Here is a 57,199-nt window from a genome sequence, read left to right on the forward strand (position 1 = left end):
TCACGCCAGCAATGAAATTGGCGATGGCCGCCTAGCTCCACTTTTGGCGAACGCTCAAAGCGGGGGGATTACCAGAGTAATGCTGTTCAATTAAGCAACTGAGTCATTAAAATCCGATGCCAGACCTCTGGCGTCGGATTTTTTGTGTCTTTTCAATAGTAGCTGCTCAACCATAGCGCTACTTGTTCAACCGACGCCCCCGTCCTACGTAGCGGCCGTGTTTAGAGTCCGGGGTTGATTATCGACTCCCCATAATTCAACGCCAGCTAAAATTAAAAGTCTGCGGTTGATATTGGGCGCCGGATTCCGCAGGAGTTCACCTGCGCAAGTAAACATATACTAAGTTAAGAATTTAAAGATGTTTTTCTAAAGTTTATTTTTATAATTTAAATTGCCTTCAAAAGTGATTGAAGTCAGATAAATCCCCAGCATCCTGTCATCCGATGACAAGCCGAGCTGAACGGGTGATGCTGGTTCGTCATAATTTAAGTCAAACTGAACTGATTTCCCGGAGGGCAGTTGCGGCAATAAAATCCTGAGTTCTTGGGGCTGCGTTGAAGACGCAGTTAGCAACTTCTCCTGCCAATTCCCGCCGTTAACTCTCACATTTACGTGCATAGCACTTCGGCCTAACGCCCATAGAGCATTGACCCGCAAGATCAATTCATCTCCTTCATTAGTTGCTTCTTGGAAGCTCAGTCTAATCTCGGAATTTTCGCCTACTGACCATATGCCTGATGGTTCAATTTGAGACCATCCATTTCCTAAGTAGGGCCGAAGATCTCTTGCAGCCAGAGCACGCGCGCTTGGAAAAAGCGGTGCTTGTGGTAGGTCTATCTGATCAACCAAAAAATATTGGGATGAAGAAGGAGGGGAGCCGACTTTTCTGGTAATTAGCTTCGCTGCAGTGCTTGAGGAAAATCCGCACGCGCCTTCCGGATAAACCGTGATCTTGCTCGAATCACTTCCTGGGATGAAAAGTGCTTTTCGACACCTTGGGCCTAACACCAATGCGGGCCGAGTAGGTGGTACATCCGCAACTCCGGCATTACGCTCGAAAAAGATTTCTTCATTTGGATTCCAAATCCACGGCACATAGCCATAGATGAGCTGAGCTACGCGGCTTGGAGTAAGAAAAGATTCTGGTTTGAGAGGCCAAGCAATCTTGATGCTGCCCATTGCTGCAAGCGTGATGGCGAGACTGATTATAATTCTTAGCGGCGAATTTTTTAATTTACCGTTTTGTGGCAATGTTAACAAAATCAGCGGATAAAAAAAGCATAGGTACCAAAGGCCATATCGTGCTGGCCCAAACGTACCGCCAGAATTAACGTTCGTGGTTGCGCCCTGCGCAAGCATCGAAATTAGAATATAGATTGATATCCAAATCCAGAGCATCGGATGGCGTGGCAGACGAAACTGCCTGCCTGCAACACATAAGCTGACGGCCACCACGACCAAGCCAAGCGGCCAATTAGGCAGGAGGCCGATATCTGGGTCAAATAAATAGCGAAATGAAGATGAAATGTGTAGGTCTGATACCTGCGCGCCACCATTTATCAATTGCGGTGAAATACTGCCAAATCGAGCAAAGTAATAAAATGGATGTAAAATGCCAATGACAGGCGTTAGCGCTAGTGCGAAAACCTCAGTGGTCGATAACTGGTCTGTTTTCGATTTTGCATGATTTATCAAGGCAAATGTACTTGCCGCAAAAGCGGGGGCTACGAAGCTAATATTCTGAGAGGTGAGAATTGCCAGGAATAGTCCAGTAAATGCCCAGCGATGACGTAACGCGCAGGCCAATGAGGCGGTGGTCAATGTAATCGTGAAAAGCTCTGTATGTACTTTGTTAACGTACCAGAGCGCGGGAGATGCGAAGAGGATCAACGCTGCGGCTAATCCTCCCCGTAAACCTTGTAACCCAAAGCACAGCAAAATTAGGCTCGAAACTAATACTGCATGCAATAGCATGTAGTGATCGTGCGGGTCTTTGCTTAGCCCAATCATTTGGCCTGCTTGCCCAATTATTGCTGCGGACGCGGGGTAAAACCAGAAATGATTGAAATCCGTTCCGCCATTTACAGTTAGGCGCTTATAATAATCTTTGAGGTCATCAGCCGACTGAAGACCCCTTATTTTCTCGGAAATCCTTTGTTGCTCATATGCCGCCCATGTTTTCTCTTGAACATAGGGTCTGTGTTCAATGCTAATTGCCATTTCCATCGCATAGTATTCAGATCCATCGCCCGTGCGATCTCTCGAAAGACTACAAAGGATTGGGTAAAGCACCGCGACAATCAGCAATCCAGCGACCAGATACAGCAAAGAGATGCGAATACGTCGCTGGTTGTCCGACATGTTCCGGCGCAAGTCATCCGTGCCCTGTGCAACGTATTCGGTAGTCATTAACGCCCGTCCGAAGCCAGAATGTCGTTGGCCAGGTTCCTGCCTTCGCGCACGGCATAGTTGGTGCCGCGGTCTTCCGGATAGACCTGTGCCATGCTGGTCAGGTAGACATTGGGCAGCGGGGTCTTACGTCCCGGGACCAGGCTCGAATAATGCTTCTCGGCGATCGGCTGGGCGTATTCGGCGCGCCATACATGGACGTCCTGAATCCAGCTACGGTCGAACGCGGGAAACATCTTCTGCAGATGCGGCAGCGAGAAGTCGACCAGCTCCTGGTCGGTCATCGTGTACATCGGGTGGCTGGTCGGAAGGTACTTGGACAGGTAGACGATATGGCGACCACCGTACGAACTGGCCGGCTCGAAGTTCGTATGCTCGATCACCCCGACGTACGGGAATCCGGGATCGTTGACATTCAGCCAGTAAGTTTCAGACAGGCTTCGGTCCAGCGAAAGCACCATGCACACATTCGCCAGATAACGGATGCGCCGCAGCGACTGCAGGAATGCGTCGTCGGTCTTGCCCTGGAGCAGGTTGGCAGAGATGGGGAAGGCGGTCGACAATACGACGTTGTCAGCCTGCACTTCGCCGTCTTCCAGCAGCACGCCGGTGGCAACGCCATTCGCGGTCAGTACCGAGGTCGCGCTGGTGCCAAGCCGAATTTCACCACCCAGTCGAACGATGGCTTCACCGAGTTTTTCAGCCAGCGCGGCGAAGCCGCCGCGATAATAGGCGAGCACTTCGTCGCCCGAGTTGCTGCGGCTGCCGCCACGCAACACAAGCTTTTTCCAGAACCAGACCGCGGAAACATCGTCGGCCACATCGCCGAACTTGCCGACAAGCAGCGGATCCCATACGACCTTGTAGGCTTTCTCGCCACACAGGTCGAGCAGCCATTCCTTGGCACTGAGATTCTCCAGTTTCTTCCAGTCCTTGACCGAGCGGGCACGCAGGACCGCGATGCCAAGACGGATGCGATCGATGAACGGCAGGGCATCGAACCGGAGCAGGTCCATTGGAGTGCTGAGGCGATAGAACTGGTCCGCAAAATACATGCCGGTCCGGGTGGGGCGCAGCACGATGTTGTCGTTTGCTCCCAATTCTTCGATCAGCTTGAATATCTCGACATCGTTGTTGAACCAATGGTGATAGAACTTCTCGAGGACCTGGTCGCCAACCTTGAAACCGCCTGCCAGGCCGCCAAGTTCATGGTCACGCTCGACGACCAGGACGCGCTTACCCTGCTTGGCGAGCTCGTAGGCGACAGATAGGCCGGCGAAGCCGCCGCCGATGATCACAGTATGGAATTGGTTCATTTGCTTGAGATGCTCGCAGGGGATCGGAATGTAATGGCGCGATTAAGAGAGAATTGCAGAATCAGCACGACCACCAACGTGGCCAGCTTGGCCCAAAGCGGATTCCAGCCGAGAACCGAAACCAGGCCCCATAGCAATGCGCTGGAGACGAGGTAGCCCACCAACGCCGTTGCAACGAAGAGGCCGAGACGCCGCATCGTTTTATCGTAGGTCTGAAACGTGAAGTGGCGATTCAGTGCGAAACTGAGCAAGGTGCCGGCAAGATAACCAGCCGCGTTGGCGAGTTGGTAGTTGACGTGCAGCCAGATCAGACCTGTGTACACACACAGGTCCAGGCAGACGCCGGAGCCCCCGCAGACCGCGTAAAGGACAAACTGGCGGATGCGCGGATCCGCCAGCGCCACGCGCAGTAATTTCATCATGTGGCCCGTTCGTTATGTGATGGGATGTTCGCGGTCGACTCAATCACTGCTTGCGGCGTGGCGTTAACGTGCCGCAGGGCGCGGCCGAGGTATTCGCCAATGACGCCGATCGCAAGTAACTGGACGCCGCCAGTGATGAGCACGCAAACCATCAGGGAAGCCCAGCCGACCGGCATGGCGTTGACGGTGAACCGTTGAACGACAAAGACCAATGCAAGCAGGAAGCCAAGCATGGAGACGGCAATCCCCATCAGCGAGGCAAGTCTCAGGGGAAATACCGAAAAGCTGGTGGCCATCTTCAGCCACAGCGAGATGGACTTGCGGAGGCTGTAACCGGACTGTCCGTCTGCACGCGCGTGATGGTCGATCTTGATGCTGGCGATTCTCGTCGTGGTAGCAAGAATCAAACCATCGAGATACACGTTGGGGCCGGTGAACTTGACCAGTTCTTCCCGGACTCCAGCGACCATCGCACGAAACGGCGACAGATATAGTCCCTGGGGCTTGCCAAGCAGATACACTGCCATCCGGTCATTCAGTGCGCTTCCGGCTTTCTTCCACAACGCGTGCTGCTTGGAATGGAAGCCTGCGTAGCAGACATCGTAACCATCGCCGAGAGCGGCAAGCAGTGCGGGAATGTCGTCGGGATTGTGCTGCAGGTCGTCATCCATGGTAATGATCTGCTGGCCGCGCGCCACACGCAGGCCGGCCATAATGGCGTTGTGCTGGCCTGCGTTCTTGCGCAGGTTGATCACCTTCCACCAAGGCCGCTCGCGCGCCAAGTCAAACAGCACCTTGCGCGAGTCATCCGGGCTGCAGTCGTTGACCAGGATGACTTCAAAGGAATCGCCGAACATGGTGGGCAGTGTCCGGCCCAGCTTGTCTGCGAGTTTCGGCAGGATCGACGCACTCTTGTAGACCGGGATAACGACCGAAAGTTTGCAGGTCTCAGTTGGCATTGTCATGGCGATGATATTTTTCCAGGAGGCGCCGCGTGTACCCGGGGCTTACGTCGATGCCAAGTGTCGGTGCGACCTGCATCATGAGTGTGGCATCCGGCTGCGTCCCCCCGGTGCGGTCGACAATCTCGCGGCGCGCATGCAGGCCCAAGATCGATTCCATGACGTCCACCAGTGCCGGCATGCTGATGACCTCCGGCGGCGCCAGGCTGGCGCGCAGTTGCTCGGGCGCCCCATCCTGCAACAGACGCATGGTGATTGCGGCGACGTGCTCAACGTCTATCAGGCATCTCACGGCACCGGACCACATCGGGATCGGCTCGCCGCTGCGCAGACGGTCGGTCAAGAAATTGATCAGGTTGTGCGGATTTCCCGTGCGCCCCACCACTTGCGGCAGGCGCAGGATCAGATAGCGGCCGCCGCGATCGGCAACCAACTGTTCCATCCGCACTTTGTGACGGGCGTATTGACCGCTCCCGCGATCCGGGTCTTCGATGCTGCAGGTACTGAAATAGACGAAGGCACCCCTGGCGGCCGCAAGCCGCTCCTCCAGCAGTTGCTGTTCGCGCGCATAGGCGGAGGGGTCGATCTCACTGGAATTTGAGACTCCGGATGCGAATAATGTGGCCTCCAGTGTTTCGAGAGCTTGAGCATCAAAAGCGGATGCAAGCAGTCCTCTACCGACAATCATGGGCGCGATGGATCCTCTGCATGGTGGGTGCAGGCCGATGCGACATGTCGATCCATGACCATCTCGCCTGAGCGGGGGTTGAACAGTTTACAACCAGAGCGACCGTTCTAGGGGACGATGCCGAGGGAGGAAAGAGGTGGACAGCGCTCTATGCGAGCGCTGTCTCAAGTTCCGGCAGGAGAGTGAAAAGATCCCCCACCAACCCGATATCGGCAATCTCGAAGATCGGCGATTCAGGGTCCTTGTTGATCGCCACGATCGTGCCGGCGTCCTTGATGCCGGTCAGATGCTGGATCGCCCCGCTGATGCCGATCGCCACGTACAGCTCGGGCGCGATGATCTTGCCGGTCTGGCCGACCTGCAGTTCGTTGGGCACGTAGCCCGCGTCCACGGCGGCGCGCGAGGCGCCCACGGCGGCGCCGAGTTTGTCGGCCAGGCTGTAGATGTGCTGGAAGTTCTCGGCCGAACCGACGCCGCGGCCGCCGGAGACCACGCGCTTGGCGCTCTGCAGGTCCGGGCGACCGGAGCTGCCTGCGGCCAGGCCAACGAATCGGGTATGGGTCGGCAGCACTGCATCCACAGCGATGGACTCGATTGCTGCACTGCCGCCGGCTGCCGCTTCCGGCCAGGAGGCGCTGCGCACGGTGGCGACCACGACCTGGTCGCCCGGCGCTTTCACCGTGATGATCGCGTTGCCGGCGTAGATCGGGCGCTTGAAGGTGTAGGCATCTTCGACCGCCATCAGGTCGGAGACCTGGTTGACACCCAGCAGCGCGGCAACCACCGGCATCAGGTCCTTGCCGAACGTGGTCGAGGGGCCGAATACATGGGTGTAGCCCTGGCCGGCGAGCTGGGCGATCTGCGGCCCCAGCACCTGCGCGATGGCATGTTCGTTGGCGGCGTTTGCCACCGTCAGCACGCGAGCAACACCCGCCAGCTGCGCGGCCTGCGCCGCAACCGCGGCCGGATCGGCCGCCAGCACGACGATATCGATGGACTCGGCCGACACCGCCAGCGCGGCGCTGAGGGTCTTGGCAGTGGCCGCATTGAGCTGGCCGTTGAGATGTTCGGCAACGATGAGAACCTTGGCCATTACAGCAACCCCTTCTGCTTGAGTGCGGCCACCAGCTCGGCGGCGTCCTTGACCATCACGCCGCGGCTGCGCTTGGACGGCGCGGCGTAGTGGGTGGTGCTGAGACTGTCATGCGCATCGACGCCGAGATCGGCAAAGGCCAGCGTTTCCAGCGGCTTGCTCTTGGCTTTCATGATGTCCGGCAACTTGATGAAGCGCGGCTCGTTCAAGCGCAGATCGGTCGTCACCACCGCCGGCAGGTCCACTTCCAGCGTCTCCAGGCCCGCATCGACTTCGCGGGTCACCGTGGCCTTGCCATCGGCGACCACCAGCTTGCCGGCGAAGGTCGCCTGCGGGCGGCCCCACAGGGTGGCCAGCATCTGGCCAGTCTGGTTGGCGTCGTCGTCGATGGCCTGCTTGCCCAGGATGACCAGGTCCGGCTGTTCCTTCTCCACCAGCTTGAGCAGGGCGCGCGCGGCAGTCAACGGCTGGATGGCCGTGTCGGTGACCACGTGGATGGCGCGGTTGGCGCCCATCGCAAGCCCGTTGCGCAGGTGCGCGGCCGCATCGGCCGGCGCCAGGGTGGCGACCACCACCTCGGTGGCGATGCCGGCGTCGCGCAGGCGCAGCGCCTCTTCCAGGGCGATTTCGTCGAACGGGTTGGGCGAGAGCTTGACGCCCTCGATCACCACGCCGGAGCCATCCGGCTTGACCTGAATGCGGACGTTGTAGTCCACCACGCGCTTGTAGGCGACGAGGATTTTCATCGTGTACGAGATCCTTCAGCTATTGCGGGAAGGCCCGGCCGCGGCGGCAGGCTCGGGAGTGGAGCCATTCTAACCGGGCAGGGCGCACCATGCGATGGCGTATGGATGGTGCGGTGCAATAGATTCGAAGCCACTCATTCGAAGATATACAAGCCCAGCGCAGCTCGACCGTATATCCTGCGCGGTTTGAAGACGCAGCGCAGTTCGCGCGCGACCAGGAGGGTAGACAGTGGCGACTTGGCTAGTGACCGGCGGGGCCGGCTTTATCGGCGGAAATTTTGTTCTTGAGGCAGTTGCGCGCGGGATCCGCGTAATCAATCTTGACGCCCTCACCTATGCGGGGAACCTGAATACCTTGGCGTCGCTGGAAGGCAATGCCGACCATGTCTTCATCAAGGGCGACATCGGCGACGGCGCCCTCGTGACCAGCCTGCTGCAGGAACATCAGCCGGACGCAGTGCTGAATTTCGCTGCCGAAAGCCATGTGGATCGCTCGATCGAAGGTCCTGGCGCGTTTATCCAGACCAACGTGGTCGGCACCCTGGCATTGCTCGAGGCCGTGCGCGATTACTGGAAAGCGCTGCCGGACGCGCGCCGCGAGGCCTTTCGGTTCCTGCATGTGTCCACCGACGAGGTCTATGGCACGCTGGGCGAGACCGGCAAGTTCACCGAAACCACGCCGTATGCACCCAATTCCCCGTATTCGGCATCCAAGGCGGCCTCCGATCACCTGGTGCGCGCGTTCCACCACACCTACGGGCTGCCGGTGCTGACCACCAACTGCTCGAACAACTACGGCCCGTACCATTTCCCGGAAAAGCTCATTCCGCTGGTGATCGCCAAGGCGCTGGCCGGCGAGGCGTTGCCGGTGTACGGCGATGGCAAGCAGGTACGCGACTGGCTGTTCGTCAGCGACCACTGCGAGGCGATCCGCACCGTGCTGGCCAAGGGCCAGGTCGGTGAGACCTACAACGTGGGCGGCAACTCCGAGCGCCAGAACATCGAGGTCGTGCAGGCGATCTGCGCGCTGCTGGATCAGCACCGCCCGCGTGAGGACGGCAAACCGCGCGCGAGCCAGATCACCCATGTCACCGACCGCCCCGGACACGACCGTCGCTACGCGATCGATGCCTCCAAGTTGAAGAACGATCTGGGCTGGGAGCCGGCCTATACCTTCGAGCAAGGCATCGCGCAGACGGTGGAGTGGTACCTGACCAACCAGGCCTGGGTGCAGGGAGTGCTGGATGGCAGCTATCGGCTGGAACGGATCGGCGCCGCGGCCTAACGCGAGCCCTTAGGCAAGAGCCCGCGCGCATGTAAGCGTGTGCGGGCCTCAACAGGACATACCTGATGACACAACGTAAAGGCATCATTCTGGCCGGCGGCTCCGGCACTCGCCTGTATCCGATCACCAAGGGCGTCAGCAAGCAGCTGTTGCCGGTGTACGACAAGCCGATGATCTACTACCCGCTGAGCGTGCTGATGCTCGCGGGTATCCGCGACATCCTGATCATCAACACGCCGCACGAGCAGGCGCTGTTCCAGACGTTGCTGGGCGATGGTTCCCAATGGGGCGTCAATCTCCAGTACGCCGTGCAGCCCAGCCCTGACGGTCTGGCGCAGGCCTATCTGATTGGGCGCGAGTTCGTCGACGGCAAGCCGAGTTGCCTGGTGCTGGGCGACAATATCTTCCATGGGCATGGCCTGACCGATACCTTGCGCCGCGCAGATGCACGAGAGCAGGGTGCGACTGTCTTCGGTTACTGGGTCAACGATCCGGAGCGCTACGGCGTTGCCGAATTCGATCAGCAAGGCAAGGTCATCGACATTGCCGAAAAACCGGAAAAGCCCCGTTCCAACTACGCGGTCACCGGCTTGTATTTCTATGACGGCCAGGCCAGCGACTACGCGGCTGCCTTGAAGCCCTCGCCACGCGGCGAGCTGGAGATCACCGATCTCAATCGCTGCTATCTCGATGCCGGCAACCTGCATCTGGAGCCCTTGGGGCGCGGGTATGCATGGCTGGATACGGGAACGCATCAGTCCTTGCACGAAGCGGCCAATTTCATCGAGACCATCCAGATGCGCCAGGGCCTGCAGGTGTGCTGCCCGGAAGAAATCGCGTTTGGCCAGGGCTGGATCGATGCAGAGCAGCTGGAGCGCCTGGCAGCGCCGTTGTTGAAGAATGACTATGGCAAATATCTGACGGCATTGGCCAAGCGCGGGGTTGTCCATTGAAAGTGATCGAAACGACGTTGCCCGGCTGCGTCGTCATCGAGCCTGCGGTCTTCGGTGATGCGCGCGGTCAGTTCTTCGAAACATGGAATGCAGAGCGCTTCGGGCAGCATGGGCTGCCGACAAATTTTGTGCAAAGTAACGTCTCCACCTCCGCCAAGGGGGTGCTGCGCGGTCTGCATTACCAGTGGCCTCGGCCACAGGGCAAGCTGGTAAGCGTGCTCGAAGGCGAAGTCTACGACGTTGCGGTGGATATCCGCGCTGGATCTCCCCACTTCGGGCATTGGACCGCCGTTTTGCTGAGTGCAGAAAACCGCCGCCAAGTCTGGATACCTGAAGGCTTTGCACATGGGTTTGCAGTGCTTTCAGAGAGAGCGTTGTTCAGCTATCTCTGCACCGACGTCTACGTCAAGGAAGCAGATGCGGGCGTGCGTTGGGACGATGCGGCGATCGGCATCGACTGGCCGATCAGCGATCCGGTGCTCTCGGCCAAGGATGCCGCAGCACCTTTCCTGGCAGATGTGCCGGGCGAGCGTCTGCCGGTCTTTGCACCATGACGACGTTGGTACTGGGAGCCAATGGACAGGTCGGCACGGAATTGCTGCGCGCATTGGCAGGCGATTGTCCGATTCTTGCCACAACCCGCAGTGGTCGGTTGCCGGACGGTACCGCGTGTGAGGTGGCCGACTTCGACGCACCGCATCGGCTGAGCGAATTGCTGGACCGGCTTGCGCCCACCCGCGTCGTCAATGCGGCTGCCTACACCGCCGTCGATCGTGCCGAGCAGGAGCGTGATGCGGCCTTCCGTGCCAATGCCGAGGCGCCGGCGGTCATTGCGCAGTGGTGCGCGCGCGCCGGCGTGCCGCTGGTCCATTATTCGACCGACTACGTCTTCAATGGGCAGGGCACTCACCCCTATCGGCCGGACGACGCCACCGCGCCGCTCGGCGTCTACGGGCAGAGCAAGCTTGCCGGCGAACAGGCGGTGCAGGCGGCCGGCGGCCGGCATCTGATCTTCCGCACCGCCTGGGTCTACGCCGCGCACGGGCACAATTTCCTGCGCACGATGCTGCGCGTGGGAGCCGAGCGCGACGTGCTGCGCGTGGTCGCCGACCAGATCGGCACGCCAACGCCGGCGGCGTTGATCGCTGACATCACGGCGCACGCGCTGCGCCAGCCCGGTGAACCCTCCGGTCTGTGGCATCTGACCGCCGCCGGGCAGACCAGCTGGCACGGCTTCGCCGAAGCCATCTTCGCCCAGGCGCACGCGCGCGGGCTGATTGCCCGTGCGCCGCGCGTGGAGGCGATCACCACCGCCGACTATCCAACGCCGGCCACGCGCCCGGCCTATTCGCGGCTGGATACCCACAGCCTGCAGGACACGTTCGGCGTCCGCCTGCCCGACTGGCAGGATGGACTGAACCAGGTGCTGGACACGCTCGCCCAGGGTTGAACGGCTTCAATAGCGGCCTAGATCGGGGCGGCTTCAGCACCGACTCATAGCTTGCCTCTCGCTTCGGCTACCATCGGTGACTGGTCCACGCCAGGCCGGCGACCTGCTCTGCGCAGGTCGTGGCCAACGTGGATGTGCCGCTGAAGCGGATGCGATGCGTGATGCATGGGCTGGATGTGTGCATGTGTGTGCGCTACGTCGCATCGGTTGGCACCGTGCAGGTTTTCGCGTGTCCCCCAGCGGGCGCGCCGGCCCATGACGGGCTCGGCCGTACCGTCATCACGCCATGACCTGCGCGCAGCGCGCTGCCTCCTCCCCCATCCAAAATCGCAAGGAATTCCAATGAAGATCGCTGTCGCGGGTACCGGCTATGTCGGTCTGTCCAATGGCGTGTTGCTCGCCAGGCACCATGAGGTCGTGGCGCTGGACATCGTCGAGGCCAAGGTCAAGCTGATCAACGAAGGCCGCTCGCCGATCGTCGACAAGGAGCTCGAGGCTGCGCTGGCCGAGGGCGGCCTGAACTTCAAGGCCACGCTGGACGCCAACGAGGCATTTGCCGGCGCAGAATTCGTGATCATCGCCACACCCACCGACTACGATCCGGACACCAATTACTTCAACACCCGCTCGATCGAGGTCGTGATCGCCAAGGTACTGGAGATCAACCCGCAGGCGACGATGGTGATCAAGTCGACCATTCCGGTCGGCTACGTGGCCAAGCTGCGCGCGCAGTTCGGGACCGACAACATCATCTTCTCGCCCGAATTCCTGCGCGAAGGGCGGGCGTTGTACGACAACCTGTACCCGTCGCGGATCATCGTCGGTGAGCGCTCGGCGCGCGCGGAAACCTTTGCGCGGCTGCTGCAGGAAGGCGCGCTCAAGCCCGACGTGCCGGTGCTGTTCACCGAGCCGACCGAGGCCGAGGCGATCAAGCTGTTCGCCAACACCTACCTGGCGATGCGGGTGTCCTACTTCAACGAACTGGACACCTACGCGCTCACCCATGGGCTGGACAGCCGCCAGATCATCGAGGGCATCTGCCTGGATCCGCGCATCGGCAGCCACTATAACAATCCGTCCTTCGGCTACGGCGGCTACTGCCTGCCCAAGGACACCAAGCAGTTGCTGGCCAACTACCAGAGCGTGCCGCAGACCATCATCCGGGCGATCGTCGATTCCAACACCACCCGCAAGGACTTCATTGCCGCCGACGTGCTGCGGCGCAATCCCAAGGTCGTCGGCATCTACCGGTTGATCATGAAGGCGGGGTCGGACAACTTCCGTTCGTCCAGCATCCAGGGAGTGATGAAGCGCCTCAAGGCCAAGGGCGTGGACGTCATCGTGTACGAACCGACGCTGAGCGAGCCGGAGTTCTTCCGCTCGCGCGTGGTCAACGACCTGGAGGCCTTCAAGCGCGAGGCCGACGTCATCATCAGCAACCGCATGGCCGACGCGCTACAGGACGTGCAGGACAAGGTCTATACGCGCGACCTGTTCGGCGACAACTGAGCCTGGCAGGCCCCGCGTCTTGGCGAGTGGCAATGCCACTCGTCCAGGCCATCCATGATGTTGTCTTGGGCTACGGGGCCGTTCGCGGCCTTGCAGGCGAACGCCCGCGGGGCGGCACTGGCATTGCCGGTCGCATCCACGTGCGATGCAGCCTGCGGCAGCAGGCGACCTGTGACCTGTCTGCGCAGCGTGTTGTGATCGAAGCGAGGCAGGGATAACGCAAAACGGCGGCCATTGGCCGCCGTCGATGTTGCCGTCTACGTCGGGTGCGCGATCAGGCGCGGCCGTAGGTGTCCTCGAAGCGCACGATGTCGTCCTCGCCCAGATAGCTGCCGGACTGCACTTCGATCAGCTCCAGCGGCAGCTTGCCAGGATTGCGCAGGCGGTGTGTCACACCGAGCGGGATGTAGGTACTCTGGTTTTCGGTCAGCAGCAGCACTTCTTCGCCGCGCGTCACTTCGGCAGTGCCACTGACCACGATCCAGTGTTCGGCGCGGTGGTGGTGCATCTGCAGGCTCAGCACGGCACCGGGCTTGACGGTGATGCGCTTGACCTGGTGACGCTGACCCATGTCGATCGAGTCGTACGCGCCCCATGGGCGATACACCTTGCGATGCCAGGTGGCTTCGGAGCGACCGTCGGACTTGATCCGGCCGACCACATCCTTCACCTCCTGGATGCGATCACGGTGACCGACCAGCACAGCATCCGGCGTCTCGACGACGACGACGTCTTCCAGGCCGACCATGGCGATCAGGCGCGAACCGTAGGCATAGGTGTTGCGGCAATCCAGCTGGATGACGTCGCCATGATGCGCGTTGCCCTGAGCGTCCTGCTCGGACACATCCAGCAGCGACGACCACGATCCGACATCGTTCCAGCCGGCATCCAGCGGCACGACGACCGCATCGGCAGTCTTTTCCATCACCGCGTAGTCGATGGAATCCGACGGGCTGGCCGCGAACGCGTCCTTGTCCAGGCGGGTGAAGTCGGCGTCGCGCTTGCCGTTCTGCCAGGCGGTCTGGCAGGCATCGGCAATGGCCGGATGGAACTTGCGCAGTTCTTCCAGGTAGCGCGAAGCACGGAACAGGAACATGCCGCTGTTCCAGTAGTACTCGCCGCTGGCCAGGTAGCCTTGTGCGGTTGCCAGGTCGGGCTTCTCGACGAAACGTTCGACCGCACTCGCGCCGGTGCCCGCGCCGGCCTTGATGTAGCCGTAGCCGGTTTCCGGTGCGGTCGGCTTGATGCCAAAGGTCACCAGCTTGCCTTGTTCTGCGGCAGCTGCAGCAACGTTCACCGCAGCCTGGAAGGCAGCTTCGTCGCCGATCACATGATCGGACGGCAGCACCAGCAACAGCGGGTCGGCGCCGTCACGGGTCGCTTCCAGCGCAGCAACCGCGATGGCTGGGGCGGTATTGCGGCCCTTGGGTTCCAGCAGGATGGCAGAGGGCTTGACGCCCAGCTGCTGCAGCTGCTCGGCGGCCATGAAGCGGTGTTCCTCGTTGGCCACCACGATGGGAGCATGGCCTGCGACGGGAGCCGCGCGCAGCCAGGTGGCCTGCAACATGCTCTTGTCGCCTACTAGCGGCAGGAACTGCTTGGGATAGGACTCGCGCGACAGCGGCCACAGGCGCGTGCCGGAGCCGCCGGACAAGATAATCGGAAGGACGTCGCTCATGAGCGGGGGAAACTCCAGTGCGTCAAAGTGGGGGAGGATGGTAAATCAACCGCGCAGCAGATCGGAAATCTCTTGCGTACGGCTTTCCAGCAGTGCAGCATCGCCGCGGGTTTCCACGTTCAGACGCAATAGTGGCTCGGTATTGGAGCTGCGCAGGTTGAAGCGCCATTGGCCAAAGTCCGCGCTGATGCCGTCGGTGTAGTCCAGCTCCGGCGACAGGTCGGCGTAGTGCTCCATCACGCGGGCAACCGCGGCCTTGGCATCGGCCACCTTGAAGTTGATCTCGCCGCTGCAGGGGAACTTCTGCATGCGCGCCTCGACCAGATCGGCCAGCGAACGACCGGACTGCGACACCAGCTCGGCAATCAGCAGCCATGGAATCATGCCGGAATCGGCGTAGGCGAATTCACGGAAGTAATGGTGCGCGCTCATCTCGCCGCCGTATACGGCGTTCTCGCTACGCATCTTTTCCTTGATAAAGGCGTGGCCGCTCTTGCATAGCACCGGAATGCCGCCGGCTTCTTCGACCTGCTCGACCGTGTTCCAGGTCAGGCGCGGGTCGTGCACGACCTTGCCGCCCGGCTGCTTGGCAAGGATGGCTTGTGCGAGCAGGCCGACCAGGTAATAGCCTTCGATGAAGCGGCCGGTGTGATCGAAGAAGAAGCAACGATCGAAGTCGCCGTCCCACGCGATACCGAAATCGGCGCCGTGGTCCTTGACCGCCTTGGCAGTGGCGTCGCGGTTTTCCGGCAGCAGCGGGTTGGGGATGCCGTTGGGGAAGTTGCCATCGGGCTCATGGAACACGCGGACGAACTCGAACGGCAGATGCGGCGCAAGCAGATCCACGATCAGGCCGGCGCCGCCGTTGCCGGCATTGACCACCAGCTTGAGCGGCTTGAGCGTGCTGCGGTCCACGTAGCTGAGCAGGTGCTCCAGGTAGGCGGTCTTGTCGGTGCGGCTCTGCTCGGCGGCTGTGGGCTCGCCGGGTGCGGCGGTATCGGCCGCGACGGTGTCGCGGATGGCGAACAGGCCGGTATCGGAACTGATCGGTCGCGCCTGCTCGCGGACCAGCTTCATGCCGTTGTAGTCCATCGGGTTGTGGCTGGCGGTGACCATGACACCGCCGGCGGCCTTGAGGTAATCGGTCTGGAAATAGACCTCCTCGGTGCCGCACAGACCGATGTCGATGACCTCGCGGCCGCTGGCGCGCAGGCCGGCCGAGAGTGCTTCCTGCAGCGCCGGGCTGGCCAGGCGCACGTCGTGGCCCAGGACCACCGGTCCCTGATCCAGCTGCGCCGCCAGTGCCACGCCAATGCGGCGGGCCAAGTCCTCGTTGAGTTCATCCGGCACGCGGCCGCGAATGTCGTAGGCCTTGAAGGCGGGTAGCGTCATGGGCAGTTCCTGGGGTGGGGGACACCCGAGTTTAGCGGGTGCGCCGTGTCTTGGGTGTGGCGGAATTGCGACCGAGGACAGGGAACAGTCAGCGGATAGAATGGCCGCTTCACATCAGCGAGGTGAGGGCGGTGATGCGCAATGATGGACGTGACAAGGCAGCTGGCAAGCGCTACGCCGGTGCCGAGGCGGCGCTCGAGGGCGTGCTGGCCGATGGCCAGACCCTGGCAGTAGGCGGCTTCGGGTTGTGCGGGATCCCCGAGGCGCTGATCGCCGCCGTGCGCGACAGCGGGGTGGGCGGGTTGACGGTGATTTCCAACAACGCCGGGGTCGATGGATTCGGGCTTGGTCAATTATTGGTCACGCGGCAGATTCGCAAGATGATTTCGTCCTACGTGGGCGAGAACAAGGAGTTCGAGCGTCAGTATCTGGCTGGCGAGCTCGAGCTTGAGTTCAACCCACAGGGCACGCTGGCCGAGCGCCTGCGTGCGGGCGGTGCGGGAATCCCTGCGTTCTACACCGCCACCGGCTACGGCACGATCGTGGCCGAGGGCAAGGAGACCCGCGAATTCGACGGCAAGCACTACGTGCTGGAAACCGCACTGCAGGCCGACGTCGCGCTGGTCAAGGCGTGGCGAGCCGATACCGCGGGCAACCTGATGTTCCGCAAGACGGCGCGCAATTTCAATCCGGCCTGCGCCATGGCCGGTCGTGTCTGCATTGCCGAAGTCGAAGAAATCGTGGAGCTGGGCGCCATCGACCCGGACCACGTGCATCTATCAGGTATCTACGTCGACCGCTTGGTGCTCAACGCCACGCCGGAAAAACGCATCGAACAGCGCACCGTGCGCGAAGGACAGCAGTAATGGCCTGGACCCGAGACCAGATGGCCGCCCGTGCGGCGCGCGAACTGACCGATGGCGCCTACGTCAACTTGGGAATTGGACTGCCGACGCTGGTGGCCAACCACATCCCGGAAGGCGTGGACGTGTGGCTGCAATCAGAGAATGGACTGCTCGGCATCGGCCCGTTTCCCACCGAGGACGAAGTGGATGCGGACTTGATCAATGCCGGCAAGCAGACCGTGACCGCGCGCGCCGGCGCCAGTTATTTCGGCAGCCACGATTCGTTCGCGATGATCCGCGGCGGCCATATCGACCTGGCGATCCTGGGCGCAATGCAGGTCACCGACCGCGGCGACCTGGCCAACTGGATGGTGCCCGGCAAGATGGTCAAGGGCATGGGCGGCGCGATGGACCTGGTGGCCGGCGTCAAGCGCGTGGTGGTGCTGATGGAGCACGTCGCCAAGGACGGCAGCCACAAGATCCTGCGCGAATGCGACCTGCCGCTGACGGGCGTCGGCGTGGTGGATCGCATCATCACCGACCTGGCGGTGTTCGATGTCACCGCTGATGGGTTGGTGTTGGTGGAGGCGGCCGACGGAGTGGAGCTGGACGAGTTACGCCAGAAGACAGGCGTGAAAATCTGACGCCTCGACCGTGAGGCGAGGCCGGATGGCCTTCAGGTCATCCGGCCCGAACCAATCCCCGCCCAGTGAATCGGTCGTCGAGTTGCAAATCCCCCAGCCACGGCGCCTGCCAGCGTCCAGAGCCGACGCATTGCAGCGGAATCTGTACCGAAGCTCGATCGAAATCCACTAGGTAGCTTTCCTCCTGCGTAACCCTGCAGACGTCTGCAATAAAGGCTAGCGCACCTTGATGCACCTGCGCGATTGTCGTCCACTGCGCTGGCGATCGCTCCGGACTGGCGTAGACCGCGGTCGTACCCGCGTGCGTACCCGTGAAATGAGAAAACTGCGGCGAAGGAGCGGTGAGAAGTGTTTCCAGAAGCAGGTCGTGGCGCAGGATCGTCGATTGCTCCGGATCCCTTTCGATACGGCCGTCAAAATAGCGGGCGTCTGCCCAGCATTGATCGGAGAGCTTTGTGGCGCGCCCGTTCAATGCAAAATAAGCACCTCCCAGCGGCTGCCCAGTCAATCTTGCGAGATTGGCCTGGATGGTGCCGGAGTAACCTATATCGGCCACCATGGTGGCGCCGTCACCTACGCTCGCTTTCCAGTAATGCAGGTAAGCTGCCCTTTCAGTTTCTGCAAGCGCCAGCAGTTCGTTGATCGCCGGGGCAATCAGTTCCAGCAGCTCGAGATGCATCTCCGGCAGGTAGACATCGCGTTGCATGGCTGGGCGGCCTAGACGACGTTCCAGAATATGCATTGCGTCATCTCCCAGGCGTGCCTGTACCAAGTCGCCCAGTGTCCCGGTGTAGGTGCTGTCCAGCAGCAACGCAAGATCATCCGGCGCATGCAGCGAGGGAGTTCCGGTTCCCCGCCGCGACGCCAGCAGATACTTGCCATGCAGCTGCTGCAGTGAAGCGGACGTTTGTCTTATCAGCTGAAAGCCCTGCTCTAGCAGATGGCCTTCCCGGCTCAAGAACAAGATTGTTTCGATATCGCGTAGCTCCGCCATGCGGATCAGCCAGGCGAGATAATCGAAAACCAGTGGGCCCAGCACCACATAGCCAAGGCAGGCCGGTGAAAGAGTCGGCAAGGGCATCAACGTTTCCGGATGCCGGTCGGCAAGATCGGCGAACCGATTGGCCAGCAGGCCAAGCCACAACTGGTCCTGCCACCGGGCTGCCGCACCCGGTGATGGTCTAAGTGGGCGCAATGCAGGAATCGCCTCCAGCAGCGCAGAGGGGCGAAGCACATGCACTGGTGTCAGCAGGTTGTGCATCTGTGGACGCTGGATGTCTGCGTGTTCGTTGTCGCCGACATGCAGCCACTGCGAGGCATCGATTTTCTCGATGGCTGACAGCTCCTTCCAGGCACTGTCGGCATCCTTGCGCCAACCCGTTTCGCAGGACACATACCAGGCGGCCGGCAGCGCACTGACTTCTGGCGGCAGAACCTGTTGCAGCAGCGGGCTATCCAGATACATGTCCGACAGCGCAACCAGGCGGATGCCACGTTGTTGCAGCTGCGTAGCTGCTGCGATCACACCCCGGCGTGGTTGCAGCAACCGGGCTTCCAGAGCCACTTCCAGAGCCTGAAGGGCGGCGACTGGAAGCCCCTTCGCATCGGGCAGGGCAGCCAGCGTTGCGTAGATGCGCGATAGATCGACATCGCAGCCATGCTGATGGCGCGCTTTCGACTCGGCAAGCTCACGTAGTTCGAGAAAATGCTCTACTCCGAAGCGGCCCGCTATCAGATGGGCAAGATAGGCACGGGCACCGGCCGGATACAGGAACGGCCTCACCACCAAGGTGTCGAAGATATCCAGCGATACCAGTCGAGCCTGTAGAGAGGACAGTGTCAAGCGCGTGGCGATCGGTGTCTCGAGGGAAGCCTGCCAGTTGCGTCCACCTTCGTCGCTGAGTGACAGCGTACCGTCTTGCGGCAAGATGCCGATGCGGTACTGCTTGTGACGCACGACAGCAACGAATATGCGCTCTACCGCGTGGTGCAAAGTGCCGTCGATCTGGCCGTGCTCTTCGGGAAAATCCTTGATGTCTAGATTCAGAGCGTACAACGGCCGCAGCGCATCCACCTTCGCCCAGAACATCGATCCGGCAGGAAAATCGATGTACTCCGAGGGGCTGATGTCGAATCCAAGTTGCTGGGCAAGCGCGCGACAAACGCTGAAATTGCTGAGCCAGGTATGCGCCCACAGCAGCACTCGTTCGTAGCTCTCCGGATAAAGCATGCCAAGCCGCGGCTCGGCCTGAAACATCCCCAGCTGCCAAGCGATGCGCTCCGGGCTCCCCATCAGGGACGCGACCAGGTAGCGGCGCCACTCGCCTTGCTCGCTGCCTGTATATAGCGATTTTTTCGTATGCAGATGGCCGACAACATCCAGTGCAAGGACCTGCTCGCGAAACGTCACCAACAGCGGTGCGATGTCACGGCCGCGATTGGGCACGACGCGTATATCGAGCTTCTCGATCTGTGACAGCTTTGAAAAGCGCTCGCGCGCCTGAGCTGCGGCTGTCTCGTCCATCACCGATACCAGCAGGTCATAGCGCACTGGCATATGCTGGAGTGACTGCGCGAATTCATCGATCAAGTCGGGATAGAAGATGTGCAGCATCACGCCAATCTTGAGCTGCAGTTGCGACAAGGGAGCAGGCGCGGCAAAGGGTTGTTGGTCAGACAAGCGATGAACCGCCTGCTGCGTGCGCCCGGCAAGTTGCAACCGTCCCACCAGGCCACGAATTCCCAGGGCGCGAAGCACCTTGAGAACCCGTATTGCGACTGCGGCTGCGCCCGTGAAACCGCCACCATGGAGCTCCACCGAGCGACGCGCCGCAGCCAGGAGTTTGGAGAAACTGCCGGTCACGCGGTAAGCCACTGGTTACTCACAGATTCTGGTAGTTCGGACCCGAACCACCCTCCGGTGTGACCCAGTTGATGATCTCGTAGGGGTCCTTGATGTCGCAGGTCTTGCAGTGCACGCAGTTGGCGGCATTGATCTGCAGGCGTTTGCCGGAGGGGCTGGCCGTGTCTGCGACCATCTCGTAGACGTTGGCCGGGCAGAAGCGGGTGCAGGGGTTGTCGTACTCTTCCACGCAGCGGGTGGCGCAGATGTTGGTGTCGAGCACCTGCAGATGCACCGGCTGGTCTTCGTCGTGCTCGGTGGCGGCGAAATACACCGCCTGCAGGCGGTCGCGCGGGGCGAGCTCGCGGCTGACGTAGTCGCGCTTGGGTTGTTCGTAGTCGCCGATCTTGCGCAGGGCCGACCAGTCGGGCTTGTTCTTCAGGGTCCACGGCGAGGCGCCCTTGAGGGCGGTCTCCCAGGCGGCGTTGAGCAGGCCGAACCACAGCCCCTTCTTGAAACCGGGCTTGATATTGCGGACGGTCTTCAACTCGGCCATGGCATCGGAGGCGCGCAACTTGGCGTCGAAGCCCTGCGGGGCGAGCTGCGACTGCACCAGATGTTCGGCCGCCAGCATGCCGCTGCGGATCGCCTGATGGGTGCCCTTGATCTTGGGCACATTGAGCAGGCCGGCGGTGTCGCCGATCAGCAGGGCACCCGGCATCTCCACCTTCGGCAGCGACTGCCAGCCGCCGGTGACAATGGCGCGCGCGCCCGCCGACAGAATGCTGCCACCCTCCAGCAGCGACTTGATCAGTGCGTGGTTCTTCCATTGCTGGAAGGCTTCCCACGGCTGATATGCGGGGTCGCTGTAGTCCAGCCCGCTGACATAGCCGAGCGCAATCTGGTTATTGTCCAGGTGATACAGGAAGCTGCCGCCGTAGGTGCGGTTGTCCGCGGGCCAGCCCAGCGTATGCACGATCTTGCCGGGCGTGACGCGGCCTTCGGGCACCTGCCACAGTTCCTTGATACCGATGGAATAGCCCTGCGGGTCGCTGTCGGCCGTGAGGTCGAAGCGCTTGAGCAGGCGCTTGGTCAGATGCCCGCGTGCGCCTTCGGCCAGTACGGTGACCTTGGCACGGATGTCGATGCCGGCGGTGTAGCCGGGCTTGTGCGACCCGTCCTTGGCCACGCCCATGTCGCCAATACGCACGCCCACCACCTGGCCGCTGTCGTCATGCAGGGTCTCGGCAGCGGCAAAGCCGGGGTAGATCTCCACGCCCAGCGCTTCGGCCTGCGGCGCGAGCCAGGCGCACATCGCGCCCAGGCTGACGATGAAGTTGCCATGGTTGCGCATGCCCGGCGGCACCATCGGAAACTTGCGTGCGCTGTCCTTGCCGAGGAACCAGAATTCGTCTTCGGTGGCGGCCACGCAGATCGGCGGCGGGTTGTCGCGCCAGCCCGGCAGCAGGGTATCCAGCGGGCCGGGCTCGATCACCGCACCGGACAGGATGTGTGCGCCGATGGTGCTGGATTTTTCGATCACGCAGACGCTCAGCTCGGGGTTGAGCTGCTTGAGCCGGATTGCGAACGACAGCCCGGCCGGACCGGCACCGACGGTGACGACGTCGTATTCCATGACGTCACGCTCGACCGCCTCTGACGCTTGCGCGCCGATTCCCGCTTCCGACATTGCTCCGCTCCCGTTGGCTCGATGGCTGGTGCGCATTTTCCGGGATTGCATGTGATGGCGGCAAATCGCTGCGATTCATCCGCCGTGGACAGTGCCGCCAGGGGCCTGCGTGCTAGCGTTCGGGGATGAAGATTCCGGTCCCATTGCCGGGCGCGCAGGTGCAGTGGTGGCGCGGCTGGTTGCAGGCGGCGGCGGCCGATGCGCTGCTGCAGACATTGCTGACACAGGTGCAGTGGGAGGTGCACCGCATCCGCATGTTCGGGCGGGTGGTGGATTCGCCGCGTCTGAGCAGCTGGATCGGCGATCCGGAGGCAAGCTATCGCTATTCGGGCACGCAGTTTTCGCCGCAGCCATGGCTGGACGCATTGCAGCCGTTACGTGCTCGTCTGCAGGAAGACATCGGCCGCCTGTTCAATAGCGTGCTGGTCAATCGGTATCGCAGTGGCAATGATGCGATGGGCTGGCACAGCGACGACGAACCGGAGTTGGGCGCCCAGCCGTTGATTGCCTCGGTGAGCCTGGGTGCAACGCGACGCTTTGCGTTCAAACATCGCGACGATGCGGCCTTGAAGCAGACGCTGGAATTGGCGCACGGCGATTTGCTGCTGATGGGTGGCGACACCCAGCGCTGCTACAAGCACGCCCTGCCACGCACGGCGCGGCCGGTGGGGGAGCGGATCAATCTGACTTTTCGGCAGATTGCATCGGCTGCGGCAGGATGACGGTGGTTCGCGGCAGGCGTGAGATCAGGCGTGGGGCATTGCGTGCCCTCATCCGGCGCTGCGCGCCACCTTCTCCCGCTTGCGGGAGAAGGGAGGCGGGTGGATCCCGTCGCGTGCAGGGTGCTGGATCAGATGCCGGTGCAAAGTGCTGGATCTGATGCCGGTTGAGATGCGTCCGGGGCTGCAGGTGGACGTGTGGGCTTACGGTGTGCGTGGCAGCGCCGCACTGTCCTGTTGCCCGGTGGTGAGCGTCCAGCCCACCAGGTCGGTGGTGACCTGGGTCAACGCCTGCTCGAACGCCGCGGCAACCGCTGCCACATCGGTGCCGCTGGAAGGGCGGGCGACCAGGAAGGTCCGCGAGGCGACCACGCGCTGATCCGAGGAGTGCAGCAGCTTGGCGTTGAGTTCGATGGTGGCCGACGGCACCGGCTGGCCGGCGTAATCGGACTCGAAGCGGCGCAGGTCGATCGCCAGTTTGTAGTCCGAGCGGATGCCGGTGCCGATGCGCGCGACCGCCGCGATCTTGCCGGAGTCCTCGAACCCGCGCACGACGCTGTCTTCCAGCATGTCGGTGGCCGGTTGCGCCCAGCCGGCGCCGTGGTAGATCTGCAATTCGCCCGGCGTCGGGCGCACGTTGATGCGCGGGCTGTCGATCACGCGCGCAGCGCTGGGCTTATTGATGGCCAGCTGCCAGGTGACCTGCGGCCAGGACGGATTCGGCGTCACGCGCACGGTGGGCGCGTAGATCGTGGCCGGCTTCTGGTCGCCGCCGGTCAGGACCGAGCAGCCGCCCAGCGCCAGCAACGAGACGCACAGCAGGGGACGCAACACGCGCATGGCAGTCATTTCGGTTCGAACTCCTTGGGTGCGTCGCGGCCGAGCAGGTAGCGCGCAGGGTTGTTGTCCAGTTTGTCGCTGACCCGGCGCAGGTCGCGTATCAGGCCGCGCAATTCGGTCAGCGTGGGGCCGAGCTGGCCCAGCCCGTCGTTGGCAAAACTATTGATGGCCGCGCGGTTCTCGCCAAGGATGTTGTCGGCATTGCCGGCGGCCGAATCCAGCTTGACCAACGTTGCATCGAGCTTGCTCAGGATGCCCGGCAGCTGCTGCACCAGGTTCTGATCCAGTCGCTTGATGGTGCCGTTGGTGGTGGTCAGGGTGGTGTCCAGATTGCGTGCGGCATCGCGCGCGCTGACGATCAGCGCCTGCATGCCTTCGTCGCGATCGGCGATGCCACCGCTGATCTTTTCCAGGTTCTGCAGCGTGGCCGAAATGCTCGCCACGTTCTTGTCCGAGAGCATCTCGTCCATGCGTTCGACGATGCGGTTGGCGGTGTCGGTGATGTTCTGCAGTGCCGACGGCGTGGTCTGGATGATCGGCGCATCGCTCTTGTCGATGGTGGTCAGCGACGGCGCCTCGGGCGTGCCGCCGGAGAGCTGGATGATCGACGGACCGGTCAGGCTGGTGATGGCCAGCTTGGCGCGGGTGTCGCTCTTGATCGGCGTGGTGGAATTCACCCGCACGTGGGCGACCACTTGGCGCGGATCGTTCGGCGCCAGCGTCAATTCGGTGATCGAGCCCACCGCGATGCCGTTGTACTGCACCGGGCTGCCGACCGACAGGCCGGTGACCGCCTCGCGGAACACTACCCGGTATTGCTGCCAGGTGCGGTCGGAGGAGTACTTGGCGGCCCATAGCCCGAACAGCAGCAGGGCCAGGCCAGCCACGATGGTGAAGGCGCCGATCAGGACGTAATTGGCTTTGGTTTCCATGCTCAGGCGGTCTCGGTGGAGTCGGTCTTGGCCGCGCGTGCGGCGCGGGCGCGCGGACCGTGGAAGTATTCCTGGATCCAGGGGTGGTCGAGTTGTTCGACCTCGGCCAGCGGCGCGTTGGCGATCACCTTGCGATCGGCCAGCACGGCGATGCGGTCGCAGATGGCGTACAGCGTATCCAGGTCGTGGGTGATCAGGAACACCGTCAGGCCCAGGGCCTGCTGCAGGGTACGGATCAGGCGGTCGAAGGCGGCCGCGCCGATCGGATCCAGCCCGGCAGTGGGTTCGTCCAGAAACAGCAGCGGCGGGTCCAGTGCCAGCGCACGCGCCAGGCCCGCGCGCTTGCGCATGCCGCCGGACAATTGCGAGGGCAGCTTGTCCAACGCATCGGCCGGCAGGCCGGCCAACTTGATCTTCAGCAGCGCCAGCTCGAAATACCAGCGCTCCGGGAACTCGCCGTGATGTTCCTTCAGCGGCACCTGCACGTTCTCGCCCACGGTCATGGACGAGAACAGCGCGCCGTCCTGGAACAGCACGCCGGTGTTGCGGGTGATCAGCTGCCGGTCGGCGAAGCTGCCCGAACGCGCATCCGCTCCCAGCACGTGGATGCTGCCGGCATCCGGCTCGCGCAGGCCCAGGATGCTGCGCATCAGCACCGACTTGCCGGTGCCCGAGCCGCCGACCACGCCCAGGATCTCGCCGCGACGCACGTCCAGATCCAGTTCCTCGTGCACGGTCTGGCTACCGAAGCGGTTGGTGAGCCCCCGCACTGAAATCGCCAGCTGCTCTTCGTCGGCCTCTGGGGCGGGATTGGGGAGTGGGGATTCGGGATTGGTCAAAGCACTTTTCTCCCGAATACCAGTGCAAGCGCTTTGCGCCTGCTCTGCACGAATCCCAAATCCCGAATGTCCAATCCCGGCTCCATCACCACCCCATCTTCATGAACCACAACGCCGCAATGGCGTCGAGGATGATGACCAAGGAAATCGTCTGCACCACCGAGGAGGTGGTGCGTTCGCCCACCGACTGCGCGGTGCCGCTGACCTTGAGCCCTTCCAGGCAGCCGATCAGGCCGATCACCAGCGCGAACAGCGGCGCCTTCGACAGGCCGACCAGGAAGTGCCGCAACTGGATGGTCTCGTGCATGCGCGCCAGATACATCTGCGGCGGGATGTCCAGGTCGAACGCGCCCACGGTGACGCCACCGGCCAGGCCGGCGATCATCGCGATGAAGGTCAGCAGCGGCAGGGTGAAGATCAGCGCCAGCAGGCGCGGGATCACCAGCAGGTCGATCGGGTCCAGGCCGAGGGTGCGGATGGCATCGACTTCCTCGCGCGATTTCATCGCACCGATCTGCGCGGTGAAGGCGCTGGCGGTGCGTCCGGCCAGCACGATGGCGGTCAGCAGCACCGCGAACTCGCGCAGGAAGGCGATGGACACCAGTTCCACCACGTAAATCTCTGCGCCGAAGTCGCGCAGGATGGTCGAGCCCAGGAACGCGATCACCGCGCCGACCAGGTAGGACAGCAGCACCACCAGCGGCACCGCGTCCAGGCCCACCTGTTCCATGTGGTGCACGGTGGAGGTCAGGCGGAAGCGGCGCGGCTCATGGATCAGCCGCATGATCTTGACCAGGTTCTCGCCGAGAAAACTGTTCAACTCCAGGATGCCCTGGCCGACGCCATGGGTGGTGCGGCCCAGACGGTCCAGCGCGGCGACAAAGCCGTAATCGCGCTTGGGCTTGGGGCGTTCGTCGTTGAGTTCCTCGATGGTGCACACCAGTGCCTGGTGCTCGTCGCGGAAATCGATGGCGTCTTCCTTGAGCCCGAGGCGGCCGGCAAAGCGCAGCAGCTGCAGCACGCCGGCCGAATCCAGTTGCCCGATACCGCGCGCGTCGATGCGGCGCACCCCCTCGGGCACGGTCTGCAACAGTTCTGCCTGGGGCAGGGCGGTCGCCAGGACCCAACTGCCGGCGAGGCGGATCTGTGCCTGATCCTGCGAGTCTTGTTCGATGCGGGGAGGTTGCGGTTTGATCATGGGTGGCCTGTCCGTGGCACCAGCATACAGGGCCGGCGTGAGCGAAAGATGGGGACGCGGCGGCGGCGATCGCCCTGCCTCCGGCAATCGGGGCGCCGGCCACGCGCGCTGCGGCATACACTGGCGGCCTCGCCACACGGCGTCTCTCCGATCCGACCCGCCACGCATGTCCGCTGCCACCGTCGTCTTACCGTCCGCCAGCGCCACCTACGCCCAGCGCGTCGCCTTCGTATCGGAAATCGCCGGGCGCCTGCATTCCTATGGCACCACTGCGCAGCGCCTGGAGGCGGCAGTGGTCGGGCTGTCGCAAAAACTCGGTCTGGACTGCGAGCCCTGGTCCAACCCCACCGGCATCATCCTGAGCTTCAGCGACCCGACCAAGGCGATCGGCTCCAGCGACATCACCCGGGTGATCCGGCTGGCGCCCGGCGAGAACGATCTGTACAAGCTCAGCGTGGCCGACTACGTGGCCGACAGCGTGGCCAATGGGCGCATGAGCATTGCCCAGGGGCACACCGCCTTGCGCCGGTTGGACCGGGAGGTCGATCGGCGCGGCAAGACCATGCAGGTGCTGGCGTTCGGGCTGGCCGCCGCCGGCGTGGCCGGGTTGTGGAAGCTGCCCTGGCTGGACATCGCTACTGCCGGCGCCATCGGCATGTCGATCGGCCTGCTGACCCAGTACACCGACAAGCGGCCGGCGACCAAGGAAGCCGGCGAAGCGCTGGCCGGGCTGCTGGCCGGCGTGGTGGCGGCAGTGGTGGCCTCGCTGGTGGGGCCGTTGAACCTCAATACGGTGATCATCGCCTCGCTGGTGGTGTTGCTGCCCGGCATGTCGCTGACCAACGCATTCAACGAGCTGGCCAGCCAGCACTGGGTGTCCGGGACTGCGCGCCTGGCCGGTGCGGTCACCACGGTGCTCAAACTCACGGTCGGCGCGGTGATCGCGGTGACGCTGACCCAGCTGGTCGGCCTGCACCCACGGGTGGCCGCCTTGCGTCCGCAGTCGGGATGGGTGGAGTGGGCCTCGCTGCTGGTGGCCGCGTACGCGTTTGCGGTGTTGTTCAAGGCCAATCGGCGCGATTATTTATGGATCATGGCCGCGGCAATGTCCGGTTATGTCATCGCGCGTTATGCCGGCCATGCCTGGGGCGGCCCGGCCGGTGTATTCGCCTCGGCCATGGCACTGACCGCCGCCGGGAATCTGTTTGGGCGGGTCGTTCAAAAACCCGGTGCGCTGATCCGGTTGCCGGGCATCATCATGCTGGTTCCCGGGAGTGTCAGCCTGCGGGGATTTTTGACCCTGGTGCAGCAGCAGGATGTCAGTGTCGGACAAGCGGCATTGTTGGCGGTGACCAATATCGTGATGGCATTGATGGCCGGCCTGCTGTTCGGCAATCTGCTGATTCCGGCGCGCAAGAATTTATGAATAAGCCGATCGTCGCCCAATAAAAACGCCGGCAATGCCGGCGTTTTTATTGGTCTGGATTTAAGCGGCCTTGGCTTTCTTGCTGGCGCGCTTGGTTGCCGTCTTGCGTGGCGAGGTCTTTTTTGTCGCTGCCTTCTTCGTAGCACCGCCCACCTTGCTGATCAGAAAGTCTTCCACTTTCTTGCCGGCAGCGGTCAATTCGGCCAGCCAGCGCGGCTGCTTGCCGCGGCCGGTCCAGGTTTCCTGGGCATTGGCGGGGTTGCGGTATTTCGGCGGAACCTTGCCCAGCTTGCGGCCGGCACGCGGGCCCGGCTTGCCGGCAGCGGCGGGACGACCCGGCCCGGCACTGGCGGCGCTACCGAACAATTCTTCGATGGAATACCCCTGGGCTTTTGCCGCACGGGTCAGCTGAGTGCGAACCTTGGCGATCGGGGCGCGCTTGGCAACCACGGTCTGTTGCTTCTTTGCGTTTTTGATCAAGGCGCCCAATTGCTTGGCCGACAGGCCGGTGAGATCGATCGACATCACTACTCCGGAAGAATGAGAGAGAAAGAATGCCGGTCCGTGGCAGCGGCGGCCATGATAATGTCAGAAAACCGGTATGACAAATGCGCCGAAATACTTCGGCGCCTTGCGTTCATCCAATTGGAGCGGGGGTGCGTTGTTTGATCAACGGCCCAGGCGGGAGAATAATCCGGCCTTATCCAGGTTTTCTGCCGAATCGGCGGTGCGGGCGCGATATTCAAATGTGCCGGCGGCCAATCCCCGTTCCGAGACCACCACCCGATGCGGAATGCCCAATAATTCCATATCGGCAAACATGGCACCCGGACGTAGACCGCGGTCGTCCAGTGCTGCATCGATGCCGGTGGCAATCAATTCGTCCAGCAATGCCTGGGCGGCGGCCACCACGCTGGGGTCCTGTTTGGGATTGATCACGCACACCACCACCTGCCACGGCGCCATCGGCGCCGGCCAGATGATGCCGGCCTCGTCGTGGTTCTGTTCGATCGCTGCGGCAACGATGCGCGAAATGCCGATGCCGTAGCAGCCCATCTTCATCACTGCGGCCTTGCCGTTTTCGTCGATGACGGTGGCCTGCAGTGCCTGTGCGTACTGGCTGCCCAGCTGGAACACGTGGCCGACCTCGATGCCGCGCGCCAGACGCAGTTCGCCGCCATCGGCGGCGCGCTCGCCTTCGACCACGTTACGCACATCGGCCACCGTCTCCGGTTCCGGCAGGTCGCGGCCCCAGTTGACGCCGACCAGATGCGCGCCGACCACATTGGCGCCGACCACGAAATCGGCCATTGCCGCGACATCGCGGTCGGCGACCACGCGCACCGGGCGCGCAGTGTTCACCGGGCCCAGGAAACCCGGCTCGCAGCCCAGGTGCTCGCGGATTTCGGTTTCGTTGGCCAGGCGGTAGTCGGCCAGGCCAGCCACCTTGCCCAGCTTGATCTCGTTGACCGCATGGTCGCCGCGGACCAGCACCAGCACGAAGCCGGCCTGCGTCATCACCGCCACCGACTTGACCGTGCGCTGCAACGCGATGCCCAGCAGCTGTGCGACGTCTTCGCAGGTCTTCTGGGTGGGCGTTGCCACCTGCTGCATCGCTTCGCTCGCGTCGGGGCGCGCGGCAGGCAGTGCGGCGCTGGCGGTTTCCACATTGGCCGCGTAATCGGACCCGGTGGAGAACGCCAGCGAGTCTTCGCCGGAGGCGGCGATGACGTGGAATTCCTGCGAGGCGTCGCCGCCGATGGCGCCCGAATCGGCCTGCACCGCGCGGAACTCCAGCCCCAGGCGGGTGAAGATGCGGGTGTAGGCGGCGCGCATGTTGTCGTATTCGCGCGCCATGTCCTCGTCGGTGAGATGGAAGGAGTAGGCGTCCTTCATCAGGAACTCGCGCGCACGCATCACGCCAAAGCGCGGGCGGATTTCATCGCGGAACTTGGTCTGGATCTGGTAGAAGTTCAGCGGCAGCTGCTTGTAGCTGTTGATCTCCTGGCGCGCGAATTCGGCCGCGGCTTCTTCGGCGGTGGGGCTGTAGCAGAACTCCTGCTCCTTGCGGTCCTTGATCTTGAGCAGCTGCCCGCCGAACTTTTCCCAACGGCCGGTGGCGTCCCACAGCTCGCGCGGCTGGATGGTGGGGAACAGCACTTCCACCGCCCCGGCACGGTTCATTTCCTCGCGCACGATCGCCTCGACCTTGCGCAGCACGCGCAGGCCCAGCGGCGACCAGGTGTACAGCCCGGAGGCCAGCTTGCGGATCATGCCCGCGCGCAGCATCAGACGGTGGCTGACCAGCTCGGCGTCGGCCGGGGTTTCCTTGGTGGTGTGCAGGTGGAACTGGGAAAGACGCATCGGGCTTCGCTTGGGCGGAAAGCCCATAGTTTGCCAGTCTCGCGCCCTGCCGGTCATCGCCGGGCGCGCTTTGCCGGTGGTCGCCGGCCGGCAGGGCCGTTGCCCGGCGGCTCTCGGGCGCCCTGGCCTACGCTCGCGAGTGCCTCGCCAGGGGAGCGGCCGTGCGCAGACATCGGCAGTGGGCGAGCCATCCGGTGCCGGTTCAAGGTGGTCATCACGCGAGCCCGGAGATCGTGCAATGGGTCAGGCCACTGCGGCCATTCCGGTATTGCAGTCGTGCTCCCAGGACGTCAGCCGCGTGGATGCTTCCGGTATTGGCAGCATGACCGGTGCATGGGCCTCGGTCCGCAGGCAGGACGGCGCCGCTCGTGCGCTGGCGATGCCGTCCAGCTCAGGTGGCCGGGGTGCCGGTGGCTGCCGGCTTGCAGTAGGCCTTGACGGCGGCGTCGGCAAGATTGCGCTGCGCTGCGCGGGCGTCCGCATCCAGCACCGCGCCGGGCTTGCCGTCGGCGCCGGCGCTCATGCTCACCTCGCCCTTGCCGCTGAGCAGCTCCAGGTTGCGGCGGGCGGTCAGGCAGTCGGCCGACTCGGGCGCGGTGGTCTCCGGGGCCGCAATGGCGGCGGTGCCGCTGCGCGCATCGATCCGGCGCGCCTCATAGCGCTGGCCGCTCGGTGGCGGGGTTTCGGTGTAGTGGGTCACGCCCTTGGCGTCCTTCCACTTGTACAGATCGGTAGCGCCGGCGGTGGCGCTGACCAGCAGCAACAGGGCGCAAAGCCCGGACGGCAGGTGCATGTGGCTTTCCCCTGGATGATTCCCGCCGCGATTGCAGCATCCGGCGCCTGCCCTGGCAAGTGATCGCGCGTGCAGGGCGCGCTACCGCCGGACGGACCTCAGGCCCTACACTTGGCGGATGGATGAAATGAGACCGCCTCCGCGCTCGCGCACGATTTACCTGCTGCCGAACCTGTTCACCACCGCCGGGCTGTTTTCCGGGTTCTACGCCATCATCGCCGCCGCCAATGGCCAGTTCGTGCAGGCGGCGATGGCGGTGTTCGTGGCTGCGGTGATGGACGGGCTGGACGGCCGGGTGGCGCGCCTGACCAACACCAGCAGCGAGTTCGGCGTGCAGTACGACTCGCTGGCCGATCTGGTCAGCTTCGGCATGGCCCCGGCGCTGGTGATGTACCACTGGTCGCTGTCGGCGCTGAAGTACGACAGCAACGTGATGGGCCGGGTTGGCTGGTCGGCTGCCTTTTTGTATGCAGCCTGCGCGGCGTTGCGGCTGGCGCGCTTCAACACGCAGGTCGGGGTGGTGGACAAGCGCTGGTTCATCGGCTTGGCTAGCCCGGCGGCGGCGGGGCTGATGATGTCTTTTGTGTGGGCCTTTGCCGACGACAGCCTGGGCTTCGATGGCGAGCAGCTGCGCTATGTGGCGCTGGCCGTCACGGTGGTCTCGGCGCTGTTGATGGTCAGCCGGATCCGCTTCTGGAGCTTCAAGGGTGGCGCACGCGGCCCGCGTGCCGACCGTGTGCCGTTTCTGGCGTTGGCCATCGCCACGGTGGTGATCGCGTTGCTGGTGATCGATCTGGCGCGCTCGCTGCTGGTGATCGGCGTGTTGTATGCGTTGTCCGGCCCGGTGATGTGGCTGTGGCGGCGCTGGCGGCGCGTGCCCGAGCTCCCGTGAGCCGGCGTCCATGAACCAGGCAGCCAGCGAACCGGTGTGGTCCGATCTGCAGGTGTCGTGCCTGCAGGCGATGGGGCACACCGTGTATCTGGACCGTGATGCGGCCGATGCGTTGCCTGCACCGGTGGACGTGGCCGACAGCGCGCCGGTGTCGGCGCCAGTGCGTGCGCCACGCGCACCGCAAGCCGCACCGGCTGCCAGCACATCGCCGCGGCGTCCGGCGCCTGTTGCGCCGGCCGAGCCGCCGCGCGTCCCGGACACCACCGCCACGACCGCGCCCCAGCGGCGCAGCCGTGTCGGTTTGCCCGATCGCCTGCAGATGGCGCTGTTGCGCGCGTCCGGTTGCAATCCTGGTGATCCCAGCACCCAAGCCTTGATGGCGTCCTGGCCGTTGGCCGAATTGCGTGGCAACCCGGCCGCCAAACGGGCGCTGTGGCCGCAGCTGCGCGCGTTGCGTCGTCGCCAGGACCCGGCATGAGCGCGATGAACGCGCCGCTGCCCGCCACGTTGCGTGCCATGCGCGAAAGCGATCTGGACGTGGTGATGGAGATCGAGCTGCGCGCCTACCCGTTCCCTTGGACGCGCAGCATCTTTCGCGATTGCCTGCAGGCCGGTTACCCGGGATGGGTGATGGAGCAGGCTGGCCAGGTCATCGGCTATGGCGTCATCAGCGTCGCTGCCGACGAGGCACATGTGCTCAATGTCTGCATTGCGCCCGAAGCACAATCGCAAGGGCACGGGCGAGTGCTGTTGCGCGCGTTGATCAAGGGCGCCTGCGACCGCGGCGCGCGGCGCGCATTTCTGGAAGTACGTCCATCCAATCCGTCGGCGATTGCGCTGTATCACTCCGAAGGCTTCAACGAGATCGGGCGGCGTCCGCGGTACTACCCCTCCCACACCGGCCGCGAGGATGCGTTGGTGATGGCGATCGAGTTGTTCTTCGAAGGCTTCTCCTGAGCGAGCGCGGCAGTCCTGCCATGGCGGGGCGCTGTGCGTTGACTTGAGTGCGGATCGGGCGCGCATCGGTGCGATGCGAGAGGCGCAAGCGTACGCGTGAGAAGACCACGATCCTGGCGATGGACACGGCTCGCCATGGCAGGTAGAGCAGCGAACGAGACGGCTACGTGCACCGCCAGGCGGGCGCGGCCGGTGCCCGAGATGGACAGCTATCTGTCGATTCCGGGTCCTGCATGCCGCCCGCACCACACGACGGCTGCTCGCGACATTTCGCTGAGCGCTCGTGAAACATATGTGCACCGTTGCGCCGCATGCGTGCCGCTACGGATGCTGCGCTTGGTCGCAGGCGAGGCGGTCCAAACGCGCTGATGGACCGCATCATCGCCAGCAGTTGCGGTGAGATGCTTCGTCTGCGATCACGGCGTCTCTTGCGTGCCTTGCGTCAAGCACCCGTGCGCAGGATGTCTCGGCCGGATCGCGCACGCCACGTGGGTCTGTCGGGATACGTGTCGCTTATGCAGCGCGTCGACGAACTTCCAACGCGCACGGCATCACCGGTTGCATTATCGCGGCAACCACATGCGCAGCGATTGAACGCGTGGCAAGCGACACGTCACTGCGCACTGCACGCAGGTTGACGCTGCCTGCGTGTGATCGCAGCGACACCCGGTATCCGACCCATGCACGGCTGCACTGCGACACGCATCATGTTGCGTTGCAGTGTCCTTGGCGCTGTCCTCGCGTGTCTTGATTGCAGCGTTTTGTCCTCTCTCGTGTGTCTCGCAACCGTTTGCGTGACTGCGCGTGCATATCGATGCATTGCCTAGATACAAGCGATTGCGATGCTCCTAGTATCGGTGGCGCGGAACTGAAAATTACAAACCTGAAAAGTACGTTCCGTAGTCGATAGACGAGGGATGTGCCGCTGCGCGGTGCATCGAACCCATTCGAGGGAGACATCCAAGATGAAGCCGAAATTGTCAACGGCGGCCGCCGCGTCGCTGTTTGTCGGGTCGTTGCTGCTCACCGGCGTTGCCTATGCCGATCCTGCGCTGGAAGTGGCAACCACCGGGTGGGCAACGCAGAACGGTGGCACCAAGGGCGGTTCGAAAGCCGCCGCCGCCAACATCTACACGGTCAAGACTGCTGCGGAATTGAAGAACGCGCTCAAGGCCAGCGTGGGAAGCAACGGACGCATCATCAAGATCAGCGGCATCATCGATATCAGCGAAGGCAAGGCCTATACCACGACGGCCGATATGAAGAGCCGCGCACGTCTGGACATCCCGACCAAGACCACGCTGATCGGCATCACCAGCAACGCCGAGATCCGCGAAGGCTATTTCTACGTCAAGGCCAACGACGTCATCATCCGCAACATCACCATCGAAAATCCGTGGGACCCGCAGCCGGTGTGGGACCCGGATGATGGCAGTGCCGGCAACTGGAATTCCGAGTACGACGGCCTGACCGTGGAAGGCGCCACCAATGTGTGGGTGGACCATGTCACCTTCACCGACGGTCGCCGCACCGACGACCAGAACGGCACCGCCAACGGCCGCCCCAAGCAGCACCACGATGGCGCAATGGACGTCAAGAAAGGCGCCAACTTCGTGACCATCTCGTACTCGGCGTTCAAGTCGCACGAGAAGAACGACTTGATCGGTTCCAGCGACAGCGCTTCCAGCACCGATAGCGGCAAGCTCAAGGTCACCATCCACAACACCTTGTTCGAGAACATCTCCGCGCGTGCGCCGCGGGTGCGCTTTGGCCAGGTGCATCTGTACAACAACTACCACGTGGGCAGCACCAGCCATAAGGTGTACCCGTTCTCGCACGCACATGGCGTGGGCAAGGAGTCGAAGATCTTCTCCGAGCGCAATGTGTTCGACATCAGTGGCGTGAGCAGCTGCGACAAGATCGCCGCCGACTACGGCGGCAGCGTGTACCGCGACCAGGGCTCGCTGCTCAACGGCAAGGCACTGAGCTGCTCGTGGAACAGCAACATCGGCTGGACCCCGCCCTACACCTACAGCCTGTTGTCGGCCGACAAGGTCGCCGCCGACGTCAAGGCAAAAGCAGGCGCCGGCAAGCTGTAAGCGATCGCACCTTCGACAAGACGTGCCACATGCAGTGCGCGACGACGCGTGCTGCATGTGCTGCGGAGTCATTCCAAAAACGCAGGTGCAATATGTGCGAAATGTACTGTTAAAAAATGTACATACGCATTAGCATCGGACGGGCTCGCTAGGGGACTGGCCTGATGGCCTGGGCGAGCGCACGGGGAGCACACCGCATGGCGGTGTGCCATGCACCACTCATTCAAGAGATTTGATCACCATGTCGAAAGCATCGACTGTTGTGGGACGTACCGTTGTGGGCGTCATGTTGAGCGCCACGTTGTTGTCGACCACGGCCCACGCCGCCGACCCTGCGCTGGAGGTTGCCACCACTGGTTGGGCCACCCAGAACGGTGGTACCAAGGGCGGTTCCAAGGCGGCAGCCGCGAACATCTACACCGTCAGCACCGCAGCACAATTGAAGGCCGCATTGAAGGCCAGCGTCGGCAGCAACGGGCGCATCATCAAGGTCAAGGGTGTCATCGACATCAGCGAAGGCAAGCCCTACACCAAGACCTCGGACATGAAGACGCGTGCGCGCCTGGACATCCCGACCAAGACCACCTTGATCGGCGTCGGCACCAATGCGGAAATTCGCGAGGGCTATTTCTACGTCAAGGCCAACGACGTCATCGTGCGTAACCTCACCATCGAAAATCCGTGGGATCCGGAGCCGAAGTGGGACGCCGACGATGGCGACAAGGGCAACTGGAATTCCGAGTACGACGGCCTGACCGTGGAAGGCGCCACCAACGTGTGGGTGGACCATGTCACCTTCACCGATGGTCGCCGCACCGACGACCAGAATGGCACTGCCAACGGCCGCCCCAAGCAGCACCACGACGGCGCGATGGACGTCAAGAAAGGCGCCAACTTCGTGACCATCTCGTACTCGGCGTTCAAGTCGCATGAGAAGAACGACTTGATCGGTTCCAGCGACAGCGCTTCCAGCACCGATAGCGGCAAGCTCAAGGTCACCATCCACAACACCTTGTTCGAGAACATCTCCGCGCGTGCGCCGCGGGTGCGCTTTGGCCAGGTGCATCTGTACAACAACTACCACGTGGGCAGCACCAGCCATAAGGTGTACCCGTTCTCGCACGCACATGGCGTGGGCAAGGAATCGAAGATCTTCTCCGAGAACAATGCCTTCGATATCAGCGGCGTGAGCAGCTGCGACAAGATCGCTGCCGACTACAAGGGCAGCGTGTACCGCGACCAGGGCTCGCTGCTCAATGGCAAGGCGCTGAGCTGCTCGTGGAACAGCAACATTGGCTGGAAGCCGCCGTACACCTACAACCTGCTGTCTGCCAACAAGGTCGCTGCAGACGTCAAGGCCAAGGCCGGTGCCGGCAAGCTGTAACCAGGTGCAGGCAACGCGGTGACGGCTGCAACGCCGAACAGCAACACCCAACGCCCGCAACATTGCGGGCGTTGGTCATTCTGAGCCTGGGTATTCGCCACGACACGCTGCGCACTGGCGCAGCGCAGCCATTCAGCCCCATCGCCGCCTTGTCTGCTGGCCGACGCGTCCTCAGTCCTGCGCAGTGTTGCTCGGGCCCTGGCCTGGCGCGCAGACCGGCTTCTGGCGTTTGTCCACCAGCTTGCCCATCAGGCGATCGCTGAGCGGGAGCATGTCGCCGTTGAGTTGCCAGTCGTAGATCACGCTGAAGGCCAGCACGCGCGCAACATAGTCGCGGGTTTCCTTGTAGCTGATGGTCTCGATCCAGAAGTCCGGCTCGAAGCCGGGGCGCTGCGATAGCCAACGGCCGGTCGGGGCGGGGCCGGCATTGTAGGCGGCGATGGTGAGGTAGGGCAGGCCGTAGGTGTTGAGCAACTGACGCAGGTAGGCGGTGCCGATGGCGATATTGGTGTCAGGCTCGTACAGGCTGGCGGCGCCGGCATAGCCGGGCAGGGCGATCCCCTTGGCCACCGCCGCGCCCGTGCCTGGCAGCACCTGCATCAGGCCCATCGCATTGGCGGGCGAGCGTGCGCGCGGATTGAAGATGCTCTCGGCACGGATCTCCGCGGCCACCCAGGCCGGGTCGATCGCATTCTTGGCGGCTTCGCGACGAATGCTGTCGTCGTGATGCAGCGGGAAGCGCAGCGAATACAGCCGCTGCTCGTCCGGTTGCTTGCCAAGTGCAAACACCGCGCGGTCGAACCAGCCGTTGTCGCTGGCCACTTCCACGGCCAGACGGCGCTGGGTGTCATCGAAGCGGCTGGCGGCATCGTTCCATTCGGCCACCGCCCAGCCGGGGCGGTCGATCTGGAACAGGGCGATCGCGCGCATCAGTGCGGGATCGCGTGCCACCGCGGCCTTGGCCTGCGGGCTGTCCTTGGGCTCCCATGGGCATAGCCGATACGGTTGCTGCACCCGGTCGGCCGCCAGGAAGCCGTGGAAGGTGGGCGACTGCGCCGCTGCGCGATACAGCGGCTGTGCAGCGGCGGCCGCGCCGGTCTTTTCGGTGAGGCGCGCTTCGAAATACTGCCAGCGTGAGTCGGCGCGTTGGCTGGCCGGCATCTTGCGGATTGCTGCCAAGGCCGCGGGCCAGTCGCCACGCGCCATCGCCTCGCGTGCGCGCCATTCGTGCAGGCGTTCGTCATAGGCGCCGTCGGGCACCGCATTGAGCCGGCGCGCCGAGTCCGGCAGGTAGGAGGCCACTGTCCAGAGCGCGATCTGATACAGCACCTGGCCGCGTTGCGCGTCGCTGAAACCCAGCGCGCTGGCCAGCGGCGGCAACTGTTGTTCGGCAGCATCGGGGTCGCTCTTGGCGAGCTTGGCCAGGCCATCGACGGCGATGCGGCGGCTGCGTTCGGTCCTGGGCCAACCCAGTGCACGCGGGTGGACCTTGTCGAGAAAGGCAGCGTAATCGGTTGCCAGCGCCAGATCAGCTGCCGGCAAGCCGCGCGACGCGGTACGCATCACTGCAGGCAGCTGTGCATCGGCGGCGGCTTCCACGCGCTCCCAGCGCAGCGCCGGGGTCAGATCGCCGCGCGCATCCAGGGCGGCGATGACGGGTTCGCAGGCATCGGGCAGGGCCTTGCCGTTGCGCCACAGCCCCAGCGCGTCGCGGCTCCACTGCGCGTCCATCCGTCCGGTGGCTTGCCGCGCCGTGAGGTGTGCGCAGCGCAGGCCCGTATTGTCGGTGTTCTTCCAATTGGCCAGCAGCGTGGTCCAGTCCTGACGCCGTGCCACTGCGGGCAGCCAGGTGCTGCGGAAAGTCTCGGCCACCGGCTGGCCGGCGTAGCGCTGCAGAAAGCTCTGCGCCTGCGCGTTCGAGACGGTGTCGATGCTGCGCTTGAGGGTGGCGAACTCCAGCCAGCCATACAGCGGATGGCGGTTCAAGGCAGTGAGCTGGGCGGGATCGGACTGGCCGCGCTCCGCCGCGGCGATGGCATCGCGCATCGCGGTCAGCTGGGGATCGAGGGTTTGCGCATGCAAGGCGGTGCTGCCAAGGCACAGCAGGCCGGCGAGGAGAGCGGCGAAACGGGGGGCAGAAGTCATCGCGTGATGATACCGAAGCAGGGCTGAGCACCTGAGTGAACGCGCGAGACAATCATGCCGGCGAACCATGCAGCCCTGACCATGGTCCTCACGCTGTGGCGGCAGCGCGGCGTCATGGCGATCGCCCCATCGCCATCGCCATCGCCGTCGCCGTCGCGCGAAATGTGCAGACGCTGGCGCCAGGTACAGGCCGGCGCTGAGCGCGACACACATCGCAGTGCTGCACCGCCAGATTGCGACGCGTTAAGGTTTCGTTTACAACTTGGCGCGGGACCGCAGGGCACGGGGGCGTGCGGACACTTTGAAGATCCTTCCGGAGAGAGAAAGGATGAAGCGTCTGATTTGCCCGTCGCGGTCGCGCCTGGCCGTGCAGTTGTCGTTGTGTTTGATTCCCACACTCGCCTGGGCGCAACAGCCCGAGGCCGCACCCGGCACGCGCACGCTCGATAGCGTGCAGGTCACCGGTACCCGCATCAAGACGGCCGAGCTGCAAGGCCAGGTGCCGATCCAGACGCTCAACCGCGCCGATATCGAGCGCACCGGCCTGACCTCGATCGGCGAGGTGCTGCAGGAGCTCACCGCGTCCGGTTCGGCGCTCAACGCCAAGTTCAATTCGTCCGGCAATTTCGGTTTTCCGCCCGATGGTGGCGGGGTGGGCGCGGGCTCGGCGCAGGTGGATCTGCGCCATCTCGGCTCCAAGCGCGTGCTGGTGCTGGTCGATGGCATCCGCTGGGTCAACGAATCCTCGGCGTCCGGCGTGGGGTCGTCGACCGACCTCAACACCATTCCGCTGGCGATCGTGGAGCGCATCGAAGTGCTCGAAGACGGCGCCTCGTCGTTGTACGGCTCCGACGCGATCGCCGGCGTGGTCAACATCATCACCCGGCGCACCTTCGATGGCGCGCAGGTCACGCTCAACTACGGCCAGTACGGCAAGGGCGATGGCGCCAACCAGGGCGTGGATCTGGCCTGGGGTACCAGTGGCGAGGATTTCAGCCTGTTTTTGGGTGCCAGCTACGTCAAGCAGGATCCGATCTATGCGCGTGACCGTGCGCAGGCGCGCTTCCCGATCCCCGGTACCGGGCTGACCTTCGGCAGCTCGGCCACGCCGGACGGGCGCTTCCAGTTCGTCGACCCGAACACCGGTGTGCGCCAGAACCTCACCCCCAATGCCGGTGTGGGCACGCCGCAATACGATGGCAGCGCCGGTTGCACGCGCAGCGATGATTACCACTGCTTCGGCACCGCCGATCGCTACAACTTTGCCGAGCAGAACCTGCTGCTGACGCCGTCCGAGCGCAAGGGCGTGTTTGCGCAGTTCCGCTATTACTTCAACGACGATGTGCAGTGGTACGTCAAGGCGTTGGGCAATCGCCGCGAGTCGACCAACCAGGCCGCACCGGAGCCGATCTTTCTCGGCCCCGATGCCGGCACCGGCAATCCGCTGGCCGACAACATCCGGATCTCGGCGCTCAATCCGTTCAATCCGTTCGGCTTCGATCTGGATTCGGCCACCAATCTGATCCAGATCGGCCGGCGCCCGGTGGAAGGCGGGCCGCGGCGCTACCAGCAGCAGGTGGATACGCAGTACGTCGGCACCGGGCTGGTGGGCACCTTCGAGGGCGCCGCGCGGACCTGGTTCTGGGACGTCAACGGCATGTACAGCAAGAACAAGGCCGAGCAGACCAACTACGGCAGCTACAACCTGTTCAACATCAATCTGGCGCTCGGCGACCCGGCTGCATGCGCGGCAGTGGCCGGCTGCGTGCCGCTGGATATCTTCAGCGGCGCCGGCAGCATCACGCCGGACATGTTGCGCTGGATCCAGCCGGTGGTACGCGACCGCAGCCAGAACGAATTGAGCCTGTTCACCGCCAACCTCAGCAGCGAACTGTTCCAGTTGCCCGGCGGCGCGGTGTCGTTTGCCACCGGCTACGAATACCGCAAGTACGAAGGCGCGTATCAGCCCGATCCGCTGACCGTGGCCGGGCGCTACAACGGCGTGCCGTCGTTGCCCACCTCCGGCAGCTACGACGTCAACGAGGCCTATCTCGAACTCAACATCCCGATCTTCGCCAACTCCTCGCTGGGCGACAAACTCGATCTGAACATCGCCGGGCGCTATTCGGATTACTCCACCTTCGGTGGCGAGTTCACGCCCAAGTACGGCCTGCGTTGGCAGGTGACCGATGAGCTGGTGTTGCGCACCAGTTACGCCGAAGGTTTCCGTGCGCCCACCATCGGCGAGCTGTTCGGTTCGGCCGCACGCGCCGACCTGCAGCTGTCGGACCCCTGCTCGATCGGCCTGGGCGGCACCGCACCGCGTGGCAGCGCCGCCAACTGCGCCGCACTGGGCGTGCCGGGCGGGTACCAGCAGGCCAATCAGCAGATCTCGGTGACCACCGGCGGCAATGAACAGCTGGACCCGGAACGCTCACGCAGCTTCAGTGCCGGCTTCGTCTTCAGCCCCGGCTTTGCCAGCAACGCCAGCTGGTCGGATCGGCTCGATCTGGAAGCCACGTTCTATCGCCATCATGTGGACGGTGCGATCCAGGCGATCAACGCGCAGACCCAGCTGGATCTGTGCGTGGACACACTGGACGCGCTGTATTGCGACGGCATTGCACGCGCCTCCACCGGCGGCATCAATGCGTTCAACAACCGCCTGACCAACCTGGGCTCGATCAAGACCGACGGTTGGGACGTGGACGTGTTCTGGACATTGCCGGAAACCGCGTTCGGCCGCTTCAAGCTGTCGTGGCAGAACACCTTCGTGGGCCGCTACGAGGCGCTTGGCGCAGCGGGCCAGCGCCAGCCGCAGGGGCCGGGCATCGAAGTGGTCGACAGCGCGATTCCCGAGTGGACCAGCAACGCCGTGCTGGATTGGTCGCTGGGTAACTGGACGGCGTCGTGGACGGCGCGGCACATCTCCAAGCTCACCGAGCAGTGCGGCGATGCGGTGGAGTTTGCGGTGTGTGGCAATCCGGCCGAAGGCACCAATCAGCTGGATGCAATCACCTATCACGATGCACAGATCGGGTATCGCGTCGATTGGCTCAAGGGCCTGCAGCTCACGGCCGGCTTGAACAACGTGTTCGACAAGGACCCACCGATCTGCCTGTCGTGCTCCCTCAACGGCTATGACGCCTCCACCTACGACATTCCCGGCGGGCGTTTCTGGTACGCGCGCGTGGACCTGAAGTTCTAGGGGGCAACCAGACGCCGCGTGGTTCCCAGGGAGGCCCGCGTGTGCTGACATGCAACGGCGGTCATGCACCGGCATGATCGCCTTTGCGCCTGGCATCGGGCCTGGGAGCCGGCCGCCAGGCGCCATATCGATGGATGGAGCGCTGCCGTGCAGTGGTTGCGACGGACCGGCGGCAACGGCCGCTTTAAAGGGTTGCTATCGGACGATAGTCGGGCAAGGCAATCCTGTTTGAATCGCGTGCGAAGCCGTCAGTGACGAGACGGCGAACAATCGGCATGCCTGCCACGCGCATCGCCCCACGCAATAGCGTCAGCCCGGCTGCGGAGTGCGGCCACAGCAGGCGCGGCACGAGCTTGGGAATGTTCTGACCTTCCTTGACGAACGGGCGCATGATCCGTTCGTAGCGCATGCACGCGTGCATCGGCGAGACGGCCTGGGCAAGTTCGCCTGCCAGCACGTAGCTGCCGACCAACGCCAGCGTCGTGCCGATGCCCGACAGCGAGGTGGGGCACCAGGCGGCATCGCCCGTCAGCACCACCCGGCCGGTGGACCACCGCGGCATATGCACCTGGCGCAACACATCGAAATAGAAATCGTCGACGTCGCGCATGGCGGCGAGAATGCGTGGAAATTCCCAGCCATCGTTGGCGAACCGGGTTTCGATGAAGCGCCGTTGCCGCTCCGGCGTCCAGGCGTTCTCGCCTCCGGGCTTTTTTTGTATGCCCAGATAAGCGCCAAGCTTGCCGTCGAGTGCGGGTTTGAGCGTTGCGCCGCGTCCGCCCAGCGTGTTGTATTGCCTGGCGTAGGCACTGTCGTGCGATTGCCGGGGGATGCTGAAATACGCAAGGGTCAGGTCCATCCAGCGCGGCACGTTCTCGCCGGGAAACACCAGCTCGCGTGTGTGCGACCCAACGCCTTCGGCGACGATGACCGCGTCGTAGCGGGCGCATCGACCACTGTAGAAGGTGATCTCGACACCGGTCTGGTCCTGGGCGACACCGCAGACGCTGTCACCGAAGCGATAGGCCACGCGTTCGCGCGAGGCCTCGTACAACATGCGCGCAAGGTCGCCGCGACGGATTTCCAGGTCGGCGGTGGGGCCGCTGTCGGTGTCTGACGCGTCTGCCTTGAACCGCGCAATGACGCGATCGTCTGCGTCCACCCAGTCGGTGCCGAGCTCCCTGGTGCTGCGTTCGAACGCGCGGGCTTCCAGTCCCATGCGGCGCAGCACGTCGCGCGCATTGCCCCGGACATCGACGTTCTGGCCGCCGTCGCGAAACGCCGGTGCGCGTTCGACCACCTCCACCTCGACCCCGTACGCGTCGAGCCACCACGCAGCGGTGGTCCCGGCGACGCTGGCGCCTGTAATGAGTATCCGGCGGGACATGCGACCACTCCTGCAGTGAATTTACATCACGCATGATACGTAAATATCATGTGTGATGCTATTCGCCGGCAGCGGATTCCAGGTTGGCGATGAGCCGGCCGAGAAGCGCCGTCAGCAGGCCGGCGTCCTTGCCGGAAAATCCCGAGACGCCGAGTGCATTGACATCGAGCAGGACGGTGCGCCCGGTTGCGGCGGCGTCTTGCCCTGCCGCGGTCAAGCGAACGGTGGCGGCGCGCTTGTCGGTCGACGATGCTTCGCGTGCGATCAGCGCCATCGCTTCAAGCTTGTCCAGCAACGCGGCCATCGCCGGCTGCTTCACCGCGGACTCGCGCACCAGGTCCCGCTGCAGCATCGGGCCCTTCCAGGACAACAGCAGTAATGGCCCGATCAGCGCGAGCGTCAGTCCATGCTCGCGCAGGCGGGCATCGACCAAGCGATTGAAGACGCGCGCAGCATGGTTGGCCAGATAGCCGGGCGCGATGGCGGCTTCCGGGTGGATGTCCGAGGTCATGCGCGAAGCATAGCCCACGTGTGCCGGGCTAGGTGCTTGCGTCAATGGTGCTGCAGTCATCTTGCAGGCAGCAGTACCGTTGACGATGAAGTGGCGCCCGGTGCTGCCGCCGAGCGCATGCACCCGCGACGCGTCGCTGCCGATGCGCGGGGCGCCCGGCGCGCTCGCGCTGACAGTTTCAATCAAGCGCTAGGCTCAACGGCGAACCGGCGCATCGCCTGCGATGTAATAGTCGGCCGTGCTGCGCGGCAAGGGAGTGCGCCCGCGCATGCGGTCGGCGATCTTCTCGGCGATCATGATGGTGGTCGCATTGAGGTTGCCGGTAATGATGCGCGGCATGATGGACGCGTCGATCACGCGCAGGCCTTCCATGCCGTGCACGCGGCCCTGCCCATCGACCACGGCCATGTCGTCGGTGCCCATCGCACACGAACACGACGGGTGGTAGGCGGTTTCCGCACGCGCGCGGACGAAGGCATCCAGTTCCGCATCGGTCCTGCAATCGGCGCTCGGGCTGATTTCGCGGCCGCGGTACGCATCGAGCGCGGGCTGGGCGATGATCTCGCGGGTGATACGGATCGCGTCGCGGAATTCCTGCCAGTCCTGGTCGGTGGATTGGTAATTGAACAGGATGGACGGATGCTGACGCGGATCGCGCGACTTGGCATGCACGCGTCCGCGGCTGGGCGTGCGCATCGAGCCGACATGCGCCTGGAAGCCGTGCTCCTTCACCGCATTGCTGCCGTTGTAATTGATGGCGACGGGGAGGAAGTGGTACTGGATGTTGGGCCAGTCGAACTCATCGCGCGTGCGGATGAAGCCGCCGGCTTCGAACTGATTGCTGGCACCGGTGCCGGTGCCGGCGAACAACCATTCGGCGCCGATCGCAGGCTGGTTCCACCATTGCAAGGCCGGGTACAGCGACACCGGCTTGGTGCACGCGTACTGGATGTAGACCTCCAGATGGTCCTGCAGATTCTGGCCCACGCCTGGCAGGTCGTGCACCAGCTGCACGTCGAGTGCACGCAGCAGATCGGGCGCGCCCACGCCGGAGCGCTGCAACAGTTGCGGCGATGCAATCGCGCCGGCGCACACCAGTACTTCGCGGCGGGCATGCGCATCGATGCCTCCGCTGCTGTTGCCGACCAGGTAATGCACGCCGATGGCGCGCTTGCCGGCAAACAGGATGCGGTCGGTGGTGGCGTGGGTGACGATGTGCAGGCCATCGCGCGGCCTGGCCATGTCCAGATAGCCGCGCGCGGTGCTGGCGCGGCGGCCGCGCGGGGTGACGGTGCGGTCCATCGGCCCGAAGCCTTCCTGCTGGTAGCCATTGAGATCGTCGGTGCGTGGGTAGCCTGCCTGGACGCCTGCCTCGACCATGGCATGGAACAACACGTTGTTGTCGTTCTTCGGCGTGGCCACGCTCACCGGGCCCTCGCCGCCGTGGTAATCGTTGGCGCCGATGTCGCGCGTCTCTGCCTTGCGGAAGTAGGGCAGCACATCGCGGTAGCTCCAGTCCTCCAGGCCGGGGCGCCTGGCCCAATGGTCGAAGTCCAGCGCGTTGCCGCGGATGTAGCACATGCCGTTGATCAGCGAGGAGCCACCCAGGCCCTTGCCGCGCCCGCACTCCATCCGCCGGTTGTCCATGTACGGTTCCGGCTCGGTCTCGTAGGCCCAGTTGTAGCGGCGGCCCTGCAGCGGAAATGCCAGCGCTGCGGGCATCTGGGTGCGGAAGTCCAGGCGGTAGTCCGGCCCGCCCGCTTCGAGCAACAGCACGGTCACGCCCGGGTCTTCGGTCAGGCGCGCAGCCAGCACGTTACCGGCCGAACCTGCGCCGATGATGATGTAGTCGTATTCGCGTTGCATGGTGGTCTCCTGAAGCATCTGCGGTGCAGTGGCAGTCGAAGGTGCTGCGCAGGTGTGGGCTTGCCGCGGCAGCGTGTTGCCACGCTCCGCACCTGGTTGGCAGGAGGCAGCCGCCGAGCGACTGCGACCTGGGGCGAACCCCTCAGAACACCGAGGCGTAGCGTTCCAGCTCGACCTGGACCGATTTGGTACGCGTATACGCCTGCAAGGTGGCCAGGCCGTTCTCGCGCCCCACGCCGGATTGCTTGTAGCCGCCCACCGGCATCGGTGCGGGCGATTCGCCCCAGGTGTTGATCCAGCAGATGCCCGCTTCCAGGCGATGGATCAGCCGGTGCGCACGGACCAGATCCGGGGTGACCACGCCGGCCGCCAGGCCATAGCTGGTGGCATTGGCGCGTGCGATCGCCTCGTCCTCGTCGTCGTAGGTGAGCAGGCTCAGCACTGGCCCGAAGATTTCTTCGCGCACGATGGCCATCACGTCGGTGCAATCGCTGAAGATGGTCGGGGCCACGTAATAGCCCTGCGCCAGCGCACCATCGCGCAGGCGCTCGCCGCCGCACAGCAGGCGTGCACCCTCGGCCTTGCCCTGTTCGATGTAGTCGAGCACCCGCTGCATGTGCGCCGCACTGACCAATGGGCCGAAGGTGGTGCGCGTATCCAGCGGGTCGCCGATATGGATGCGTTGCACGCGTGCCAGCAGCCGCGCTTCGAAGGCGTTGCGCAGCGCGCGCGGCACGAACACGCGGGTGCCGTTGGTGCACACCTGCCCGGAGCTGTAGAAGTTGGCCATCATCGCAATGTCGGCGGCCAGATCCAGGTCGGCATCGGCACACACAATCAACGGCGACTTGCCGCCCAGTTCCATGGTCACGTCCTTCAGCGACGAACTCGATGCGCTGGCCATCACCTTGCGGCCGGTGGCGGTGCCGCCGGTAAAGCTGATCTTTTCGATCTGCGGGTGTTCGGTGAGCGCGGTGCCCACGCTGGCACCATCGCCGGGCAGCACGTTGAACACGCCATCGGGCAGGCCGGCTTCGGTGAACAGCTCGGCAAGCTTGAGTGCGGTGAGCGGGGTGACTTCGCTGGGCTTGAAGATCATCGCGTTACCGGCCGCCAGCGCGGGTGCGGCCTTCCACAGCGCGATCTGGATGGGGTAATTCCATGCGCCGATCGCGCCGACCACGCCCAACGGTTCGTGGCGCGTGTAGAAAAAACTGCCTTCGCGCAGCGGCACCTGCGCACCCTGCAGTGCGTGCGCCACACCGGCGTAGTACTCCAGCACGTCGGCGCCGGTGACGACGTCCACGCTGCGGGTTTCGCTCAGCGGTTTGCCGGTATTGAGCGTTTCCAGCTCGGCCAGCGCATCGTTGCGCTCGCGCAGCAATGCCACCGCGCGCAGCAGGATTCGCGAGCGCTCCACCGTGGTCAGCGCCGCCCATTCGCGCTGGCCGGCCCTGGCGCTGTCGACAGCGGCATCCAGGTCGTCGGCACCGGCATTGTGCACGTTGGCCAGCACCTCGCCGGTGGCCGGGTTGACCACTTCGAACGTGTGGCCGCCGCGGGCGGGAACATGACGGCCGCCGATGTACAGCAACTGGTCGGGAAAACGTGGCATGACAAACCTCCTGGGGACAGGCGCCGTAGTGCTGCAACTCAGCGGGTGAGGTGCAGGAACTGCAGGTGACGCTCGTATTGATCGATGATGTCGTTGATGATCTGCTCGCGGCTGTAACCGACCAGGTCGTAATCCTGGCTGCCTTCGTACAGATACACTTCAGCGCGGTAATAGCGCTGGTTGCGCAGGCGCTGTGCGGCAAACGACGGAGTGAGATACCCGCGCAGGACCACCTGGTAGCGGAAACCCTGCTGCTCGCCATGATCGACGCTGATGTCCATGTCGCCGTCGTCGATGCGGCTGCTGACGTTCCAGCCTTCTTCCTGCAGCTGTGCGGTCACCGCCTCGATGGCCGGGCGCACCTGGTCGCGCATGAAGCGATAGACCTCGTCGCGCGCCGGGAAATGCATGGCCTGGCCCAGGCGTTGGCGCCACCCGCCATGATGGCGCGATTGCCCGATCAACGGACTGGGGCTGTGCAGCTGTGCACGTTTGCGCTGCGATTCCTCGCTGAGCGCGCGCGACAGCCCCCACGCCATCAACAGCAACACCGCCGAGAACGGCAACGATGCCAGCACCACCGCCGATTTCAGCGCGTCCATGCTGCCGGCCAGCAACAGGCCTGCGGTGACCACGGCAGTGAGCACGCCCCAGAACACGCGCAGCCAGCGCGGGCCGTCGTCGTGCGGTTCGCCGCCATGCGAGGACAGCGTGGACAACACCACCGTGCCGGAATCGGCCGAGGTCACGAAGAACACGAAGCTGATCGCCACGGTCACCGTGATCACCGTGCGGCTCCACGGGTAACTCTGCAGCAGCGAATACAACACCGTCTCAGGGGCGTCGATGGCCTGCTGTGCCCATGCTGCCTGGCCATGGTGCAGGAGCTGATCCAGTGCGCTATTGCCGAAGATCGACAGCCACGCCAGCGTGAAACCGAGCGGTATCAACAGCACGCCCAGCACGAACTCGCGAATGGTGCGCCCGCGCGAAATGCGCGCGATGAACAAGCCCACGAATGGCGCCCAGCCGATCCACCAGGCCCAGTAGAACACCGTCCAGTTGCCCAGCCAGTCGGCGCGGCCGCCATAGGCATATACATCGAAACTCTTGCCGACCACGCTGCCCAGGTAGTCGCCCAGGTTCTGCATCAAGGCATTGAGCAGGTACTGCGTGGGGCCGGCAAACAGCATGAACAGCAACAGCGCGATCGCCAGCAGCATGTTGATGTCCGACATCCAGCGCACGCCCTTTTCCACGCCGGAGACCGCGACAATAATTGCCGCGCCCATCATTGCCGCGATCAGCGCGACCTGCACCCAGTGCGCGTGCGGCACGTCCATCAAGGTGCCCAGGCCGGCGTTGAGGTGCAGCACGCCAAAGCCCATGTCCGCGCCCAGGCCGAACACGGTGGCCACGATGCCCAGTGCGTCCACGGTGTAACCGATCGGCCCGTTGATACGTTTTCCGATCAGCGGATACAGCGCCGAACGCAAGGCCAGCGGCAGATTGTGGCGGAAGGCGAAATAGGCCAGCGCCATGGCGGCGAGTGCGAACACGCCCCAGCCATGCAGGCCCCAGTGCAGGAACAGCAACTGCATGGCCTGCCGGGCGGATGTTTCGCCGTTGCCGGTGCCGCCCTGGGGCGGCTGCAGATAATGGGTGAGCGGTTCGGAGACGCAGAAGAAGAACAGCGTGATGCTGATGCCCGCAGCGAACAACATGCCGGCCCAGGAGAGATAACTGAATTCCGGTTCGTCGTGATCGGCACCGAGCTTGATGTTGCCGTAGCTGGACAAGGCCACGCCCAGCACGAACACCAGGTACACCGTCATTGCCAGCAGGTAGTACCAGCCGACATTGCGCGAGGCCCAGGTCTGCGCATCCAGCAGCACGCGGCCTGATTCAAGCGGAAACAACGACACCAGCACGGCAAACGTGCACACGACCGTGGCTGCCAGCACGAACACCGGGCGCAGGGTACGGACCGGCTGGGTGTGCGGCGCTGTCGCACTCATGGCAACGCACTCATACGATGCGTATCACGTGATGTGCTCCCAACAAAAAACCGCCTGCGTTATCGCACAGGCGGTGTCGAGGGGGTGTCATCGGTCGAGTTCGCCAGTGCGAACCCGTTGGCAGCTTGCGTGCGCTAGCGCAGCAGCTGCAGTGGCACGCGGATATCCATGCCGACCGCCAGGTGATCCGAAAACGCTGCCGGTATGGCTTCGGTGTGTTCGATCACCAGGCTGTCGCTGACCAGGATATGGTCGATCGCCCGGTCCGGCCGCCAGCTCGGGAAGGTATGCACCACGCAACTTGGCGGCTGCAGGCGCGTGTGGCGGTACAGGGCCTGCATTTCCGGCCGGTCGGCCACGCAGTTGAAGTCGCCCATCAGCATGGCGTTGGGATGCTCGGACAGGAGCTCGGCGATGAAGGCCAGTTGCGCCATGCGCGAATTGGCGCCCAGCGACAGATGCGCCACCGCCACCGCAAGCCCCTCGCGGCCCTGCCCGAACTTGGCAAGCAGGATGCCGCGCCCGCCGATGCGGCCGGGCAAGGCATGGTCCTGCACTTCCAGCGGTTCGAGCTTGCTGAGCAGGCCGTTGGCGCTGGAGGCCACCCCACCCATGCGGCGGTTGGGCTGGTGGCTCCAGTAATGGAAGCCGGCGCGCTCGGCCAGGTAGTGGGTCTGGTTGGTGAAGCCCGAGCGCAGGCTGCCCGGGTCGGCTTCCTGCAGGCCGACGATGTCGCGTTCGCCGGCCAGCTTGGCGATGCTGTCCAGGCTGGTGCGCTTTGCTCCCAGCGGCAGCGCATGCGACCAGCTGCGGGTCACGTAATCGCTGTAGCGGCGGGTGCTGGAGCCGGCCTGGATATTGGCGGTCAGCACCCGCAGGGTGCGCGAGTCCGAAGCGTTCACGGCGTTGCGGTCGTCCGGCTCACTTGGCCAGCGTGGCGCGTTCGCGCGCGATCAGGTGATCGGCGATGCGGAGCATGTCCGGGAAGCTCTGGCCCTTGACCAGGTACTTGCCGTTGACGATCAGCGACGGCGTGCCGGTGATCTTGCTGCGGGTGGCGAACTGCTTGGCGCGGTTGGTCTTGGCCGAGACGCCGAAGCTGCTCATGGTGTCGATGAAGGTCTTGGAGTCCACGCCGTACTTGGCGTAGAACGCGGCGATGTCCTGCACCGAATCCTTGCCGCGCTCGCCCTTCAGGCTCTGGTCGACATGGATGGCCTTGTACAGCGCTTCGTGGGTCTTTTCCTGCACGCCCAGCGTTTCGGCGGCGTAGAAGGCGCGCGCGTAGTCATCCCACGGACCACCGAACATCGCCGGCACGTAGACGAAATGCACGTCCGACGGCAGCCCGGCCTTCCACGGCCCGATCAGCGGCTGGAATGCGTTGCAGGCCGGGCAGACATAGCCGAACACCTCCGCCACTTCGATCTTGCCGGCGGCCTGCTGATACGGCTGGCCACCGTCGATGTCCAGATAATCGGTGCCGGCGACCGGCTCCGGGCCATTCGGCGCGCGCGGGGCGGCGCTGGGTGCGGCCGGTGGCGGGGTGGTGGCGCTTTCGCCCACCGCTGGCGGGGCGGCCGGGTCGGCGGCCGGCGTGGCAGCGGCCGGAGCGGGTGCCGTCTCGGCCGCCGGCGTGGTCGCGGCGGGCGCAGTGTCGGACGAGCCGTCCTGGGCCTTGCAGGCGACCAGGATCGGCAGCAGCGCCATCAGCGTCAGGGCGAAGCGGGTCTTCATCGGATTGGATCTCCAGCGTGGGGCGAGGAAAGGGCCGGACGGCCGCGGGGCGCATGATGCCACGGGCGGCTGTCGGTGGCGGTTACGCGGTTCAGCGCTTGGCAGGCGCGGCATGTTCGCGGGCAATCAGGTAGTCGGCCACGCGCAGCATGTCCGGGTAATTGCGCGCGCCGATCAGATAGCGGCCGTTGACGATGAGGGCCGGCGTGCCGGGCAGCTTGCTGCGCAGGGCGAACTCGCGTGCGGCCTTGAGCCTGGCGTCCACCGCCTCGCTCTTGAAGGTGTCGACGAAGCGTTGCTGCGGCACGCCGTAGTCGGCATAGAACACGGCCAGTTCGTCTGCGGACACGTTCTGGGTCGGCACGCTCTGCTTTTCATGGATGGCATCGAACATCGCGCGGTGGCTGCGCTTGGCCACGCCCAGGATGTCGGCGGCGAAATAGGCCCGCGCAAACGCATCCCAGAACCCGCCGAAGGCCGCCGGCATCGGGGTGAAGCGCACATACGCGGGCTGCTTGGCGGCCCAGGCCTCCAGCGTGGGTTCGAAGTGCGCGCAATGCGGGCAGGTGTAGCCGAACACCTCGACCACTTCGACCTTGCCGGCCAGCGGCGCATACGGCTGGCCGCCGTCGATCAGGGTGTAGTCCTCGCCTTCGACCGGTGGCGCCGTCTTGTCGGCGGCGCAGGCCGCCAGCGGTACCAGGATCAACAGCAGCAGGGACAGGCGGGAAAGCAGATTCATGCGGGCTCCGTGGGGCGAGGGGGAGAGCGGGAAACGACGACGCCGGTCTCGGGACCGGCGTCGTGACACGGTGGGGCAGGTGCGACCGTCAGCTCATGAGCGTGCCGGGGTGCCGGCGGGCATCTGGGCGGCGGCCGCATCGTCGGCGCGGTCGTGCAGACCTTGCAGATAACTGGCCAGCGCCTGGATCTCCTGCTCGGTCAGCGGGTGCGCTACCTGCGCCATGATATTGAACAGCGCCGGATTGCGCTCCTGGGTGGCGCCGGCCTGGTATTCCTTCAGGCGCCGCGCCACGTACTCGGCATGCTGGCCGCCCAGGCGTGGGTAGGCCGGGCCGGGATTGCCGCCGCCGGACGGGCCATGGCAGGCCATGCAAGCCGGCACGCCGCGCGCGATGTCGCCGCCGCGGTAGAGCTTTTCGCCGACCTCGTAGAACTTCATGCCCTGGTACGGGCCCTCGGCAATGGCCGCATCGTCGGCCACCCCGGCGGCGGACTTCTGGGTGGCGAAGTAGGCCCCCAGGTCGCGCATGTCCTGCGCCGTGAGGTCCTTGACGAACGGCACCATGACCGCCGACATGCCGGTGTTGCGTTCGCCGCTGGCGATCAGCGCGACCTGATGCGCCACGTAGCGCTCGGTCTGGCCGGCGATGCGCGGGTACATCGCCACCGCCGGGTTGCCGTCCGGGCCGTGGCAGGCCGCGCAGGCCGCCGCCTTGGCCTGGCCGGCCTTGGCATCGCCCCAGGTGGTCTTGGCCAGATCCACCTCCAGCGGCGCAACGCGCACGGGCGGCGGATCGGGGATCGGCGTGACCGCCGACTGCGCAAATGCCACGGCCGCGATGACCGGCACGGCGAGGGTGGCGAGGACTAGCACACGAGCATGGCGCATCAGCTAAAGCTCCGTATGGACCCGGCCCGCGCGCGTTGGGTGCTGGCTGTGGCAGGCGTGCTTCGATTATCGACACGCCTTTGCGCCAGGGTCAACGAACAGTGCAGCAAAACCGGCAGAGCCCGAACGTGCGATCCTAGGGGGATGTCGCTCCTTATCGAACAAGCCCGCTACCACCTGTCCGCCCACAACGCCCGGCAATTGCCTGACGATGGCGGTTACGAGGTGGCCTTCGCCGGCCGCTCCAACGCCGGAAAATCCAGCGCGCTCAATGCGCTGACCCGCCAGAATTCGCTGGCGCGCGTGTCCAAGACCCCTGGCCGCACCCAGCAGCTGGTGTTCTTCCAGATCCAGCCCGAGCGCTACCTGGTGGACCTGCCCGGCTACGGCTACGCCAAGGTGCCGCAGGACCTGCAGGCGCACTGGCAGGCCTTCATCGACCGCTATTTCCGCACCCGCGAGGCGCTGCGCGGGCTGGTGGTGGTGATGGACATCCGCCACCCGCTCAAGGATTACGACCTGCAGATGCTCGGCTATGCGGCCGAACGCGGCCTGCCCGCGCACGGTTTGCTGACCAAGGCCGACAAGCTCGGCCGTGGCCAGCAGATGCAGACGCTGCAGAAGGTCAAGAAGGAAGTGACCTCGCGCTTCGGCGATAGCGTGACCGTGCAGACCTATTCCGGCGAATCGCGCCAGGGCGTGGACGAACTGCGCGGGATTGTCGGTGGCTGGCTGGGGCTGGATGTGGAAACGCCCGCCGCCGAGTGATGCCCGGCGGCCGTGACGGCCGTGGCCCATCGATGCGGTGCACGACGGCGAGCGGAAGCTCGCCGTCTCGCGTTCAGGGCGTGGCCGGCACCGCGCCGAACTCGGTCGGCACCCAGGCGAACGCGGCACCGTCGCGGCGCACGTGGCCCAGCCCCGGGAACGGCAGGTGCGCGCCGGCCACCCACCACCTGCCGTCCGCAGCCTGCGCCAACATGCGGCGGCGGGAGCCGATCGCCTTGGCTCGGTCGCTGTCGGCCTCGAACGAGGCGTTCGGATTTGTAAATTGCACGGCGTGGTAGTGCAGCACGTCGCCCCACACCAGCAGCGAGTTGTCGGGGCCGCCGTCGAAGCGATATGAGACATGGCCCGGGGTGTGGCCCTGGCTGTCCAGGGCGACGATGCCGGCCGGCAGGGCGATCTTGCCCGGCTTAAACCGGCGTAGACGTCCCTGCGCCTGGTAAGGTGCCACCGCCGCGCGCGCCAGCGGAAACGCGAATTTCAGCAGCGGTCCGGCGTCCGCCTCGGATGCGGGGTCCAGCCAGTACGCGGCATCGGCAGCGGACAACCACACCGTGGCAGCGGGAAACGCCGGTTTGCCCTGTGCGTCCAGCAGGCCGCACAGGTGATCCGGATGGGCGTGGGTGAGCAGGACATCGTCGACCTGGGCAGGGTCGTAGCCGGCGGCGCGTAGATTGCTCAGCACCTGGCCCAGGCCAGGACCCAGGCACTGCGCGGTGCCGGTATCGACCAGGCTGAGGTGGCTGCCGTCCTGCACCAGATACGCGTTGACCGCTGTCTGCAATCCCCTGGCGTCTTCGGGCACGAAGCCCTGCGCAAGCAGCCGGTCGCGTTCGGCCGGGTCGAGATTGGACAGCTGCTGGCGCGTCAATGCGACGCTGCCATCGAACAGCGCGGTCACCCGCAGCGTGCCGATGCGTTGCAGATAGAAGCCGGGCACCTGCTGGTGGGTGCCGGCAGGCGTGGCAGCCTGGGCGAGGGTGGCGCTGACGGTCAGCAGCAGGGGCGCCAGCGAACGCAGGGCGGGAAACGACATGGGGGCAACTCCAGGACAGGCGGCACCGCCGCGGTGGCGTCATGCTGGCTGCCGCGGCGCGCGCGATTCGCTCATTGCGCTGCGCCAAGCGCTCGCCGCGCTCGCTCTAACGGCTGTTGCCGATGCTGCCCGGGTCCAGCCCGTAGCGCTGCTGGAAGCGCTGACTGAAGCTGCGTGTGGAGCGATAGCCCGCCCGTGCGGCCACGGTCTTGAGCGGCCAGCGTGTGGTGTAGAGCAGGGCCATTGCGTGCGCGAGCCGCGCATCGGTAATCAGGTCGCGCAGCGAGCGCTGCTCGGCGGCCAGATGCCGGCGCAAGGTGGCGCCGCTGATGCCCAGGCTGTCTTCGATATCGCGCGAGCGCCAGGCCCGTTGTGGCTGTGCGGTGATCAGCGCACGCACCTGGTCGGCGAGACTGGGCGCAGGCGGTAACAGCAGACCGCCGTGGCCGCGACGGCAAACGCCGATGATCAACGCGGCCAGTGCAAGGCGCGCTTCGGTGTACAGCCCCTGTTGTAGCGCATCGCGCCATTGCCGCAACGGTCCGTCGAACGCGATGGCCGGCAACCGCGCGATGTCGGCACCGGCCTCGGGGAGTGGCTCGTTCCACAATGCCCGCGCTGCGGACAGCGCCTCTTCGCACAACGGGACCACCGCACTCAGGTAGAGCCCGGTATGCGGGTCGGGGGTGTTGACGACGTCGATGCGGCAGCGGCGCGTCACCAGGAACAGGTCGCCGGGTACGAATTCCAGCACTTGGGTTGCCGTGCGTACCTGTTTGCGGCCCTGCAGCAGGATGGCGAACTGCGCCTGGGCCAGGTCCACCGAGCGCGCCCCGTGCTCGCGTCGCGCGCTCACGCAGGCAAAGCCTTCGGCGCGCTCGCAGTGCATCAGGCTGGCCATCTGCGCAAGCAGGGCGTCGGTGGGCGTGGGCGCAACGGTCATGGCCGGGCGATGCTACAGGATCGTGTGCGCGCCACTTCCATGCCTAGCGCCATGCCTGCCGGTCTGCCGGGTCATGCGGGCCCACGACGGGCGAATGAAGCACGCTGCTGAGGGCTGGTCCCGGGCGGCCCCGGGTCGGTTCGATTGCGCAACCTTCCTTCGGGAGGCGGCCGGGCGATCCAGGCGAGTCACGGCTCGAGGGTAGTGGTGAGTGCAGGCTGCTGCGACGGCCATGCCCGACATCGCTCACCGGCGGCGGTGCCTGCGCTTGCCATTGCAGCAGGATCGTGCCGGCGTGCAGGGGGCTGCCGCCAGCCGCGACGCTGCCATGCGCATGGATGGAAATCTCAGACCCGGCCGATGGCGGCAATTCTTCCATGCCCTGCGGGTATAGTGCGGGCCTTGCGGTGGCTGGGGACGACCCCCACATCGTCCCACCCCTTTCGTTTGCGAGCCTGCCCTTGTCGAGTCCCAGCCACGTTGCCGAAACGCCGATCACCGAACGCGCGGAACTGGTCCAGGTGCTGGCCTCCGGCGAAAAGCCGAGTGCGGACTGGCGGATCGGCACCGAGCACGAAAAGTTCGGGTTCCAGCTCGACGACCTGCGTGCGCCCACCTTTGAAGGCACCCGCGGCATCGAGGCCTTGCTGACCGGCTTGACCCGTTTCGGCTGGGAGCCCGTGCAGGAAAACGGCCACACCATCGCGTTGCTGCGCGACGGCGCCTCGGTGACCCTGGAGCCGGCGGGCCAGCTGGAGCTCTCCGGCGCGGCAGTGGAAACCCTGCACCACACCTGCGTGGAAACCGGCACCCATCTGGACGAGGTGGCGCAGGTGGCCGGCGAGTTGCAGCTCGGGTTCCTGGGCATGGGCTTCCAGCCCAAGTGGCGCCGCGACCAGATGCCGTGGATGCCCAAGGGCCGCTACCAGATCATGAAGAACTACATGCCCAAGGTCGGCTCGCTCGGCCTGGACATGATGACGCGCACCTGCACCGTGCAGGTCAACCTGGATTACGCCACCGAAGCGGACATGGTGAAGAAGTTCCGCGTCTCGCTGGCGCTGCAGCCGATCGCCACCGCGCTGTTTGCCGATTCGCCGTTTACCGAAGGCAAACCCAACGGCTACCTGAGCTACCGCTCGCACATCTGGACCGACACCGACGCCGACCGCACCGGCATGCTGGATTTCGTGTTCGAAGACGGCTTCAGCTATGAGCGCTACGTCGATTACCTGCTCGATGTGCCGATGTATTTCTCGTATCGCGATGGTGTCTATCACGATGCGAGCGGGCAGAGCTTCCGCGACTTCATGCAGGGCAAGCTGCCGGCGTTGCCGGGTGCGTTGCCGACGCTGCGTGACTGGTCGGACCACATGACCACCGCGTTTCCGGAAGTGCGTTTGAAGAAATATCTGGAGATGCGCGGCGCCGACGCCGGCCCGTGGGATCGCCTGTGCGCGTTGTCGGCGTTCTGGGTGGGCCTGTTGTACGACCAGACCGCGCTGGATGCGGCCTGGGACCTGGTCAAGGATTTCAGCCCCACCGAGCGGCATGCGCTGCGCGACGGTGTGCCCAGGCACGCGCTGGGCCTGCCGTTCCGTAACGGCACTGCGCGCGATCTGGCAGTGGAGGCGGTCAACATCGCGCGCGAAGGCCTGCGTCGTCGCGCACGCCTGAACCGCGACGGGCAGGACGAGACCGGGTTCCTGGACGTCATCGCCGAGATCGCCGAAAGCGGCGTCACCGCGGCCGAGCGCAAGCTGGCGCTGTATCACGGCGCCTGGAATGGCGATATCGACCGCGTGTTTCGCGAGTTTGCTTACTGAGTGAGCGGCATGCGGCGGAAGGCGCGCCGTGAGGCGGCGCGCGTTGCCGTGCGTGACGGTGCGCGCAGTGGATTGTCGGTGGCGCACAGACTGTGTTTTGCGGGTGCGCCCTCCATGCCTA

General features: G+C 64.3%; 47 protein-coding genes. 17 read left to right on the top strand and 30 right to left on the bottom strand.

From position 1 onward, the window contains the following. Window positions 1-366 precede the first annotated feature (366 nt). The 7 genes from XnspCFBP7698_RS21470 to XnspCFBP7698_RS20060 form a co-directional block, all read right to left on the bottom strand. Window positions 367-2,409: a hypothetical protein gene (locus XnspCFBP7698_RS21470; protein WP_146093287.1), complete on the bottom strand. Its 2,043-nt coding sequence runs from the start codon at window positions 2,407-2,409 to the stop codon at window positions 367-369. After that, entirely contained in the window at window positions 2,409-3,725 is a 1,317-nt protein-coding gene (locus tag XnspCFBP7698_RS20035; protein ID WP_024938355.1) for an NAD(P)/FAD-dependent oxidoreductase, read from the bottom strand. The genes XnspCFBP7698_RS21470 and XnspCFBP7698_RS20035 overlap by 1 nt, the downstream gene beginning before the upstream one ends. Continuing rightward, on the bottom strand, window positions 3,722-4,147 hold the full coding sequence (locus XnspCFBP7698_RS20040) for a GtrA family protein (RefSeq protein WP_223214397.1): 426 nt from the start codon (window positions 4,145-4,147) through the stop codon (window positions 3,722-3,724). The genes XnspCFBP7698_RS20035 and XnspCFBP7698_RS20040 overlap by 4 nt, the downstream gene beginning before the upstream one ends. Beyond that, window positions 4,144-5,112, bottom strand: a complete 969-nt coding sequence (locus tag XnspCFBP7698_RS20045; protein WP_233549040.1) for a glycosyltransferase family 2 protein — start codon at window positions 5,110-5,112, stop codon at window positions 4,144-4,146. The genes XnspCFBP7698_RS20040 and XnspCFBP7698_RS20045 overlap by 4 nt, the downstream gene beginning before the upstream one ends. Beyond that, window positions 5,096-5,797: an NAD-dependent epimerase/dehydratase family protein gene (locus tag XnspCFBP7698_RS20050; protein ID WP_104581622.1), complete on the bottom strand. Its 702-nt coding sequence runs from the start codon at window positions 5,795-5,797 to the stop codon at window positions 5,096-5,098. The genes XnspCFBP7698_RS20045 and XnspCFBP7698_RS20050 overlap by 17 nt, the downstream gene beginning before the upstream one ends. Window positions 5,798-5,945: 148 nt before the next feature. After that, window positions 5,946-6,890, bottom strand: coding sequence for an electron transfer flavoprotein subunit alpha/FixB family protein (locus XnspCFBP7698_RS20055; RefSeq protein ID WP_104581623.1), 945 nt, complete (start codon window positions 6,888-6,890; stop codon window positions 5,946-5,948). Then, window positions 6,890-7,636, bottom strand: a complete 747-nt coding sequence (locus XnspCFBP7698_RS20060) for an electron transfer flavoprotein subunit beta/FixA family protein (protein ID WP_104581624.1) — start codon at window positions 7,634-7,636, stop codon at window positions 6,890-6,892. Before XnspCFBP7698_RS20060 ends, XnspCFBP7698_RS20055 begins: the two co-directional genes overlap by 1 nt. 229 nt (window positions 7,637-7,865) lie before the next feature. Between XnspCFBP7698_RS20060 and rfbB the strand changes: the two genes are divergently transcribed. From rfbB to XnspCFBP7698_RS20085, 5 genes are all read left to right on the top strand, one after another. After that, complete coding sequence (rfbB, locus tag XnspCFBP7698_RS20065) at window positions 7,866-8,921, top strand: dTDP-glucose 4,6-dehydratase (RefSeq protein ID WP_104581625.1); 1,056 nt, start codon at window positions 7,866-7,868, stop codon at window positions 8,919-8,921. Between the two features lie 65 nt (window positions 8,922-8,986). Continuing rightward, a complete protein-coding gene (rfbA, locus tag XnspCFBP7698_RS20070; RefSeq protein WP_104581626.1) occupies window positions 8,987-9,874 on the top strand; it encodes a glucose-1-phosphate thymidylyltransferase RfbA in 888 nt (295 codons plus the stop codon). Beyond that, window positions 9,871-10,428: a dTDP-4-dehydrorhamnose 3,5-epimerase gene (rfbC, locus tag XnspCFBP7698_RS20075; protein ID WP_104581627.1), complete on the top strand. Its 558-nt coding sequence runs from the start codon at window positions 9,871-9,873 to the stop codon at window positions 10,426-10,428. The genes rfbA and rfbC overlap by 4 nt, the downstream gene beginning before the upstream one ends. Then, window positions 10,425-11,324, top strand: a complete 900-nt coding sequence (gene rfbD / locus XnspCFBP7698_RS20080; RefSeq protein WP_104581628.1) for a dTDP-4-dehydrorhamnose reductase — start codon at window positions 10,425-10,427, stop codon at window positions 11,322-11,324. Before rfbC ends, rfbD begins: the two co-directional genes overlap by 4 nt. Window positions 11,325-11,666: 342 nt before the next feature. Then, the gene (locus XnspCFBP7698_RS20085) at window positions 11,667-12,833 is read left to right on the top strand and encodes a nucleotide sugar dehydrogenase (protein ID WP_104581629.1); all 1,167 of its coding nucleotides are present in this window, start codon (window positions 11,667-11,669) and stop codon (window positions 12,831-12,833) included. Between the two features lie 274 nt (window positions 12,834-13,107). On the opposite strand, the gene XnspCFBP7698_RS20090 is transcribed toward XnspCFBP7698_RS20085, so the two are convergent. Together XnspCFBP7698_RS20090 and XnspCFBP7698_RS20095 are read right to left on the bottom strand one after the other, a co-directional pair. Beyond that, complete coding sequence (locus XnspCFBP7698_RS20090) at window positions 13,108-14,511, bottom strand: mannose-1-phosphate guanylyltransferase/mannose-6-phosphate isomerase (RefSeq protein ID WP_104581630.1); 1,404 nt, start codon at window positions 14,509-14,511, stop codon at window positions 13,108-13,110. Between the two features lie 45 nt (window positions 14,512-14,556). Then, on the bottom strand, window positions 14,557-15,903 hold the full coding sequence (locus XnspCFBP7698_RS20095; protein WP_039403516.1) for a phosphomannomutase/phosphoglucomutase: 1,347 nt from the start codon (window positions 15,901-15,903) through the stop codon (window positions 14,557-14,559). Between the two features lie 134 nt (window positions 15,904-16,037). Between XnspCFBP7698_RS20095 and XnspCFBP7698_RS20100 the strand changes: the two genes are divergently transcribed. Next, window positions 16,038-16,769: a CoA transferase subunit A gene (locus XnspCFBP7698_RS20100; RefSeq protein WP_104581631.1), complete on the top strand. Its 732-nt coding sequence runs from the start codon at window positions 16,038-16,040 to the stop codon at window positions 16,767-16,769. Beyond that, window positions 16,769-17,392 carry a CoA transferase subunit B gene (locus XnspCFBP7698_RS20105; RefSeq protein ID WP_104581632.1) on the top strand — a complete coding sequence of 208 codons (624 nt, stop codon included), beginning with the start codon at window positions 16,769-16,771 and terminating at the stop codon, window positions 17,390-17,392. The genes XnspCFBP7698_RS20100 and XnspCFBP7698_RS20105 overlap by 1 nt, the downstream gene beginning before the upstream one ends. A 37-nt stretch (window positions 17,393-17,429) precedes the next feature. On the opposite strand, the gene XnspCFBP7698_RS20110 is transcribed toward XnspCFBP7698_RS20105, so the two are convergent. Together XnspCFBP7698_RS20110 and XnspCFBP7698_RS20115 are read right to left on the bottom strand one after the other, a co-directional pair. Then, window positions 17,430-20,165 carry a rhamnan synthesis F family protein gene (locus XnspCFBP7698_RS20110; protein ID WP_104581650.1) on the bottom strand — a complete coding sequence of 912 codons (2,736 nt, stop codon included), beginning with the start codon at window positions 20,163-20,165 and terminating at the stop codon, window positions 17,430-17,432. A 109-nt stretch (window positions 20,166-20,274) separates the two neighbouring features. After that, on the bottom strand, window positions 20,275-21,924 hold the full coding sequence (locus XnspCFBP7698_RS20115) for an electron transfer flavoprotein-ubiquinone oxidoreductase (RefSeq protein WP_104581633.1): 1,650 nt from the start codon (window positions 21,922-21,924) through the stop codon (window positions 20,275-20,277). A gap of 125 nt (window positions 21,925-22,049) precedes the next feature. Between XnspCFBP7698_RS20115 and XnspCFBP7698_RS20120 the strand changes: the two genes are divergently transcribed. Further along, window positions 22,050-22,646, top strand: coding sequence for an alpha-ketoglutarate-dependent dioxygenase AlkB (locus XnspCFBP7698_RS20120; RefSeq protein WP_104581634.1), 597 nt, complete (start codon window positions 22,050-22,052; stop codon window positions 22,644-22,646). A gap of 201 nt (window positions 22,647-22,847) precedes the next feature. Here the strand turns inward: XnspCFBP7698_RS20120 and XnspCFBP7698_RS20125 are convergent, their stop codons facing one another. From XnspCFBP7698_RS20125 to XnspCFBP7698_RS20140, 4 genes are all read right to left on the bottom strand, one after another. Further along, on the bottom strand, window positions 22,848-23,492 hold the full coding sequence (locus XnspCFBP7698_RS20125; protein WP_104581635.1) for an ABC-type transport auxiliary lipoprotein family protein: 645 nt from the start codon (window positions 23,490-23,492) through the stop codon (window positions 22,848-22,850). Continuing rightward, entirely contained in the window at window positions 23,489-24,415 is a 927-nt protein-coding gene (locus XnspCFBP7698_RS20130; protein ID WP_039412542.1) for an MlaD family protein, read from the bottom strand. The genes XnspCFBP7698_RS20125 and XnspCFBP7698_RS20130 overlap by 4 nt, the downstream gene beginning before the upstream one ends. A 2-nt stretch (window positions 24,416-24,417) precedes the next feature. After that, window positions 24,418-25,254 (bottom strand): ABC transporter ATP-binding protein, encoded by an 837-nt coding sequence (locus XnspCFBP7698_RS20135; protein ID WP_104581636.1) that lies wholly within the window; start codon window positions 25,252-25,254, stop codon window positions 24,418-24,420. 85 nt (window positions 25,255-25,339) lie between these two features. Continuing rightward, the gene (locus XnspCFBP7698_RS20140; protein ID WP_179456682.1) at window positions 25,340-26,569 is read right to left on the bottom strand and encodes an ABC transporter permease; all 1,230 of its coding nucleotides are present in this window, start codon (window positions 26,567-26,569) and stop codon (window positions 25,340-25,342) included. 49 nt (window positions 26,570-26,618) lie between these two features. On the opposite strand from XnspCFBP7698_RS20140, the gene XnspCFBP7698_RS20145 reads away from it, so the two are divergent. Continuing rightward, window positions 26,619-27,878, top strand: a complete 1,260-nt coding sequence (locus XnspCFBP7698_RS20145; protein WP_039566260.1) for a threonine/serine exporter family protein — start codon at window positions 26,619-26,621, stop codon at window positions 27,876-27,878. A 60-nt stretch (window positions 27,879-27,938) separates the two neighbouring features. Here the strand turns inward: XnspCFBP7698_RS20145 and XnspCFBP7698_RS20150 are convergent, their stop codons facing one another. The 3 genes from XnspCFBP7698_RS20150 to XnspCFBP7698_RS20160 form a co-directional block, all read right to left on the bottom strand. Further along, the gene (locus tag XnspCFBP7698_RS20150) at window positions 27,939-28,403 is read right to left on the bottom strand and encodes an H-NS family nucleoid-associated regulatory protein (RefSeq protein ID WP_104581638.1); all 465 of its coding nucleotides are present in this window, start codon (window positions 28,401-28,403) and stop codon (window positions 27,939-27,941) included. Window positions 28,404-28,547: 144 nt separating this feature from the next. Continuing rightward, window positions 28,548-30,242, bottom strand: a complete 1,695-nt coding sequence (locus tag XnspCFBP7698_RS20155; RefSeq protein ID WP_047695002.1) for a proline--tRNA ligase — start codon at window positions 30,240-30,242, stop codon at window positions 28,548-28,550. Between the two features lie 391 nt (window positions 30,243-30,633). Then, window positions 30,634-31,035: a DUF4124 domain-containing protein gene (locus tag XnspCFBP7698_RS20160; protein ID WP_146093288.1), complete on the bottom strand. Its 402-nt coding sequence runs from the start codon at window positions 31,033-31,035 to the stop codon at window positions 30,634-30,636. Between the two features lie 118 nt (window positions 31,036-31,153). Here XnspCFBP7698_RS20160 and pssA point away from each other — a divergent pair, with 118 nt between their 5' ends. The 5 genes from pssA to XnspCFBP7698_RS20185 all read left to right on the top strand — a co-directional run bounded on the left by pssA (window position 31,154) and on the right by XnspCFBP7698_RS20185 (window position 36,367). Continuing rightward, window positions 31,154-31,927: a CDP-diacylglycerol--serine O-phosphatidyltransferase gene (gene pssA / locus XnspCFBP7698_RS20165; RefSeq protein WP_039412527.1), complete on the top strand. Its 774-nt coding sequence runs from the start codon at window positions 31,154-31,156 to the stop codon at window positions 31,925-31,927. A gap of 10 nt (window positions 31,928-31,937) precedes the next feature. Further along, on the top strand, window positions 31,938-32,405 hold the full coding sequence (locus XnspCFBP7698_RS20170; protein ID WP_104581639.1) for an alanine acetyltransferase: 468 nt from the start codon (window positions 31,938-31,940) through the stop codon (window positions 32,403-32,405). Next, window positions 32,402-32,884, top strand: coding sequence for a ribosomal protein S18-alanine N-acetyltransferase (rimI, locus tag XnspCFBP7698_RS20175; RefSeq protein WP_047694999.1), 483 nt, complete (start codon window positions 32,402-32,404; stop codon window positions 32,882-32,884). The genes XnspCFBP7698_RS20170 and rimI overlap by 4 nt, the downstream gene beginning before the upstream one ends. Window positions 32,885-33,849: 965 nt before the next feature. Next, window positions 33,850-34,983: a pectate lyase gene (locus XnspCFBP7698_RS20180; protein WP_039412517.1), complete on the top strand. Its 1,134-nt coding sequence runs from the start codon at window positions 33,850-33,852 to the stop codon at window positions 34,981-34,983. A gap of 286 nt (window positions 34,984-35,269) precedes the next feature. Further along, the gene (locus tag XnspCFBP7698_RS20185; RefSeq protein ID WP_228314561.1) at window positions 35,270-36,367 is read left to right on the top strand and encodes a pectate lyase; all 1,098 of its coding nucleotides are present in this window, start codon (window positions 35,270-35,272) and stop codon (window positions 36,365-36,367) included. A gap of 171 nt (window positions 36,368-36,538) precedes the next feature. Here the strand turns inward: XnspCFBP7698_RS20185 and XnspCFBP7698_RS20190 are convergent, their stop codons facing one another. Continuing rightward, window positions 36,539-38,512: a lytic murein transglycosylase gene (locus XnspCFBP7698_RS20190; protein ID WP_047694997.1), complete on the bottom strand. Its 1,974-nt coding sequence runs from the start codon at window positions 38,510-38,512 to the stop codon at window positions 36,539-36,541. A 328-nt stretch (window positions 38,513-38,840) separates the two neighbouring features. On the opposite strand from XnspCFBP7698_RS20190, the gene XnspCFBP7698_RS20195 reads away from it, so the two are divergent. Then, the gene (locus tag XnspCFBP7698_RS20195; RefSeq protein ID WP_047694996.1) at window positions 38,841-41,720 is read left to right on the top strand and encodes a TonB-dependent receptor; all 2,880 of its coding nucleotides are present in this window, start codon (window positions 38,841-38,843) and stop codon (window positions 41,718-41,720) included. Between the two features lie 184 nt (window positions 41,721-41,904). Here XnspCFBP7698_RS20195 and XnspCFBP7698_RS20200 read toward each other — a convergent pair whose 3' ends face one another. The 9 genes from XnspCFBP7698_RS20200 to XnspCFBP7698_RS20240 all read right to left on the bottom strand — a co-directional run bounded on the left by XnspCFBP7698_RS20200 (window position 41,905) and on the right by XnspCFBP7698_RS20240 (window position 52,487). Further along, on the bottom strand, window positions 41,905-43,107 hold the full coding sequence (locus XnspCFBP7698_RS20200; protein WP_104581640.1) for an FAD-dependent monooxygenase: 1,203 nt from the start codon (window positions 43,105-43,107) through the stop codon (window positions 41,905-41,907). A gap of 58 nt (window positions 43,108-43,165) precedes the next feature. After that, window positions 43,166-43,618, bottom strand: coding sequence for a MarR family winged helix-turn-helix transcriptional regulator (locus XnspCFBP7698_RS20205; RefSeq protein WP_047695012.1), 453 nt, complete (start codon window positions 43,616-43,618; stop codon window positions 43,166-43,168). Between the two features lie 195 nt (window positions 43,619-43,813). After that, the gene (gene betA / locus XnspCFBP7698_RS20210) at window positions 43,814-45,484 is read right to left on the bottom strand and encodes a choline dehydrogenase (protein ID WP_104581653.1); all 1,671 of its coding nucleotides are present in this window, start codon (window positions 45,482-45,484) and stop codon (window positions 43,814-43,816) included. A 142-nt stretch (window positions 45,485-45,626) separates the two neighbouring features. Next, window positions 45,627-47,099, bottom strand: coding sequence for a betaine-aldehyde dehydrogenase (gene betB, locus XnspCFBP7698_RS20215; protein WP_104581641.1), 1,473 nt, complete (start codon window positions 47,097-47,099; stop codon window positions 45,627-45,629). A 38-nt stretch (window positions 47,100-47,137) separates the two neighbouring features. Next, entirely contained in the window at window positions 47,138-49,117 is a 1,980-nt protein-coding gene (gene betT, locus XnspCFBP7698_RS20220) for a choline BCCT transporter BetT (protein ID WP_104581642.1), read from the bottom strand. A 134-nt stretch (window positions 49,118-49,251) separates the two neighbouring features. Beyond that, window positions 49,252-49,989: an endonuclease/exonuclease/phosphatase family protein gene (locus XnspCFBP7698_RS20225; protein ID WP_047694993.1), complete on the bottom strand. Its 738-nt coding sequence runs from the start codon at window positions 49,987-49,989 to the stop codon at window positions 49,252-49,254. 49 nt (window positions 49,990-50,038) lie between these two features. Further along, complete coding sequence (locus XnspCFBP7698_RS20230; RefSeq protein WP_039411912.1) at window positions 50,039-50,854, bottom strand: thiol:disulfide interchange protein DsbA/DsbL; 816 nt, start codon at window positions 50,852-50,854, stop codon at window positions 50,039-50,041. 91 nt (window positions 50,855-50,945) lie between these two features. Then, a complete protein-coding gene (locus tag XnspCFBP7698_RS20235) occupies window positions 50,946-51,596 on the bottom strand; it encodes a thiol:disulfide interchange protein DsbA/DsbL (protein ID WP_104581643.1) in 651 nt (216 codons plus the stop codon). Window positions 51,597-51,689: 93 nt separating this feature from the next. Beyond that, window positions 51,690-52,487, bottom strand: coding sequence for a c-type cytochrome (locus XnspCFBP7698_RS20240; protein ID WP_184367691.1), 798 nt, complete (start codon window positions 52,485-52,487; stop codon window positions 51,690-51,692). A 144-nt stretch (window positions 52,488-52,631) separates the two neighbouring features. On the opposite strand from XnspCFBP7698_RS20240, the gene yihA reads away from it, so the two are divergent. After that, window positions 52,632-53,255, top strand: a complete 624-nt coding sequence (gene yihA, locus XnspCFBP7698_RS20245; protein WP_039411921.1) for a ribosome biogenesis GTP-binding protein YihA/YsxC — start codon at window positions 52,632-52,634, stop codon at window positions 53,253-53,255. A gap of 73 nt (window positions 53,256-53,328) precedes the next feature. On the opposite strand, the gene XnspCFBP7698_RS20250 is transcribed toward yihA, so the two are convergent. Further along, the gene (locus XnspCFBP7698_RS20250) at window positions 53,329-54,309 is read right to left on the bottom strand and encodes an MBL fold metallo-hydrolase (protein ID WP_104581644.1); all 981 of its coding nucleotides are present in this window, start codon (window positions 54,307-54,309) and stop codon (window positions 53,329-53,331) included. Window positions 54,310-54,415: 106 nt separating this feature from the next. Continuing rightward, window positions 54,416-55,252 (bottom strand): helix-turn-helix transcriptional regulator, encoded by an 837-nt coding sequence (locus XnspCFBP7698_RS20255; RefSeq protein ID WP_104581645.1) that lies wholly within the window; start codon window positions 55,250-55,252, stop codon window positions 54,416-54,418. Between the two features lie 461 nt (window positions 55,253-55,713). Between XnspCFBP7698_RS20255 and XnspCFBP7698_RS20265 the strand changes: the two genes are divergently transcribed. Beyond that, entirely contained in the window at window positions 55,714-57,078 is a 1,365-nt protein-coding gene (locus XnspCFBP7698_RS20265; RefSeq protein ID WP_104581646.1) for a glutamate--cysteine ligase, read from the top strand. The last annotated feature ends 121 nt before the right edge of the window (window positions 57,079-57,199 follow it).

Origin of the sequence: Xanthomonas sp. CFBP 7698, from assembly GCF_003600855.1 — a bacterium.
GTDB classification, from domain to species: domain Bacteria; phylum Pseudomonadota; class Gammaproteobacteria; order Xanthomonadales; family Xanthomonadaceae; genus Xanthomonas; species Xanthomonas cannabis.

Coding starts and splice junctions, on each gene's coding strand:
- rimI (WP_047694999.1), top strand. CDS start 32,402: ATGAGCGCGATGAACGCGCCGCTGCCCGCCACGTTGCGTGCCATGCGC.
- XnspCFBP7698_RS20190 (WP_047694997.1), bottom strand. CDS start 38,512: ATGACTTCTGCCCCCCGTTTCGCCGCTCTCCTCGCCGGCCTGCTGTGC.
- XnspCFBP7698_RS20235 (WP_104581643.1), bottom strand. CDS start 51,596: ATGAATCTGCTTTCCCGCCTGTCCCTGCTGCTGTTGATCCTGGTACCG.
- XnspCFBP7698_RS20145 (WP_039566260.1), top strand. CDS start 26,619: ATGTCCGCTGCCACCGTCGTCTTACCGTCCGCCAGCGCCACCTACGCC.
- betB (WP_104581641.1), bottom strand. CDS start 47,099: ATGCCACGTTTTCCCGACCAGTTGCTGTACATCGGCGGCCGTCATGTT.
- XnspCFBP7698_RS20100 (WP_104581631.1), top strand. CDS start 16,038: ATGCGCAATGATGGACGTGACAAGGCAGCTGGCAAGCGCTACGCCGGT.
- XnspCFBP7698_RS20180 (WP_039412517.1), top strand. CDS start 33,850: ATGAAGCCGAAATTGTCAACGGCGGCCGCCGCGTCGCTGTTTGTCGGG.
- XnspCFBP7698_RS20130 (WP_039412542.1), bottom strand. CDS start 24,415: ATGGAAACCAAAGCCAATTACGTCCTGATCGGCGCCTTCACCATCGTG.
- XnspCFBP7698_RS20050 (WP_104581622.1), bottom strand. CDS start 5,797: ATGATTGTCGGTAGAGGACTGCTTGCATCCGCTTTTGATGCTCAAGCT.
- XnspCFBP7698_RS20250 (WP_104581644.1), bottom strand. CDS start 54,309: ATGTCGTTTCCCGCCCTGCGTTCGCTGGCGCCCCTGCTGCTGACCGTC.
- XnspCFBP7698_RS20255 (WP_104581645.1), bottom strand. CDS start 55,252: ATGACCGTTGCGCCCACGCCCACCGACGCCCTGCTTGCGCAGATGGCC.
- pssA (WP_039412527.1), top strand. CDS start 31,154: ATGGATGAAATGAGACCGCCTCCGCGCTCGCGCACGATTTACCTGCTG.
- XnspCFBP7698_RS20045 (WP_233549040.1), bottom strand. CDS start 5,112: ATGACAATGCCAACTGAGACCTGCAAACTTTCGGTCGTTATCCCGGTC.
- betA (WP_104581653.1), bottom strand. CDS start 45,484: ATGCAACGCGAATACGACTACATCATCATCGGCGCAGGTTCGGCCGGT.
- XnspCFBP7698_RS20090 (WP_104581630.1), bottom strand. CDS start 14,511: ATGAGCGACGTCCTTCCGATTATCTTGTCCGGCGGCTCCGGCACGCGC.
- XnspCFBP7698_RS20200 (WP_104581640.1), bottom strand. CDS start 43,107: ATGTCCCGCCGGATACTCATTACAGGCGCCAGCGTCGCCGGGACCACC.
- rfbA (WP_104581626.1), top strand. CDS start 8,987: ATGACACAACGTAAAGGCATCATTCTGGCCGGCGGCTCCGGCACTCGC.
- XnspCFBP7698_RS20205 (WP_047695012.1), bottom strand. CDS start 43,618: ATGACCTCGGACATCCACCCGGAAGCCGCCATCGCGCCCGGCTATCTG.
- XnspCFBP7698_RS20095 (WP_039403516.1), bottom strand. CDS start 15,903: ATGACGCTACCCGCCTTCAAGGCCTACGACATTCGCGGCCGCGTGCCG.
- yihA (WP_039411921.1), top strand. CDS start 52,632: ATGTCGCTCCTTATCGAACAAGCCCGCTACCACCTGTCCGCCCACAAC.
- XnspCFBP7698_RS20140 (WP_179456682.1), bottom strand. CDS start 26,569: ATGCCGCAGCGCGCGTGGCCGGCGCCCCGATTGCCGGAGGCAGGGCGA.
- XnspCFBP7698_RS20185 (WP_228314561.1), top strand. CDS start 35,270: ATGTTGAGCGCCACGTTGTTGTCGACCACGGCCCACGCCGCCGACCCT.
- XnspCFBP7698_RS20035 (WP_024938355.1), bottom strand. CDS start 3,725: ATGAACCAATTCCATACTGTGATCATCGGCGGCGGCTTCGCCGGCCTA.
- rfbD (WP_104581628.1), top strand. CDS start 10,425: ATGACGACGTTGGTACTGGGAGCCAATGGACAGGTCGGCACGGAATTG.
- XnspCFBP7698_RS20195 (WP_047694996.1), top strand. CDS start 38,841: ATGAAGCGTCTGATTTGCCCGTCGCGGTCGCGCCTGGCCGTGCAGTTG.
- XnspCFBP7698_RS20115 (WP_104581633.1), bottom strand. CDS start 21,924: ATGTCGGAAGCGGGAATCGGCGCGCAAGCGTCAGAGGCGGTCGAGCGT.
- XnspCFBP7698_RS20160 (WP_146093288.1), bottom strand. CDS start 31,035: ATGCACCTGCCGTCCGGGCTTTGCGCCCTGTTGCTGCTGGTCAGCGCC.
- XnspCFBP7698_RS20150 (WP_104581638.1), bottom strand. CDS start 28,403: ATGTCGATCGATCTCACCGGCCTGTCGGCCAAGCAATTGGGCGCCTTG.
- XnspCFBP7698_RS20155 (WP_047695002.1), bottom strand. CDS start 30,242: ATGCGTCTTTCCCAGTTCCACCTGCACACCACCAAGGAAACCCCGGCC.
- XnspCFBP7698_RS20060 (WP_104581624.1), bottom strand. CDS start 7,636: ATGAAAATCCTCGTCGCCTACAAGCGCGTGGTGGACTACAACGTCCGC.
- XnspCFBP7698_RS20170 (WP_104581639.1), top strand. CDS start 31,938: ATGAACCAGGCAGCCAGCGAACCGGTGTGGTCCGATCTGCAGGTGTCG.
- XnspCFBP7698_RS20240 (WP_184367691.1), bottom strand. CDS start 52,487: ATGCGCCATGCTCGTGTGCTAGTCCTCGCCACCCTCGCCGTGCCGGTC.
- XnspCFBP7698_RS20125 (WP_104581635.1), bottom strand. CDS start 23,492: ATGACTGCCATGCGCGTGTTGCGTCCCCTGCTGTGCGTCTCGTTGCTG.
- XnspCFBP7698_RS20085 (WP_104581629.1), top strand. CDS start 11,667: ATGAAGATCGCTGTCGCGGGTACCGGCTATGTCGGTCTGTCCAATGGC.
- XnspCFBP7698_RS20230 (WP_039411912.1), bottom strand. CDS start 50,854: ATGAAGACCCGCTTCGCCCTGACGCTGATGGCGCTGCTGCCGATCCTG.
- XnspCFBP7698_RS20055 (WP_104581623.1), bottom strand. CDS start 6,890: ATGGCCAAGGTTCTCATCGTTGCCGAACATCTCAACGGCCAGCTCAAT.
- XnspCFBP7698_RS20040 (WP_223214397.1), bottom strand. CDS start 4,147: ATGATGAAATTACTGCGCGTGGCGCTGGCGGATCCGCGCATCCGCCAG.
- XnspCFBP7698_RS20120 (WP_104581634.1), top strand. CDS start 22,050: ATGAAGATTCCGGTCCCATTGCCGGGCGCGCAGGTGCAGTGGTGGCGC.
- XnspCFBP7698_RS21470 (WP_146093287.1), bottom strand. CDS start 2,409: ATGACTACCGAATACGTTGCACAGGGCACGGATGACTTGCGCCGGAAC.
- XnspCFBP7698_RS20105 (WP_104581632.1), top strand. CDS start 16,769: ATGGCCTGGACCCGAGACCAGATGGCCGCCCGTGCGGCGCGCGAACTG.
- betT (WP_104581642.1), bottom strand. CDS start 49,117: ATGAGTGCGACAGCGCCGCACACCCAGCCGGTCCGTACCCTGCGCCCG.